Origin of the sequence: Halomarina rubra (genome assembly GCF_023699475.1) — an archaeon.
In the GTDB taxonomy this organism is placed as follows: Archaea; Halobacteriota; Halobacteria; order Halobacteriales; family Haloarculaceae; genus Halomarina; species Halomarina rubra.
The window spans coordinates 1-57,671 of record NZ_JALXFV010000006.1 but is presented as its reverse complement, the minus strand read 5'-3'; the positions used below and the strand labels follow the sequence as shown (position 1 = coordinate 57,671).

Here is a 57,671-nt window from a genome sequence, read left to right as displayed (position 1 = left end):
GCTACTCCATCAAGTCGAAATCGTCAGAGTCCCAAGTATAGACGACGATTGAGTCGTATCGTTCGTCATCTGGCGCCTGAACGGTGACATCGATTGCTGTTCCGAGTTGTGTCGCCAATCCTACAGCGACGAGTGAAGCGAGCGGGTGGTCAAGTGCTGATACAGGTTCGATTCGTGCACCAGCGACGCCGAGTGCGAGTCGCCCATTCTCGGTCTCGGGGTCAACTGTATCGGCAAGTTCAAACTGCTCGATTGCGGCATCGGCGAGCGCTCGTGCAAGCGAGGAGGGGCGCTCTGGAATTGGGCCTGAGTGAGCCTGTTCGAATTGGTCATATAGCGAACTGCCTGTTGGGAGGAGAGCTAGCCCACGAGAGCGCTCGTTTTCGGCGGTGACAAACGGTGTGTCCAGCGACACTCCTTTACGTGTGTCAAAGTCCTCGTACTGAGGAAGGTACAGGCGTGTCTCGTCGTCTGTGGGGAGGTAGACTCGGTTGTCGCTCAATCCCAGGTCGGCGACGATTGCACTAGTATTCTCCGAGTACGTTTGAGAAACGGCTTCGCCAACACTCGCTGAGATGAACGCTTCTGGTGTGAGATATAGCGTCATCACAGCCGCAAACACGCCCGTGCCACCAAGTGCGAGCAGGACCGTCCTGACTCCAGGGAATAGTGCAGCACCGAGCAGCGCAAGAACACCAACAATACCGAACCCTGCAGCCGTTCGGCGGTAGCGTTGGCGCTGTGCGTCGCGATATGCTGTTCTGAGGCGATTGTTTTCCGCACGGAGGGTTTCGACCTGTGCGAGGATTTCTGCACGTGAGAGCGACGTCTGGTCCTGCTCGTCGCTCATCTCGCTTGGACTGGTCTCAACCGATTCGCTCATGGCTCAGCCTCCGACTCGGGAATCGGGTCGGTGACGAGCCCAAGCATCACTCGCTCGTATCGGTGGGTGCCATATCCGAGTATCGCTATCACGACGAGGACTGCGACAGTCGCTAACCACGGTGGCCAAATCGACCACGCGACCCACGCCACTCCAATCATACTGCTCGCAATCATCACCAGAACAGCGGTAGCTAGTCCAGGCCTGCGTACCCCTTCGAGGCCGCTGAGGGCGATAAACAAGAGACCACTCCCGGCAAGTAACATTGGGAGAAACTCGCTCGGGTCGACTACACCAATGAGGAGGACGGAGATAGTAAGCGCGAATGGTGTCGTGAGTACGACCGCTGCGCCGAATACGACAGCCGCAGCGACGAATCCACCCACCTGCCCAGTGAGAACAAACCCACTTGCAGCTAGTAGCCCTCCAAGCATGGTGAACGCGGTCCATCCGCCCCCGCCGATTTCGCGCCGGATGGAGTTTTGTTGAGGGGTGAGTCGTGATTGGTCAGTCATGCAGACGCACCTCTTCGAGACCGCCTGTCAAGGACCGCCGCCAGTCGCGCACCTGGCGCAACCTCATATGCGTCGACACGATCAAGGCCGGCTAGTTCTCGCCTGAACTCTTCGAACTCGAGGTACTCATCATATGCCGAATCCATATTTGCAAGTCCGTCAGCACGGTAGAGCATTGTAGGCGCGAGGAAGACCGTCACAAGGCGATCTCCTCGCCGCGCAAGCTTGACTGTCTCACGAATGCCAGCGCGGTTCGTATCTGTGGTGGAAATAATCAAGTGGGAAGCATCGCGGATTGCGAGCCGTGTAGTAGCGAACAGCGGGTCGCCATCAATGCGCTTGACGTACTGTTCGCTCGCCTTGAAATACGGGGTAAGATTCTGTCCGAACGCACCCGCGCTGGACTCAGACAGTAGCTTTGCCGCACGTCTGGCATCAGCAGGCGAACGCACTGCTCGGAAGTCAGATTGGGATTCAGTAGGCTCGTTGAGCGAGTTTGTCGGCGACAAATCTGTAAGATGGCGTCGTATCTTCCCGTAACCAGATTTACTTGCGGTGGTAGGGAAACGCCCGGTGATTCCTTCATCGCCGATAGTGAAACAGCCTAGCGGGTCATCCACTCGGTCTGCGTACTCGACGAACGCCAGTGCGACTTCTCTGAGATACTCTTGGGCGCGTTTCCCCGGCAGACCGACTGCAGTCGCTGCTCGGTGGTCGACGAGAAGCATCGATTCCCGGTCAGTCTCCGGCCTGTACTCTCGAATTTGGGGAGATTGCATCCGCGCGGTGGCTTTCCAGTCAATCTGGCGTACGGAATCAGAGGGCAGATACTCGCGAACAGACTCCGGTTCGGTCCCTCCTCCTTTGGGGCGGAGGGCCTCGTGTTCACCGTATCCGATTGCAATCTCCTGGCCCCCCTCTCCGATGTGCATATCGTCTGGTTGGCGGGGGCGAACGACAACGCGATGCTGGTCACCGAATTCAAATGTTTCAGTGAATAGCTGGCCGTCAGTGACTGAGACCGATGGCTGATCGAAGGTTGCGTTACCAGCGACAGGGAGTCGAACGGTGAATGTCGTTGTCGCCTCCTCCAACTCCTCGATGAGACGAACCGACCGACTGTCAATAGTAGGAGCGTCAGCGACGAGTGGGGGCTCTGCAGCGATATGCGCTTTGAGCGGGATAGAATGCGCGAGGTGAGCACTGAGTGTCACCGGCACCGTTTCATCCGGTCTCGCAGTTGACTGAATGTCCTGCTGGACAGTTAGCGTCTGGTCGAACCTCCTGAGAAGCAAAGCAAACAGAACAGCGCGAGTGACAAGCCACGCGCCGAGAAGCGCCGCACCCGCCAAGAGCGCCCATGACCGGAGAAGGACAGCAAAGGTCGCCAGACCGATGAGAAGGCCAATGGTCGCGTATCCATGGCGCGTCAGCTGCATACCGTGTGAAACCTACGCGGATGATTGAACGTTCTGGTGTCTTGTTCTGCGTAGGGGTGTATCCAGAGTAACTCTCGTGTAAAAAATGCGAGCAACAACGCTCTTTGCAGAGGGCATCTGAACGAAGACAGACGTGAATCGCTCGGTCGCTCTCTGTTGCGTTGTTCTGGTTGTTCTGGCCTCTCCGATCGGGGTCGTTCTCGCAGAGACAGGTCCAGCAAGTGACCGCACCTCAGCGTACGCCCAAGATGGGCCAAACGGGACGAGCGCCAGTAACAACACGAGCGATTCGATTGCCCACCGTAATCCAGATATAGTTGGCCAAGAGGGCGATGCAGCAGCGCTTCAAGACTGGCTCATCGGGCAACTAGCAGGTCGTCTGGGCGAGGGGTCAATCCAGCTGAGCCAGGGAGAGTACGATGCCGCGCGGAAACTCCTTGGCGACAAGTACAACGACCGGCTTGGTCAGCTCGTGGATGTCGCTGGTGAGACAGACTCAACACGCACCTTTCGACGGACGCGAAACAACCAGCGCGAGTTGACGAACGCGACCGAGGACTATCGAGATACCTATGAAAAGTATCGTGAGGCACGTGAGAACGGAAACAATTCCCAAGCACGCGAACTAGCACGCGACCTCGAAGAAGACGCCTCACGAGTCCGTGAGAACGCTGGTCGAACACGTGATGGATATGGCCAGCTGGGTAATCAAACGGGACAGGACTTCGCTGACGCACGGGACTCTGTTACCGCAGTCGAACAGAATATCACCGATACTCAAGAGGAGGTCAGGGAGGCAACGTTCGAAGAGACCACACTCTCCGTTCGTGCAGACGGTCAGCAAGCGTCCTTTCTCGACCCATTGGCGCTCTCCGGGACGCTGACCACCGAGAATGGGTCGGCAGTAACAACCGAAGAGATTCGATTACAGATTGGCTCACAATCCTATCGGACGACGACAGACGAAAACGGGGCCTTCTCTATCGAATACCGGCCAACGACCCTACCCACAAACGCGACCAATATCACGGTGGGCTACCGGCCAGTCTCGACCTCCCCGTATCTCAATTCCTCAGATACGATTCCTATTCAGGTCGAACAGGTCACCCCGAACATCTCTATCGACACAGCTCCGACAGAAACCCGATATAACCAGACGGTGACCGTGACAGGACAGGTGCGTGCTGAAGGCATTGGCGCATCAGTCCCAGTGGCTGTTCGTCTGGGTGAGACGCGACTGACCACGGCGCAAAGTCGAGAAGACGGGAGCTATCAAGTGACAGTGCGGATTCCAGCAGGCATAGATGAGGGAACACGGAATCTTGTAGTCAGTGTAGCACAGGAGAATCGAGCACTTGCAAGTACGTCAGCGAGTTCGACACTCCAGGTCGATGAGACACCGACAGCGCTGATGATGGAAGCATTCGGTACCGATGCGCAAACGATTCGCGTCTCGGGAACACTTCGAACCACCGATGGACAGGCCGTTGGGGGACAGAGAGTAGCCCTTTCGATAGGTGGCAATGAAATCGAGACGGTGAGGACCAATCGCGATGGGGACTACAACACGGAGGTAGCGTTACCACAGGACTTTGAGTCGAATGGAACGGTTGAGGTCCAGGCGACGTTCAGTGATGAGGGCACGAATCTGGGCTCCTCGGCGGCAAACGCGACAGTTTCGGTTTCTTCAGCAGGTGGGAACACTGGTCTGCAATCTCCGAGTAGCGGATTGTCTTTGGAGCAATTCCTCACACTTGTCGGTGGGGTAGTGACACTGATACTCGTAGCCGTATTCGGGGTACGATACTGGTCGCGCTCTTCTGAGCCAAAGAACATTGCACCCGCACCAGCGTCGACTCCAGTGGAATCAACGACAGAACAGCAATCGAGGTCCGAAATCGTTCAGAACCAACTCGAAAGTGCTCGAGAGTTACTTTCAGAGGGTCAATCCGATGCGGGTCTCGTCACGACCTATGCAGCGGTGCGGGCGAGTCTCAAAGAGCGAGTGGCGCGGACTGGCCTCACTCACTGGGAATTCTACAATGAGAGTGCTGCAGTCTTATCGAACGATGAGCGGTCTTTCCTCGAGCGGCTGACGAGTGCGTACGAACAAGCCCAGTTCTCAAGAGAGAGTGTCTCACAGCAGACCGCTCAGGACCTCCATTCGAGCGCTTCCGATACAGTTGAGTCTGACTCAGGGAAGTCAACTGATTTATCGGAGTAGAGCAACTCGGAGAAGACAATGGATGTTCGATTGCTGCTTCCACGTCCCATTCGTCGGCTCCCAGCCGACCTCGCAGCAATCATCGTACTGACGCTGTTGACGGATCTGTTCGTTCTAACGCCGATACTGAACGAGACACCAGTCCGTATCGCACTTGGGTTGGTATTCGTTCTGTTCGCCCCGGGTTATGCGTTCATCGCAGCGTTGTTCCCCGAGGGTGCGACCGGCCTCATCGACGACAAAGACGCAAAGTGGGACAATGGAGATGCCTACGAAATCCATGAGGGCGTCGACGGAATCGAACGGCTTGCACTGTCCCTAGGTACGAGCATCGCGATAGTTCCCCTTATCGGGTTGGTGTTGAATTTCACCCCCCTCGGAATCCGATTAGTACCTATTGTAGTGAGCCTGAGTGTCTTCACGCTCGGCGTGAGTATCGTCGGGGCAGTGCGGCGTTGGAACCTCCCTACCGATGAGCGACTCATCGTCCCGTATCGTGAGTGGTACTCGGGGACCCATGCAGAGCTTTTCAATCCGGATTCGCGTGGTGATGCCCTCCTGAACGTCGTCTTAGTACTCAGCCTCTTGCTCGCGGTTTCGAGTATCGGCTACGCGGTCATGGTGCCGACCAAGGGCGAACAGTTCAGTGAACTGTATCTGCTTACCGAAAACGAGAGTGGTGCATTAGTCGCCGATGAGTACCCTTCAAACCTCACGCGTGGCCAGCCAACATCGCTGTACACTGGAATCGGGAATCACGAAGGGAAGGAAGTCAACTACACTCTGGTCGTTGAATTACAAAAAGTGGACGTGCAGTATTTCGAGAACGGAACTCGCGTAACGAATCGCACGAATTCAACGAACGTCACGAATGTATCAGTTGAAGTTCTAGAACAGGAAGAACTACAACGCTTCACGCCAACGGTCGCGGCCAACGACACATGGCAAGAACGACACACCGTAGCACCAACGATTTCTGGTGACCGGTTGCGATTGGTGTACCTACTGTACACAGGTGACCCACCCGCAGAGCCAACTACCGAAAACGCCTACCGTGAGGTCCATTTGTGGGTGAACGTCTCGGGGGATGGGAATGAGGCCGGCTAGAGATAGGTACTCACCAGGATTACAACGATCGCTATCAGACACGTCATTAGAGATTTGGACTCCTATCGGGCCACTTACTGAGAATCAAATCTCGGTCGTGTATGAACACGGGTGCAGAAGTTGTGTTTCAACGCAACCGCTTATGACATCAACCCAGTTCATAAGACGATAGTATGGCTCACGACAGACACTATTGTCCAGAATGTGGTACAGCACTGACCACGAAAGAAGCAGAAGGCCGCGATCGACAGTTCTGTCCATCCTGTCAACGAGTTCTGTACCGTAATCCCAAGCCGTGTGCTGGTGTTATTGTTGTAGATGGAGAGTCTATTCTATTAGTTAAGCGAACAGAACCACCTGCCGTTGGTGCCTGGAGTCTACCCGCAGGGTACCTTGAAGCCGATGAACCCCCAGAACAGGCGGCGGTTCGTGAGTTGTGTGAAGAGACAACCCTCGAGGTCAAAACAGACGAATTGACCCTTATCGATACAGTCTTCGTCAAACACCCGACTGGGAAACACGTCCTCGTAATTGTATATGCGACCCCACGGAGCGCAGTAGGGGGCAAACCGCAGGCTGGGTCGGACGCAGCAGCTGCCTCCTTTTGGCGAATGTCGGAAATATTAGACAGCGAGTCCGAGCGGCTCGAACCTGGCTATCTCGAGACCTTTTGTCGAGCCCGGGAGTCAGTTTTGGAACGCTGAGCGACTGCATCCGGAGTAACAGTGAGCTCGTCGTCGAGCAACCGGTAGTAGCGATCGATCGAGTGGTCTTTCGTGAACTGTGATTCGAACGATATCCGGGCGTTTTCGCCTTGTTCCTTGACTAGGTTGGGGTCATCAGTCCACGTCCGAATCGCATCCACGACTTCCTCCGCATCGCCCTGTGCTGCCTGTAGACCCGCGTCACATGCCTGTACGATTTGTGTTTCGTCGTCGTTCGGTTGGGCGATGACAAGTACCGGCATCCCTGCAGCCATTGCAGTGTAGAGTTTGCTCGATACACAGATTCCTTCCATTCCCTCTTGTACGGTAACGATTGAGACATCCCCAGACGTTAGTGAGTAGGGAAGATCGTCAAGCGGTTGGTATGGCAAGAACTTGATTCGGGAGCCACGAAGCCCGTGTTGCTCTGCTAACTCAACGATTGCATCTTTCTTGTCGCCCTGACCGATGATGAGCACTGTCACCTCATCATCCTCGTCCAGATTCGCAGCCGCCTCGACGACGGTCTCTAGGTCGTGATTCTCGCCGATGTTCCCTGAGTATAGGAGTGTGAAGGTGTCCGTAAGGTCGTGGTCTTTTGCGAACCAATTGTCATCTTTGGCTTTCGGTTCGATGAACTCCTCGTCTTCCCAATTGTGGATGATTTTGATTTTCGAATCGTCGAACTCAGCACCAGCATTTGCGATGATGCGATCACGCATGACAGGCCCAAGCGCTACGATGTGTGTTGCATCTTCAAAGATATGCTCGTTCAGCGTACTCCATACGGTATCGACGGTACCACCAGCATCGAAATACCCAGTTTCGACGGTGAAGTCCGGATAGAGGTCGTAGACGATGTACGTGTAGTCCCAGCCGCGCAGCTTACAGACGAGCCACATGGCGATTGGAAGGAACGGTGGATTAGAGACAAAAATTACCTCTCGGTCACGCCGAGGGCGGGAGACAAGCAGTTTGAGAAACATCCAAACTGTGAAAACGACCCAGTTGAACCCACGCCGAAGAAATGACGACTGGCGAAGCTGTGGGGCTCGGATTCTGTTGACGAGAACCCCTTCATGTGTCGACACAGAAGGCTGTTTGTCGTTGTCGCCGCTGTGGTAGTTCGGCTGGCCCGTAAGGACCGTCAAATCTAATCCACGCTCCTGAAGGCCCACAGCCAGATCGGTCATCAGCTGGCCAGTCGAGGCCGTATCTGGGTGAAAATACTCCGTGACGAGGACATACTCCTTGTCGGTGTCAGACATTTTCTATTAAAAGAGTTGAGAGAGTTACCGCTCGTGAAGAAGCGTCTCGAGGTTATCCTGGACGTACTCCTTGTCGCGGTTTTCGACATACCAGTCGAGCGTATTGTCGATACCGTCCTGTAGCGTATACTCGGGCTCCCATCCGAGGAGTTCTTCAGCACGTGTCGTATCTGCAGCACGGTGACGCACACCGACCGGCTTGTCGGTCATGTGATTAATTTCGTCAGGCTCCCAATCGAGGCGTTCGAAGATTGCCTCAGCCACATCGTTGACCGTGATATAATCACGAATTCCAGCGTTGACAGGGGTTCCGTCAGTGATATTCTCAGATGCAAGGCGAAGAGCACGCGTGATATCCTTCACGTAGGTGAAGTTCCGCGTCTGCTCGCCGTCGCCCCAAATCTGATACGGGTCCTGTTCGGCGTATGCTTTGGCCATCAACGCGACAATCGCGTGAGTCTCGTTTTCACGCGGCCCGTAGGCAGTGAAGATGCGGACGATACTGGTATCGATGTCGTACTGCTCCTGGTAGGCTTGCAGCGAACGTTCGCCCATGAGCTTCGCCCAACCATAGACCTCGTCAGCGTAGGCACCACCACGCTCCTCAAAGCTGACCATCTCTTCCGAGAGGCGTTGTTTTTCTTGCTGGATGTCAGTCGGGTAAGTGCAGGCACTCGAAGCGAAGGTGATGCGCTCAACGCCGTTCTTGGCGGCGGCCTCGTAAACGATGTTGTCGAGCGCCATGTTTGTGGCGCAGTTCGCGGGGTAATTCGAGATGTAGCCCCGGCCACCGTGGTCCGCCGCGAGGTGGAAGACCGTATCAATATCTTTGGTTGCTTCTTCGGCGAATTCGTAGTGTTTCAGGTTACCGTCGACAACTTCGATATCATCCGCAACGGCGTCGAGATTTTCCACCTCACCGCTGGAGAAGTCATCCGCGACACGAACATCAGCTCCCTCAGCGACGAGATCTTCGACGAGATGCGATCCGATGAACGAGGCACCACCGGTAACGAGAACACGTTCGTTATTCCAAGTACTCATCATTCACCACCGTCGGTTGCGGCGACTTGTTTCTTTTCTTCTAGTTCCTCCTCGGCCCACTCATAGACACGACGAAGGCCCTCGTTGAATGCGACGCTTGGCTCCCAATCAAGTTCGGCTTTCATCTTTGTCATGTCGCAGGCGTATTTGTCCGTCCCAGTGGGCTTCGAGAGGTCGTGGTCGATGCTCAGGTCCTTGCCACTAATGGCGATGATTTTCTCTGCAAGCTCGTTCATCGAGACGACCTCTTTCGAGTTCCCGAGGTTGATTGGCTTGCCATCGCCTTTCTGTTTGATTGTCTCAATCATTCCATTGACGAGATCGGTAACGTAGATGAACCCCCGCTGCTGGGTGCCATCTCCGAACAGTTCAATCGACCCGCCGTCTGGTTCCTCGATGACCTTGCGGCACAGCGATGGAATGACGTGACTGCTCTTCGGGTCGAGACTCTCGCGTGGACCAAAAGCGTTGAAGATACGTACACTGCTAGTCTTCAGGCCCGTGTCGGTCTGGTAGGCCTCACAGGCTACTTCGCCGAGAACCTTCGCCCAGCCGTAGGTGCTGTGGGGGTCTGCGGGGATAGCCTGATCTTCGCTGAAGAGATTGAGGTCGTCGTGTTTCTGGCGGTAGATACAGGCACTCGAAGCGAACATGAAGCGCTCAACGCCGTTAACGCGGGCAGCTTCCAGCATGTGCTGATTCATCAGCACGCTCGGTGTGAGACCATCAACATTCTCGCGCTGGATATAGTGGATGCCTCCGACGCTGGCAGCAAGGTGGAAGACATAGTCAATGTCCTCGGTCGCTTCGATGCACCCCTTATGTGTCGTCAGGTCGACTGGTACGAATTCGATATCGTCCAAAAGGTGGTCGATTTTGTCGATGTCGCCTCGTGCCAAATTGTCTGCTACGCGCACGCTGGCTCCGCGCTTAAGCAGTTCTTCAGTCAGAAACGATCCAATAAAGCCCGCGCCACCAGTTACAAGGACGGATGAATCTACCCACTCTATGTCCATCTTGATTCCAGATACAGCGATACCAGCGTAATAGTGTTTCTCTTCATCGCCAATAGCAACCTATCCTACATTACCATTGCAGATATCATAGATATCCCAAATCTTCTAGCCGCGATTGAACATCGCCCTCAACCTCGTCTTCAAGCCGTCTCGTATCAACATCAAGTTCACGTAGGCGGTTGAGTACGACCTTCTTTTCCAGAAGATCGGGGTGTTCGGAGACGGGTACCTGCTCAAAGTCGCCGTCCCGCAAGTCAAACAGACGATGCTCGTCGTGAATTTCATCGCCTTCGTAGAGCCAGTTACGAGAGCGTGCCCCTACAATCACTTCGCCATCAACCTCGTGTTCCGCAAGTATGTACTCACGAGGTTCGTCAATTTTTGGACGTCGGCCTTCATACTCTTCAGGAATGTCGAAGCCCAGAACATCGTGAATCATTGGGGGTATATCCAAGAGACTCACGAGGTCATTGGCATCATTCTCGAGATAATCGGGGCCGTTCGCGACAATAAGTGGGACATGAAGCAATTCATCGTACATTCGTTCTGGTTTCCCGTACTGTCCATGTTCGCCGAACAACTCTCCATGGTCCGAAGTGATGATGACTAGTGTATCTTCGTATCTATCCTCGTTTTTGAGGAGGTCGATGATACGCCCAATTTGGCCATCAGTATACTCGATAGCAGCACTATACAATTGTTTTAAGGACTCAATCTCCGATTTGGTGAGTGCTTCTGGCTCTCGAAGGAGCGAAGAGTACCACTCTGAAACCTGGGATTGAGTAACGTCCTCGACGTCGTATCGTTTCCGGTACTGTTCAGGCGGATAGCACGGGTGGTGCACATCCATGTAGTGGGTCCAGCAGAAAAACGGCTGGTCAGTCCCTGAAAGCCACTCAACCGTATCATCGGTAATGACCTCGGCGCTTACATAGGGACGTGGTTTCCCCTTAATCAGTTGGTACGATTTTTTGATTGCGGCAGTGATGTGGAGGACATCATCAACCTTGTTGAGCTTCGGGTTACTAATCTCAATTCCACGGGGGAAAATTCGGGTCGCAACCCCCATCAGGGGGTTTTGATAATCAGTGAATTCATCGTATCCTTGATCATAATCAAAATGCCGAGAGAGAAATGGGTTGCACTGGAAACCGGCGGTCTCTAGCCCAAATTTGCCAAGTTCTTTGCTTAGCCGAGGGCGGTCTGGCTTCAAAGGACCCAATCCTCCGTATGACAGCGGGAGAGTGCCTGTAAGTAACGCCGGGAATGAGGGAGACGTACCTGGACCAGTAGTATAGGCATCGGTGAAGCTGGTCCCCTCCTCATAAACAGACTCAAGAGTAGGTGATTCCGGAGGATATTCTATTGAGTGCGTTAATGAAGTAAGCGGGCGAAAATGGTCGGCTCGATACGAGTCAATCGTAATGAGGAGAACGTTCTTTGGCATGTTTACTTACTTAACGACCGACCATTTCTGTCTGTTGAATAATTTCGATGTACTTTTCAGCAGTTTGTTCCGCGACACTTCGCCACGAGAACTCATTCGCCGCTCGGAGATACGATTGTTTTGCCATCATGTTACGGCACTGATCATCGTTCAATAGTGTCTCGATAGCTGTTGCGAGGTTTTCAGGGTCACCTGGTGAAACTAAGATTCCAGTCTGATCGGTGATCTGTTCGGGGATTCCACCGACTGAGGTTGATATCACAGGGGTTCCTGCAGCCATTGCCTCCAAGTTGACTAGCGGGAAAACGTCTGATCTGGTTGGGAACACAAAGATATCTGAAGCCCGATATAGAGCATCCAACAGGTCCTGGTTGATATATCCGAGATGGTGGATGTCAGAATCATCCCCTGCTACATTCTCGTATTTCTTGTTTTCCACAGGGCCAACAATTAAAATAGAACAGTCAAAATTAAGATTGTCATACGCGGTGAGTAAATCATCAACTCCCTTGCTCTCCATTAATTTCCCAACAAATAATAAAGTCGGTTTATCCAACTGGAGGCCGGTTTCGTCAAAAACAATTGATTCTGATTCAATATCAGGTGGGTTCAGCCGGACGCCATTTGGGACAACGGATATGGATTGATTGGGAAGGTGTGTGTTGAGCCGCTGCACGTCGCCAGAAGACAGGGAAAACAAGTGGGCGGCTTCACGCAAAACCCAGAAGTACGGTCGTTCGAAGAGTAAATGAAATAGCTTCTCGACCGGTTTCGACATTCCCATGCTCTCTGGAAGCTCTGGAATCTTGCTAATTCCGTGAGTGGTAACGCAGTATGGAAGATTGTTTAGCCGGCAGGTGAGAGCCACACTCACCATTCCTGCTAATGGAACTGGATTGTGGATATGTGCAATGTCATATTGGTCAATTGGTCTGGGTGGTGTAAGCTTGGTTCCGATGAGCGTATTTGAATAGTTTTTTGAGTCAGACATTACCATGCTAAGGGAGTCCCGTAGAGCGGTGAGACTTGAAAGAGAGTGAATTGAATTTGCAAGCTTCAACTCGTTAAGCAAAGATTCATCATAGTCACCGCGCATTTTCACCGTATCCACGTTGACAAACTCTGAAAGGTAATCTCCAAGTTGGAGCCCCGCCCTCACAGCACCACCACGCGCCTTCGGCGTGGCGATTACGATGTTGAGTACAGTCAACTCTTTTTCCAGTCTACACCTATCTTGGTCGGTGGCTCCGTCAGTCGACATATCCTAGTTGACGCAATTGTTCGGCAGTCTCTGCATCAATATCTGTCCTTCCACTATTACCCAAAGATTCGTACAGTTGCTCAGACTGATTCAACCATTCGTACAATGATTCCCGTAGCTCTGCCACCTTTTCAGACCGTGTCTGTACTAAATTGTTGGACTCTTCTGGATCAGTTCGAACGTTATACAGAAACCGGCTCTCGCTGTGCCGGTATCGATTGAGGTAATACAGCGGATTTCTGATGATTTCAGGAATCAGGCCACGCTGATACACTTGCCGGGCAGTCTCCAACAGTGTATCAATACTCCGTTCTGGTGCATCCACCTCCATATATTTCCACTCGTCCGTCCTGATAGCGTAGAATGAGGGATATATGTCACGTGAGCGGGTCTCCGAAAACACCGGTGAAGAGCTCCCAGTTGGTCCAAAAGGAGGCAGTGGCCTGCCTTGAGAGGACTTCGGAACATTCTCTACATCAGTTGCTTCGAGAATCGTCGGACAGAGATCAACAAGTGAAGTCATCTCCTCAACGTCTGAATTGCTATTTTCGTTACCATTCGGTGGTCTAATCACGAGCGGAACGTGTGCTAACTCGTCATATGCGAGATGCCCGTGAGTGAGACGACCGTGCTCATTGAACGCATCTCCATGATCACCCAACACAACAACGAGGGTGTCATCCAAGACATCACGGTCTCGGAGACCATCAAGCAGTAGCCCGAGTTGTTCATCATTATATTTGATTTCACTGTCATAGAGGCCAATCAACTGACGCATATCTTCGTCGTTCGACACATCGGGGAGCGATTCCCTGCTTCCGTCTACTTCCCCATCGTAATCAGGGTTGACGAATTCGCGATGGCTCCTTGGTGGATCGTATGGGATATGTGGCTCAATAGACCAACAGAATGCGAAGAAGTCGTCTGAACTGTTCTCGTCAATCCATTTTAGCAGTGGTGGATTAATATCTTCAGCACGGGGTAGCGCAACTCGGTTGACACCCTCACGGTCAAGTTCTTCATTTGCCGCGGAGGATGTCGCACGACGCTCTATTATGTCTGGGTCTTTATACAAGTCGAAGTACTCATCAAATCCACGGTCGTAGCCGAGGCTCGCTGAAACGTTCCCCATTGTGGAGACACCAACTGTTGAGTATCCTTCCTGAGATAGCAACTCAGGTAGTCGAGTGATATCTGTGTTGAAGAGATCTTCACGAGATCGGACGCCATGTGTAGGTGGGTATGCGCCAGTTAGGAGTGATGCACCAACTGGCTTTGTCCAAGTTGATGGACTAAAACACCTCGTGTAGCGGATGCCGTTTTGTGCGAGTTTATCAATCCGCGGGGTAGTAGTTCTCTCATACCCATAAGAGGAGACGTGGTCTACCCGAAGTGCATCCATCACGTATACAAGTATATTCATTATGGGAAAAATAGCGCAGTGCAACTTAGATGTGCTGTTTGGGGACGAAGGTGTCAGGTGCATCCTCCTCAGACAAATTACCTTAAAAACACAGAGAGTTGAAGTCCGTTTTCAGATACACAAACGCATAGATTTAGTAAGAGTGATTGATGAATCCCTAGATATCATGAAGATGGGAGCAGAAGATGACCAGCAACAGACGTTTGTCGTTGTCACATCTCGGCGTTTTCGAGAAGTGACCGGGCCACTCGATCGACTAAATGGACAAGCGAACTACATAAAAATCAATGATAAGGTCGGGAGATTACGTGGTTACATCTGCTTATTGATATCCCTGTTTAGGTATACTCGTAGTGAGTCTCCGGGAGCCATCGTTGCAATAAACGGGGGACTGGTGACATTCATTTGCCTGATCGTCTCAGTTGTACAAGATACCCCCCTTATAGTTCGAATTGCCGGAAATAGGTGGGAAACCAGAAAAGAGAGATTCAGAGCACATGCATCCAATCTTGAGTACCAGCAAGCATTATCCACTGTATTTGTATTTTTATTGGAAAGGCTCGCTGAGCGAAGGGCAACAGGACTAATTGTCGTTTCGAAATCACTAATTCCTACTGCTATACATTACACAAAATTTGACGCCTCTAAGGTAGGGGTAGTTCATATCCCACTTGATGAAAATTCAGAACACATATCAATCAGTGATAGTGGTGTAGATGAGGATGAGTATTCATCAGAAATTCTAACAGTTACCAACTTAGATTACGAGGGGAAATATCGAGGGGTTCGAGATGGCTTGAATGAAATATCGAAATATCTGCATGATAACCAAGATGCAACGTATACTGTGGTTGGTGGTGGAAGGTATGTGGACAACCTCATGAGAGATGTCGGCGATCTCGATGGAGACGTCAGGTCCCGCATTAACATTGTAGGAAATGTGGATGACGTAGCCCACTATTATTCAAAGTCAGATGTTTTTGTATACGTGTCGTATCGAGATGCATATCCGAATGTGATAATTGAAGCACAATACTTTGGGCTCCCAATAATTTCAGTGGAAAAGTTCGGAATGGTAGAACAAATAGAGCATGGAGAGAGTGGTATGCTAGTCAAAGAGAACAGATTGGACAATATTCACCAATATCTCCGTCAGATTGAACAAGATGTAGAGCTAAGGAATCGGCTATCAAAACAGGCCAGAAACAAAGTGGCAGAGGACAATTCAATTCATTCTATATCCAATGAATTCGTACAGGCCATTCGAAAAATTATCAGTTGAAATCGCCAAGGTTAAATCCGCTACTAACATGCTATCCAATTGGATGCTAAATTTATCTATTACTAGTTACTGCACTTCATTGAACACCTTTACAAACTTTTTCGTGATCTTGTCGTGCCGATACGAATTAATTGCTTGTGTCTCACCATGATATGACACCTCACCCATCGATTCGTATTCGTGATATCTATTCTCAAGATATTCTGCAATTTTTGAAGGGGAGTCGAACTTTTGCCCAGCCTTTGTTTCGTTCAGTATAGATCCTACGACGCCGTGGGTCGGGCCACCATATGCGAGTATCGGGCGTTGAGCAGCGAGGTATTCAAATATCTTCCCAGGACAGACCATCCATTCCATAGGATGGTCCCACTGAATAGAAAGCAGGATTTGGCTTTCTCGTTGCTTCTTCAAAATTTCTTGTTTAGGAAGCCATTCGGTCTGACGAACTGTTGAATCGAGGTTATACCGGTTCACGAGGGATTTTAGCCAAGGTGCTTGAACACCAAAGAACTGAACCACTATATTAGCCGGGTCCACACTTTTAGAGGTCTCAAGAATTTCGATAGACTTGAGTATTTTTCTTGGATCACGTTTCCCATTGTAGAGACCTCCTGAGTACGTAATCGTGAAGTCGTCTGTAAGAGGACTTGTCTCCAATTTCTCAAGACCCAGGTGAATAGGGATTGCAGGTATTTCATGAAATGATTCAAGCTGCTCTGCGAATGGTGCTGTTGCAGCGGTCAGGTAATCTGCATCACTGATAACTCTCTTTTGGAGCCTTGATTCGAAGAACTCTCGGATGGGATTACTTGTGTTATAGTGGTATTGTGTCCACAGATCCTGAAAGTCAGCAACCCAAGGAATTTCGAATTCGTTAGCGAGCTGTCTTCCGATTAAATGACTAGTTGCCGGTGGAGAGGTACTTAAAATCAAGTCAAATTCGCCACTATCAAGCAATTCTCTCCCGTAGTGAACGGCTTTCTTTCTCCAAAGACGCTTTGAATCGGGATACGCAAGCGAATCAAGCACCAGCGATTTAGCCGAATGGATGGCCTTTTTCTGAAGTCGTGTGCCGATTGAGTTAGTACTGTCTTCAGGCATTGTAGCATGCGGACTTTCGTCTGGTGTATACTCATCACTTAAAAACGGTAATCGCTGACGAATTATCTCGTGTATGTCCCCAAGATACGGGGTCTGCACAACATACTCTGCATAGTGTTCACTAGGGAGGGTTTCAGTTTCAGTTGTGAGCACAGTTGGGGACCAACCCTGGTTTGGTAGATTATTGATAAGACAGCGGATACGGCGGGCTGAAGATGTGTTTTCGGGTGGAGCATGAAACGCCACAATCAGCACCTCTGAATTAGCCATCAACCGCTAGAGAAGTAAAGGAACATTATTGTTGTCGGTATCGCTAAGGGAAAACTCTCGCTTCCTACCATCGAGAATGGGCGGTTCAGTTTTCCAGTGGTATGAGCACTCGGTCCAAGGCTAATTTCACATATTTAGTGCAACTATTTTCGTGGAGCGTGGAAAGTCGACACGGTGACTAAAACAGAGTGCCTTACGTGAAGCTTTTGAACATGTCCTGTATCTTTCGTTTTACAGCCTTCAGCTCCTCATCCGTCAATAAGCCGAAGAAAACGGCGACCCCAGAATAAATCAGGAAACCGACTGGAGGAACAATTAGCAACTTGAAAATGATTCCTGGAAGAATCAAGCTGAGCATATATATAGGGGTTGCTGAGCAAACAGCAGTCATTAGAATCCTACCAGGATAGATCTGCTCGACAGGATTAAACCCAATCCATATCGCGCCATAAATGTGAAGAATTAGCATCGAACCGTAACCAATACTCGTTGCTAATGCTGCTCCAACGATCCCATATTTTGGAATCAATAAGACATTCAAGACTGCATTTACGATGGCAGCGATTGCTGTAAGGACCACCAATTGAGATATATTCCCAGTTGATTGACCGATTGTGTAAATTGGGCGGATTACGGCATATCCAAAGGCTCCTGGAAGTAATATCAATAAAGGGAGAATAGACGCCGAAAATTCTTGTCCGAAGTAAACCGTTATTAATGGTTCTGCGAGAACAGCGATACCGATTACCATTAGCAACGAGAATGTCACAACGTGCCGGGTGATTCTTGAGGCAATCTCTGTAATTTTTTTGGTTTTGTTTTCATCCCACAATTTGGAAATTGAATGAAGAATAGAAGTTTGGATAGCTACGGGGACGAACCAAAGAAATTCAGCAATTACGAGGGCAGACTTATAATATCCAATACTTTTATTGTAATTAAAGAATTGTAGTAAGAGGATATCCGCATGGTATAGTGATACGACAAGTGATACAAGGACCACCGTCGATGTATTGAACTTGATTATCTTTCTTCGGGACAAATTGGTTGAAGCGGGGGTCGAAATCGTCCTGAGGGAGGGAATTGTTCTTGCCACAATGAATAACCCTAATAGTGATGATAAGCCATACGCCAATATATCGGCGACCAATACACCAACAACTCCTTCAAAATAGATTGTTAATGCAATCGCAAGGATAGGGAAGATAACTTGCCTAAAAACTTGAATTGATTCGGAATATTGCGTCAGGTCTAAGCCGATCAATGCACCTCTGGCAAGCCGGAATAGTTGTCTGCCACAAATCATAATAGATGATATATAAAAGTAAAGTTCAAATTCCTGTCCAAATATCCGTCTGACAATCCCAAAGTACGTGCCCACCAGAAGCAAAGACGCAACAATCAGCATTAGAAAAATGGACACACGAGTATAAAGTCCAAATATCTTTGATACTTCCCCAGCACTATTTGCTTTTTCACCAATATGCTTTCTAATCCCGTCAAACATCCCCATATTCGTCACAATCATAGTGACCACCACCATAGAAAGGACGACGGCATACTGGCCATACTGTCTCGGACCAAGGATACGGACAATAACCGGAGTGGCAATGATTGACATAAGGAGCCCAACAAATTTGGAAGAAAATATTAGTACAAAATTTCGCTTTGCAGAGTCCACAGATTGTAGGCATAGTAGTCTAGCCAAAAGAACGTAATGGTATCTTGTTGCTGCAACAGACTTCATAACCTCCGGGGATATCCGCGTCAGCTCCCACAGGATAATTATTGTCTATAAGATAGAATTCGATCTAATCTCTGTGAATACTGATGTATTCACAAGTCAACTATCCAAAACCCACGATTGGATAGTAGTTTGTCAGGAGCTATTGGATATAGAAACGTGAAAACTGCCTGAACTATAGATTGCATCCTGTGCGCGGTAGAAGTTCTCGAAATTTTCAGGAGTATAGCGCCAATTGTCCGGGAATTGAGGGAAAGCGCGCGGGTAGTACTCAATACCAGTTGTTGTGGCGACAACATAGACCCGATCTGAGAATCGGGGACCATATGCAAACCCAGATTTGACCGTAGGAGTCCATCGATAGCGCGAATCGGTGAGTTTCCCCTTCTTAGCTTCGCTGAGGTCAGCAATTCGAAATAGCCCTGCCTGAAAAGTGTGCGTTTCAATCTTAATGTTTGAATGTTCTATAAACCATGTACCACCTTCATAATTTGCTTCGGTGAGCTGTCTATGTGTTCGCTTTTCTTCAATGGCGGGATAGAATGCGATTGTATGGTGTGTCACCAGTAGAACAAGTACTACAATCAAAACCACACTGTATATACGTCTAGGTAGTTGAGCGCTCTTACTCATTACAAAATCAGAAGTCGTCCCAATTAAAATCGGGGAGAATATCGTTATTGGCAAAAACAATCTCTTAAACCCAACTATCGTGAATGTGAAAATGGATGCAAACATGATGGTAACGAATAGACCGACAGTCACGAAACTAAACGCACTTGCAAACCATTCTTTCCATCTGTTTCGTGAAGCACCCCATACAAATACTAGACCACAAAAAAGAAACATAGCCAGGAGAATACTAAACCCACCATATCTGTAAAACCCGACCTCAATAATTTCGGCCAAGTGATCTCCTGCTTTCGATACAATACTCACGTATCGTTCCGATTGCGTGGTCTCTCTGACTGGCCCAAAGTATGATATCAAGACTCGATTAATCGGTTCAAGCAAGAATCCTTGTAGAATATACCATATGGTGAATACAGAACATAGAATAAGGGGAGGGACAACTGAAAAAGGTAGGGAGTCTGATTCTTGTGAAACTTTGTTTGTGATCTCGTTTGAGAGCTCATATCCGCAGATTGCAATTAAGCTAAATAGTGAGACAATTGCGTGAAGAGGAATCATCGCAAGCAATACTAAGGATAGAGCGCAAAAGTACGAAATTTGTTCGTGGCGCCTGAACTGTATATACAAAAGTGTGACAAGTGGCAGTAGCATAGTCCCTACGTGAAATGGGGTGAATCGGGGAGTCGCCACAAAGATACTGAAACATAATGCAATCAAGAGCGCCCTTCGGGAATCCACCAGCGACCTGATGACAAGGAAATTACAAATTATGCAGAAAAGCGACGTAATCATCGGGATAATCGTCACGATGGTTCTAGGAGAAATCTTCGATATTAGAGACACGCTCGCACCTAGCGAGTGAATCAATGGGTGACGATATTCTGGAACTTTACCAGTTGCAAGAATATACTCAACAAAAGCCCTTTGCGTCACAGGGTCTCCACTCCCATACATGAAGTATCCCCTCGAAAGTGGGATAACCAGTAACACGAAGTGTGACATGAACACAACCAATAATCCAGTGTCCCAAGTGGCCCAATTTTTTTTGTGGCTTTGTAGTATTAGATATAGACCAATAGAAAATAAAATAATCACGCCAATCCAATGATAAACTGGTAGAGCTGAAAGAAGTGAGAACTCATACTTTGTATAGGGATTCAAAACCTGGATTAACAACAATGCAGAGAAGCCTAAGAGCGATAAAGTTAGGATGAGTTTCTTTTTAGATGCCATTTAGCGTACTGAGAGTATGTATAGTTGCGTCATGTCGCCCCTGGGTAATAGTATATCGGAATATCCCCAAAACGGCCGATGTATTTTACTCAAATATTGTAGCTTATTAACCCAAATTTTATTCAGAATGAAGGGACTAGCGATTGATTCGTATTTGCTCATCGCACTCTTCGGTAATATCGAGCAGACCGATGGCGACATCAAAGTCGTCGAGCGGTTGTTCCATCTGAGAGGGTGTGGCCTTCGAATTGATGACCTGCTCGAAACGGCATTCAGTCGTCTCATGACCGAAGAGTGACTTGTAGGCACCATCGACACGATGCAACAGCATCCAAACGAGGCGGTCGCTGCACTTGGAAATCAACTCGCGGACGCTGAACACGCAGCGACCTCTCGACGCGACTCGTCTTTAACCAGCCGTTGACGATGGCCACATGTTCAGATGTCTCGTTCGCTGATCTTCGCCTCGGGAAGGTCCAAATCAGAAAGGGCTACGCAAACGATTTCTGACTCACCTCTGTCGGCCGACGACGATTCTTTGCTCTTGCAAGAAGTTCGAGCGCTGACCAGATGAACGATCGTGCACAGGAACCATCCTGAGCGAGGAATCCAACCAGCATCAGAGGCAGGGGAACCGTGGTTTTGCCCCGGGAGCGGTGGGTGGAGAGGCGGGGTCGTAGGTTGGGGGCCACAGCGGATAGAAACCCCTCCCCCCAGCGAATTTATCTCGGGCTCTGAGAGCCGCGGGGAACACCACCGCTGACCAACCCGTCAACGCAATTGAGACGTGCTCACTGTAGTAGTTCCACGCGACGTTCCGAGCTGGACCACATCACCCGCTGCTAACCACGGCTGGGTACTCCGAGCCCAACTAGTGAACTTGACCGTTCCAGAGTCATCTTCCAGAAGGTCAACATCCGCAATCGAGTGGTGTGAGGGCGTCCACAACGTCGAGATACGACCTTCGATATCGACCCCGCTGCGTCCCACCGTCCAAAACACGCGTCATCGACGACGATACGGAGAACCACTCCATCTCGGCAGGACTCGATTATCCCGGTGTTGGCCCAGAGCACGCAGCCCTGCAGGAGATGGGCCGAGCAGAGTATCACGCTATCACTGACGACGAGGCCCTGGCCGCGTTCCGTGAGTTGAGCGAGACAGAAGGAATCATCCCAGCGCTTGAGCCGGCTCGCGCCATCGCACTCGCTATCAAACTCGCCGAGGAAGACCGCCACGACACGCTGTTGGTCAACCTCTGTGGGCGCGGGGACAGGGACATGCAAACAGCAGCCGAACAGTTCGACTTGGGCTGACCCACTCGTCGATGGGCCAGAGCGACTCATCGTAGCTCGTTTCAATAGGGCTAATTCCTACTTACGTGTCCAAGCGCTTCTCGAAGTGGACCAGTTCGTAGCCTGCCTCTGTCGATGAGCCGACCATCTCGTAGCCTGCCGAAGGATAGAACTCGACCGCCGCAGGTTGCGTCCGGGCAGTCGTCGCGAGCAGGACGTCGAATCCGTGCTCATGGGCAGCGTCCTCAAGCGCTTCTAACAGCACTCGGCCATAGCCCCGACGTTGGTGGGTTGGTGCAACGCGCATTCGATGGAGCTCTGCGGCATCATCCACGGTTCGCTCATCGTCGTGGCCGGCCGCATTCGGTACGATTCCGCCCATCGCAACGAGCGTCCCGTCGAAGGTCGCAGGCGGTAAGCGGTCATCCACCACAGAATTGTCTGGCGTCACGTCAGCCGGCAGTCCTTCGAGCACGCCGACAAGGAACGCTCCGCCTGCATCAATGTACGATTCGCTAATATCGTCGAGATCCTCCGTCCCGGGGATATCATCAGGGTTGGTGTCCGTGTGGCGCATCGCCCACTCGTGAAGTACCCACACTGCCTCACGGTCGCGGTCATCGAACAGCCGCACTCCCAACTCAGTCATTGGTATCGAAACCAACTGCGTTCTCCGTAGGTGTACGGATTCGATGACTGTGAGTAGGACCGCCTCGGTGGAGCGTTGGCACTACCCTCTGTTCTCGTCGTCTCGAGGCTCTCGTCCACACTCTCCAGGATTGTGAATGGCCTCGCGATGGCGTGCCTCTCGACGACACTCGATACATCGGTAGTACACACCCCCAGTGGGTACGCCGTCTGGGCCGTACTCGGTGTGGGGGCCAGTGATGAGCGGGGTCGGTTCGAGCGTGCCATCCATCGCTCCGGGAGTGCGCTGGGGAAGTTGACCATCCGGTCCTGAGACACGGCCGGCCACGATCTCCATCTCGACACGCCGAAGGTGCTTACACCCTCCCTCAGGCTTGCGTTCTTGCCAATCGGGACAGGTACATGCGGGAATAGAGACGTCGACATCGTAGCGACGTCCTGAGGCGACCCGCACCTCGTACACGCCCCCAGTTCGTTTGAGTGCGATAGTCATCGGTTCGGTTCGCGCACGACGTGTCCGTGGTGACTCGACGACCCAATCTCCGAGTGTTGTGATGTTCTTCGACATGTTGTGCGAGTTCCCCCGCACCCCTCAGGGGGCGATAAAAAGCCATGCGGGCGTTCCTCAGTCGATTAGCAGGCGAGTGCCAACTGGATATCCGAATGGTGAACAACGGCCTAGCGACTTGCAAAGGAAGTGCCGCCAGACACCAGACCTCCCACGTTCCACGGTACAAACTCGAGTCGCGGAACAGGCGGTTGGCCTGTGTGGCGGCTTCGTCCGTCCAGAATGCCAGCATCGAACTCAGTGCCATATCGGCTTCCGAATGGCAGTCATCCCCTGGGGTCGATGGAAATCTTCATCAGAGAGCCATTACGGGTCTTGCTTCGCCAGCAAATCCACTGATTGTACTCACGGAGCGATTCAGGAAGCATGTCTGAGGTGGGGAGCGGTGTTGTCATGTCTCGCCAAGGGACACACTCGTTCAGCGAAGCTGGTGAGTACACTGTCCAGTTGGAGATTGTCGACGACCTCGGTATCACAGATAGCATCACGGCTACCATCGAGGTTGAAAAGGCGGACGTGTCGACGACGTCCGTTGTAAAGCCCGAGTACTGCACCAACATCCACACAGAACTACTCACTCGGTACGGGGGGTGTGACTCGCAGAAAATATCACTACAAAATCACCCGAGAAGAAGGTGGTCACTCACTCGGTACACGGTGTGTCCCTATTGTGCCCTCACCATAGCGGCCGCACTCAGTGTCGAGTTCAATTTGAATTCGCTGTGGGTGGTCTTACCGATATCGAAATATGGACCCCTAAATCGAAATGAAATCGTATTTTTCACCACTGCATCAGCTATGGCAGCCGCGGACCCGTATTTCGGAATGATATCTCCCTGTAGTTCAACAGATCGCTGTCGCACTTGAGAAGAGCCTATCAGTCGAACACAGGTGCTTCCGAGTACAATCGAAGCGAAGTCGCTTCGAGATAGTATACTGTGGACGTGTTGTCAGATCCACTCCTGTCCCCAGACTGCGTCGCGTTCTGGTGTGTGAACGAGACGCGACGCGTCTCGTCAACACCCTGAAGGGCGGGATTCTCTCCTCGCAGGAAGATAGAAGTGCTCACTCGGTACAGGGTGTGTCCCTGTTGTGCTCTCCATCATAGCGGTCACGCTCAGTGTGACTTTGCCCTGATGTACGTTGACGTCGAATTCAGTCAGCAACCCATTCATGACGGTGAGTCGGGGGAAGCGAGCTTACGTCTCTGAAGACTCCCTACCTGACGTCGTACCTGACCGATCACCCACTATCGAGCGGAAGGCACCAGGGAACACGGCTGAAAGACCGACCCTGCTTCAGGCCACTGCGGCCATTCGCTCCTCGACGCTGGTAATCACCTGCTCTGAGGCGGTCGCGATGCGAGCCAACCGCTCGGTGAGCACGTCCGTATCGTCACCTTCCCAGCGGGCGATGTACAGCGCCGCATTGTCCACGTCAAGCCCGAAGTGTCGCCCAACGACGTACGCCACACTCTCGGCTTCGACCTCGCGTTTCGCTCGCTCTTCGGGAGACACCGAGCGGTCCATGTGCAGGAGGGCATGGGCGTACTCGTGAATGAGCGTACTCGCCATATCCGCAAAATTCGTCGACCGTCGCACTAACACGAGTGGTGAGTTCGAACCCCTGTATTGGCACACACCTTTGGCAGCGCCCAACGGCCACTCCTGTTCGTCGATCACTCGAACCTCGATTCCAAGCAACCGAGCACACTCCAGCAGACGCGCGACCAAGGGTTTGCCATCGCCGTAGACGGTCGTCTCCAGCGATGGAAGCGGTTCACCCTCCGTTTGGGATGCATCGAACACGGGGACGGGTTTGAACCCGACCACGCCACGGGACCACTCCTCAGTGGGCGTCCTGTCCACGCAGTCGCTCGCCTCGTGGTACTGCCGCCCTTCGTGGCAGGTCGGACAGCGCTCGGTAATGATGGGCGCCCAGATCCAAATCGCAGATTCGCCCGTCTGGACCTGCCGGTCGAACTCGGTCTGCCACGCTCTGTACCCGGCCACCTTCGTCGCGGTGGGGCATTGCTGTTTGATGAGCAGCGTGTTCCGGAAGGAGTACTCGTGGAACCGACTGTGGACGTCCAACCACGCCTGGAACTCCTCGCTCGCTCTGGCCTCATCGGTCAACGTCGAAAGGTCGTTCATCCACGATTCGATGGTTTCGGCCATCGCATCCGGTCGGTCACTGGTCTCGCGCTCGCTGACTGGGTGTGTCGTACTGGACATGAGAACGCAGAACGCTACTTCGAGCGCCCCGCACCCGTCAGGGGGCAATAAAATACGGGGGACCCAATACCAGAGCGCCAGTCAGCTACCCACGACTGAAGTCGTGGGCTTGCTCCTTGAACTTCTGTAACACGAATCACCGACCCCTGCTTCTCCGCGACCGACTCACGGGACGTGCTGGAGCACCGCCCGTAGTTGGTCCGTGGTCGTCCACGAGAAACAGCGGTCGAGTTCCTCGAAGTGGACGAAGCCGTCGGTCAACACCCCGCTGTACGATGGGTCGCGAACGCCCAGTTCGTCGGCGAGGTGCTGCTCGAGGTCGTCCACCGAGAGGTCAATGTCGTTCGCGGCCGCGCGGTCGGCGAGGTCGGCCAGTGCCGCGTTGAGGTCAGCAGCATGATACGCGAGTTCGACGGCACGGGCCCGAACGGCTGCTGGCGAGGCGACCGCTGCCTCCCCGTCGTACTGCTCGGTATGTGCCCGGGGGAACAGATGCGTCTTCTCCAACACGAGCGGGATGTCAGCCCGACCGAACTCCGCGAGGGCTCCGCCAGTGTTGTGTTCGAAGATGAGTGGAATCGCATCAGCATACAGGACGTGAACGTAGAACTTCACCTTGAGGGCGGGGATGGACGCCGAGACGTCGAGGGTGGGCTGGGTCGCGAGCAAGAACGCATACGAGTCATACCGTTGACATCCTCCTCCGCCTGAAGGCGGAGGAATCCCACGGCACCGCACCGCTGGATTGGGATATTAGGGTTTGCAGTCTACCACTTGTTCCTGCGGTTGGAATCCGCTGGACAAGTCATGAAGGTAGACTCCGGGCTGTGCCAACCAGCCGGTACTCCTATCCCCACCCAAACTGGGTGCAGACTCGGAGTTACTTTGATTGATGTCGAGACGGATGTTCTCCGCCCCATTCACGTCAGCGTTGAACGCCGCATCACATGTCTCACAAACGTAGAGACCACGTTCGACACGCTGACGGTCGTCTGCTCTACCACACCCGCTACACGTCTTGCTCGTGTCGCGCTCTGAGACCTCTACGACTTCTATTCCTTTGACCTTCGCTTTGTACGTGAGTATCGACGTAAACCGGTCGAACGCCCACCCGTGCAGGTCGAGGTTGCCGTGCTTACCCCAGTTCTTCGACTCGCCGTTCTCGTCTTCGCGGACACCAGCGAGTTTCCCAACGTTGATGCGGCCAACTTCCTGCTCGACACACCGTTCTACGATGTGCTTCGCAAAGGAGTGGAAGAAGTGGGTGCGGCGCTCCGACCACTTCGCGTGGAGACGAGTGGCCCGTTCGCCCCCCGAATCGTCGCACTTTGCGATTTCCTTTGGGAAGTAGTACCCGTCCTGTTTCAGGCGATTGCCGGGATACAGGTCCGCTTCCTCCGTACTGTATGTGACCGCCGCGAAGTTACAGATGCCGAGGTCGATACCCGCTGTTTCGTTTCCGGGTGCGGTGGGCGTCTCGATTTCGTCTTTGCAGACGAGGTGCAGTTCCCAGCGTCCGTTCGCCTTGTCGTAGACGGCGCGAACCTGTTGCAAGTTCTCAACCGTGACACCGGGGCGTGTCTCGTATTCGACAAGGATGTATTCCCACGCCTTCGGGTGTCCCTTGTGGTTCGCGCCCTTCGACAGCCGAACGCGATTGTTTTTCGAGTCGTGTTTGATGCCGTTTTGCTTCCACGTCACCGTTGACCGAGGGTGTTCTTCGTGGACGCGATGGCCCTGTTGGTCGTAGTAGTTTTTCTTGCGGTAGCCGGGCGGATTCGCTCGATTGTCAGAATTCCTCTTACCGTACCACGAGTTGAAGGCTTCAGCGAGTTCCTCCAGAACGCGCTGACTGGACTGACTGTGCAGTCCCTTGTACTTGTTGTGAGTCTTCAACTCGTCTTTGAGGTTGCCGTGGTCAGGAATCTCGCCCGTTTCGTCCCAGACTTCGCGAGAGTGGTAGTTGGCGACGTTCCAGAGTTTGCTGGCATCCCACCCGTGCCGGTCGAGGGGTTCCTCTACCTGACCGTGGTTGAGGATTTTCGCTCGGTAGGTGCGATGGACTTCCAGCATTCTGAACGTCTGTATAACCACTTATACTCGAATTTCTTGTAAAGATTCGGTTTGAAGATGGTGGAATATCCTGCCCTGCCATCGACAGTGGGTTGTGGAGGAGTTGTCGGATTCATCCCGCGCCTAAAGGCGCGGGTATTCTCCTTGCTCTTTATAAGCATCTTGCCCAAGAGAGCGATGTCGCCTTCGAGCGCCTTCACCCCAGAGAGTACTAGCGACAGAGGTTGTGGCTGCCGTGGCGTCGCCACGGGAGCGGTGGGTGGGGAGGAGGGGTCGTGGGCACTGGGAGTCACCTCCTTCACTACATAGGTGGCAATCGGTTTCAGGTATAAAATTTAAGTACCTACCTGAATCATTGGTTTACAATGAAAACTGGCACGAACAGTAGATTGAATAACACAACACAGATAGCCCTCGATGTACCATCACGAGACAGCCGATTATTCAAAAGCAAGGCTACGGACGATGTCCTCCTCTTTTTGACCCGGAACAACACCGGATCATTTTCGATAACGGAACTCGCCGAGGCAGTTGATTACAGTCGTCCGACAGTCACGAAGACGGTCGATGTCCTCGCTGAGAACGACATTGTCGTTGAACAACGAGACGGGACACGTCGCCTCGTACAGATTAACCGCGACCGGTTGACGATTCCAGACGACCCGTACCTCGAGATTCCTCAGTCGGAGTTCCATAGCCCCGTACAGACAGCAACGGAAGCATTAGTCGAGAAACTTGATGACGTCCTTGCTGTCGTCCTGTATGGGAGTGTAGCCCGAGGTGAGGCCGATCGGCGCAGTGACATCGACCTGTGGGTGCTAGTGCGCGAGGACCGGATGAGCAATCAACGCCGGGCGAACGAACTCCGGCAATCACTCGAAGAGGACACGTTCGACGGCAACCGGTATCTCTTCGAAATCGATGTAGAAGGTCTACAAGCCGTCCCAAAGTACGTAACCGACCTGCAAGACATTCTCCGCACTGGCATCGCTGTCCACCAAACAGACGCGTTCGATACCGTACGCAAGATGGTACTCCACGGGGACGCAGATGAGTGACCTAACAGTAGTGAGGGATGCACTCGATGCGGCCGTCGATGCCTTCAACGAGGAGGGATATGGCATTCCGACACGCGAGCCAGGAATCGACACGGATACCGGGTGGAAGACACAACTCACAAAGGGGTGTCAGCTGCTCGCCGCTGTCGAGGAGATTGAGGGAATCGGCTACTACACGGCTACTGTGGAACTATCCTTTGGCTGTATCGAGCGGTCGTTGGAAGCGTTCGCCATCGAGGAAGGGAATGATACGTTGCGAGACTTCCAAACAGATTCACACGACCGTTGTTACGACCGGGCAGCCGGGACTCTTTACACGAGAACTGGCACGCGAGCTCAAAGGCCTGTATGGCGACAATCGGACGGACAGCTACTACGGTGGTCGGCGGCCAACGAAGCGGCAGGCTGAAACGATGCGTCAGTTGTCGCGAGGAATCCACCGGCACGTCACCAACCAAATCCGCGAAGGCGGTGTATGCAACTGCGACCTGTGAGCGAACAGGTGGCGTACTGACCGAACCCTCACGGAGTACTGACCGAACCCCCGCGGAGAACACCGCAGATTGGCGAGTCTGGCCAATCCTCACTCGGGGGGCGCTGACAGAGGTAGTGGCTGCCGTGGCGTCGCCACGGGAGCGGTGGGGGGAGAGGTGGGGTCGTGGGCACTGGGAGTCACAGCAGAACGAAAAATCGCGCAGGGAGCTTATCTCGGCGTCTGAGAGCTTCCGGGGAACACCACCGCTGACCAGCCCGTCAATGCGACCGAGACGCGATCACCGTAGTAGTTCCACGCGACGTTCCGCAACCTGACCACATCACCTTCTGCCAGCCAGGGTTGATTCGACCGCGCCCAACTGGTGAACTTGACCGTCCCAAAGGCATCTTCCAACAGACCGACCTGCGCAATCGAGGGGTATGAGGGCGTCCACAACATCGTCACACAGCCCTCGATATCCACCTCACTGCGTCCCACCGTCCCGATTCAACATTCCGCGCATTTTGAAACGGAGCTGGTAAAACAGACCCTGTCTGTAAGGTGGCTATAAAAACGACTTTACACACGGGTGGTGTAGGGAGGGCAACGATGAGAAAGGGGAGTTTACCAGAGACAGCGCCGGGCCACTATGTCCCGTATCATCCAAACCCGTATTACGCTCCCAACGAGCTCCCGGTAAAGCCTCCTCTTGCCATCCCTGACGATATTCGCGACCTCGTCGCCGATGCAGCCTACCAAATCGGCAGAGTGGATGGTATTAGTTCGACAGTCGACTTCTCTGCCTCACTCTACGCGTCACTCATCCGTGTCGAGGCTGTCGAATCTGCCCGAATCGAGGGTGCTGAAGTCGACTACCAGGATGTCGAAGCATACCGGACACAGCACTCACAGGATGGCGCTACACCGCCTGCAAAGAAAGACCTCCAAGAAGCGATCAACTACGAAGATGCGCTCATGGCGGGACTCAATGCGGTGACGGAAGGCGAACCTATTACGCTTGAGCTCATGACGGAGCTTCACGCGACACTGTTAGAGGGGGTTCGCAACGACGGAGACATCATCGGCGCGTTCAGAGACCACATGGTTCACCTCGATAGCCCACGAGGGGGGCAACGGCCGTTCGTTCCACCGACACCCGACAGTATCGAGCGACTCATGAAGTCCCTTGAGGCGTACATTCAATCGGGAGGAGCGTATCACCCACTCATCGATGCTGCCATTATCCACTATTTTTTCGAGACAGTCCACCCGTTCTCCGATGGAAATGGCCGTCTCGGTCGGCTGCTGATTATTCTGTATCTCGTACAGCAGGGGTATCTGGAGAGCCCGTACATCTACCCGAGTGCCTACTTCAACAAGAACAAATACGAATACGTCAGTCGGATGCGAGCTGTCAGCGAAGAAGGGGCCTGGACAGAGTGGTTTCGGTTTTTCATCGAAGGGCTCCGGAGTCAAGCTGAAGCTTCCTACGACCGAACGTGGGACCTCCGCGAACTCGAACGAGAGTACCACAAGGAGTACACAGGAACGACAGCAACCGCCCGGTTCGCCCGGTCGATTCTCCAGAAGCCGTATTTCACACCGACGGGCCTTGCAGCGTTCCTTGATGTCTCCCGACCGACTGCGTATCGAGTCATCGAAGATCTCGAAGCAGACGAAATCATCGAGGAAGTCACTGGTAAGAAGCAAGGCAAGCAGTACAGGGCAGTCGATGTATTCGATATATTACAGTAAGCGGCGCCCGTACGAATACGATGTGGAGGCGATTTCGCTCACATTCTCGGAAAATGGTGCGACACAAACGTAGACACCCTCCCGCCCTGAAGGGCGAGGATCCTCGACCGCGTTGGAGTGACCTCCTCCCCGCCGTAAGGTAGTGGCTGCCGTGGCGGAGCCACGGGAGCGATAGGAGGGGAGGTGGGGATATGGGCACTGGGAGTCTCGAATGGAAAACAAACCGCGTAGCGAGCTTATCTCGGCGTCTGAGACGAACCCAAGGACACCACCGTTGACCAGCCAGTCAGTGCCACTGAGACGCGCTCCCCGTAGTAGTTCCACGCGACGTTCCGCAGCCGGACCACATCACCTTCTGCCAGCCAGGGTTGGTTCGACCGCGCCCAACTGGTGAACTTGACCGTCCCTGTCGCATCCTCCAACAGACCGACCTGCGCAATCGAGGGGTGTGAGGGCGTCCACAGCTTCGAGATACGACCCTCGATGTCGACCTCACTGCGTCCCACCGTCCCGATCTCATCGATTGGCACAACCGCTCCGGGTGTCGCTTTTACCTCATCCAGCGTCTCGAGCACCGCCGTCTGGACATCCGCTCCTGCGTTCATCCGTTCTGCAATCCGCACTTCGATACCTGAGGGAGCCATCCCGCCACGCACCCGACTCGCAATCCGCGCCGCTTGCGTCTCGACCGCTCTACGCGTCTCCGTATCCAGATCATCCATCGGGTTGATCCGCTCGACCGTCTCTTGGCCACACTGCCTCACGGACATTCCACGACACACCGCTTCACGCTTCGACGTTTGTGACCGATCTTCTCTGGTCCGCGTTCTCTCCACCTCCAACTCGCGTGCCTCCCACCGTTCTTCGGCTTCGAGGGTCATCCCGAAGGGCCGCTCACACTCGCCGTTCTCGACCGCCGCCATCGCCTCGATCACGTCCGAATCGATGGTCGCCTGCATCTCCATCGCCACCGTTGCCCGGAGTTCCACCCGCTCGTCGACTTCCCACTTGACCGTGGGGTCGACAACGTGTTCGTATGCTTCGCTACCTTCTTTGTGACTGCTAATCTTGCTACTCATGGTCTTCGTTGACCGAAGGCGTTCACGCGCCGACAACCGCGACTCTAATCGCGGTTTTCTCACAGACCGACTCTCCGTCAGTCACAACTCCATCTGCGCTCGCTCGCGCCTTCGAGCGCCCTTCGGGCGCGAGCGAGCGCTTTCTTCGACGAATCCATCCAGCCCCGCGCGCTGGGCCAGACGACACGAGCGGCCAGCACACAAGCCGGTGGCGCGTTCGAGTGATAGCGAGAACCGACAGTGCGCTTGGTGCTGGCGTCCCGGGAGGGGGCGAGCGAGTGAGCACCGCGAGTGCAACGAGCGCTGCGGTCGGCTGGCAGAGAAGCGAGCGGGACGAGCCGAGAGCGACTATCGAGCAGCCACCAAACGAAGTGGGTTGAACCGCTTGGGGGTCACCCTCGGAGGCACTCGCCTCGAATCTCTGTAGCAATGGTCACAAGGTAGCCCAGAGTTCGACACCAGAGCCACTCCTCACCCGTTCGGGCTATTTCGTCGTTCGACAATCCATTCGAGCACGGTGAACAGCACTGCGAGGTGATGAGATTCGTCCACAGGCGAGGGCTCAACCGGACCATGTGCATCTGGTGGAGGATGGAAATGCGCGGCTGGCGCCTCTGGCTTTGGGTGTCGATCACAGCCCACACACAGACAACCACGACAACACATATACTAGATTCTGATAGAAACACCTCATCCACCACTCACAACCCATCCTGAAGACGCGACTGGATATCGCCCCAGACCCATCTGCTCGATTGCCTTTCGAGCGCTACTGACCACCCTATTGACGCAAATAGCGGCAAGACAGGGGGAGTTATTACAGCCGATTACTCCGAGCCGAACAGATGGCCTCAGACGATAGCCAAACTTCCGACAGATTTGCAGAGTGGAGCGAGCGATCTGCCATCGAGATCACGCCAACGACCGATTCGTTAGACCCGATTCAGATTGCTCGGCATCTCAAGCGATGTCATTCGTATCTCAAAGAGGAGGTTCTGGAGTGGCAGTTCATCATCGATGAGGGGGTGTGCACCTACCGTATCTGTGCCAGCCCTGACCTTCTCGATGACATTCAGCCGATTCTCCGAGAGGCGCTTGTGGGGTATGCACTCAGACGAGTCGAGTCGATGGAGCCATTGCCAATCGATGACGCGTCACTGCGTGGCGTCGAGTTCAAGGGCGATGGCAGACGCAAGAACGACTGGCAGACTGGGCTTCGGCCACTCGTCACCGATGACGTCCCTGCGTCCGACACGAAGCCAGCGTTCACCTCACTCGTCAGCTCACTTGCGGAGGTCGAGGCGACCGTCGTCTATCAGGCACTCATCACGGCGAAAGACGACTGGAGACAGCTCGCCAATAACCGCGACGACCTGCTGAAGAACAACCTCGACACCAGAGCAATGCGATTTTGGGACTTCATGACCCCAACGGACCCCGAAAAGGAGATCGAGACGTTTGCAGAACATGAAGACCGCAGAGAGCGCATCGATTCGATGAGCACCGATAGCTCGTTTACGATTGCCACTCGAGCGATTGCGTGGGGACCCGAGAGCGACCGTGCGCTCGGCAAACTCGATTCAGCACTCACCACGTCAGATGGGAAATTCTACAAGATAATGGATGTACGCAGCGATCAGCCAGAAGACCTTGCTGAGCGGATGGCAGCGCGCACGATGCCGACCCTCACGATAGGGAGGCGATTGCTCGTCTGGCTTCTCGCTATCGCTGTTCGCCCGACACTGGTTGCAGATGAGCGGTCGCTTGCCCATCTGTGTGTCATCGATGGCGACCAACTCACGGCGAACGGAAAGCGCGCAATTGCAGCAACGCCTCCGGAGCGAACGGGCCTGACACAGCCACCCGAGAACATTCTCGAACAGTACGATGCGGGATTCCCACTTGGGACCGCACTGTCGAGTGATGGCGAGCCAACCCAGCAGATCGCATTACCCCCGTCGATGCAACCACGGCATATCCTGATCATTGGGAAGTCTGGCTCCGGGAAGTCGATTTTCGGGCTGACTGGGACGCTCAACAATGAGCCACGAGAAGAAAGCGAGACCGATGAGGAGCCACCTCGCCAACTCGGGGCGTCGATCATCATTGACGGGAAGGGAGATGGATTGCCCAAAGAGTACCTGCAGGCTCATTTCGCGAAACACGGGAATCTCGATGACGTCTATTACTTCGAGTGTGCAGAGACACTCCCTGCGCTCTCGTTTTTCGATGTTCGAGCAGACCTCGCGTCGAACACGCCGCGAAACCAAGCCGTCGAGGACATCGTCGACCACTACATCGAAATTCTCGAAATCGTGATGGGCACCGATCGATTCCACCAGGCGGTGAAGTCGCCGTCGGCCATCCGCTATCTCGTCAAGGCACTGTTCGACCCGATCCATGGGAGCGATGCGTTCTCACACGATGACTTACAGCAGGCAGCGGTAGAGATGAAAGCGACAGAGGATGCACCTCCGGTGAGCGATGAGGTTCTCGAACGGATGCTGGGGAGTATCACCTCCGATACGACCCAGACAATCGAGATGGTGCTCGGTGGGGCAGAGACCCGTATCAACAAGATTCCCGAAGATAGCCGGCTCAACAAGCTCTTCACGCACGTTCCAGAAGAGGATGATGCCCACTTCGAGTTCAGCGATATCCTCGATGATGAGAAGGCCACCGTCATCTTCGACACCAGTGGCTTCCGGTCGTCGTCACAAACTGCCCTCACGCTCGTCTTGCTCTCGAAGCTCTGGACGGCGCTCAGACGCCGGGCGACGCGGATGGGAGAGAACCCAACCGTCAACCTCCATATCGAAGAGGCAGCTAACGTTGCAGCCACACGCCTCATGACCGACCTACTCAGTCAGGGCCGTGGCTTCGACCTTTCTGTGGGGCTCTCGATGCAGTTTCCCAAGCAGTTGCAAGCAGCCAGTCCCCGGGCGTACGATGAGGTTCTCAACAACATCTCGACGATCATCGCGGGGAACGTCGCGGTCGATGCTGAACTCGCCACCCGATTCGCGACCTCGGGGATGTCCGCTACGGACGCAGGAAACCGACTTCGAGCGCTCAAAAGTGGTGAATGGCTCGCCAGGCTCCCCAGTGAGTACGGCGTTCCGGAGCCACAGCCATTCACACTTCAGTCGGACCCACTTCCCGATGGCCATCCCAAGAGCGACAGGCCACTGACGCCAGCGATGCAGGCGAGATTCGATTCCGCATTCGAGTTGCTCCGCGAGGATACCCTCGATGAACACGGTGTCGACGTCGCGAACACTGTCATCCCATCCACAGCCCCCGACACCGAGCCAACGCCACCAGACCACACGCACGTGTTGGGATACACAAAGCGCTTCCCGAAGGGCATCGAGTTCGACGCTGCCGCAGAGGTACTCGTCTGCTCACATTGTGAGACTCGCTATGAGACATCACTCGATGGCCTACTCATCGCAGTCGGGTGTTGTTATGGCCTTGATCGCCTCAACCGCGAGGACGTCCCGCTGTGTTCGCTGTCGACCAAGCTCTCACCAGATGAACGGGCGGCCACGGGCTATACCGACCAGCAGTTGTTCTTCCTTCAGGCGGTCTATGACGCCCATCAACAGCGCGTCGACAGTGACTGGGAGTACGACCTCATCTGGGATTCGATGGTCAGACTCCAGGAGTACACTGGCGCTGAGTCACACCACGTCCAGGAACTCATCGACGACGACCTCTTATCGGAAGACACGAAGTATCCCCACACACTGTACACCGTCACTGCGGCCGGCCGTAGCCTGCTGAACGAGGCACACAAATCCGGACTTGCATTCGGTGATGGGGAAGGCGACCTTGGTGAGTCGAGTTTCCACGTCGCGATGGTCATTCTCGGGTTGATGTTGCTCCGGCGTTACTACGTCGAAAACCCCGAGTCAGAGGCAACACAGGTCAAGCCATACTACGACATCGGCGGGGGCTCACGACTCGATGCAGTGGCGTTGAACGACGATGGAGAGGTCGTGGTCACGTTCGAGGCCGAGCGGCTCAATCACGATATCGCCGAAGCCGTTCTGAGCGACTACGATAAGATGGCAGAGTTCGACCCGGAGGACGCAATCTGGCTGGTCGAAAGCCGCAATGCTGCTCACAAGCTCCTCCAGACGCTCAATGACCCGAACGAAGGGCCACAGCGTGTCGAGCAAACCTACAGTGAGACGACGGCCCCCCGAGACTTCACAATCGACACGCCCGGACTGAGCAAGGTGTACACGTTCCACGATGCGCGGGACATGCTCAGCGAGGACGCCGAGGATTCCGAGGACACGCAATAGCCAACGACCCACGACTGACGTCGTGGACGTCTTCACGACGTTCCAGTGCAGTGCTGTGATTCGAGGAAAGCGAGGGTGACCCTGACTTCTTCCACGACTGAAGTCGCGGGGGCCCCTCACTGAGTTAGGCCCACGGAATCTTGGGAGTTCTCAGGTTCAACGATGACCTGAGTTTCGGGCCGAGTAACCAATCGACCCGACCGCGTTCGACTGGCCGGCCCACGAGTCAACTTCTCCTGAACTCAGCGGTGCTCACAGAGATTTGAGGCGGACGCCTACGACGTTAGTCGTGGGTAGCTAATCCCACCGGGGAGTGTCTTCGTCGGAGTAGCCCACAGTCAAGCCCCTGTGTGAGCGCGATACATTACCCTATGAGTTCAGTCGTGGGAGGAAGTCAGGCCGCGTTATCACACCCAACGAAAGCCCTCCACAGTCGAACTCACCCCGCTGTGAGCAAGGCAGGTGACCTGCCACCCAGACAGGACACAGCTACACTTGAGCTGACTACTCGAAGTCACGATCGAGCCGACTGCTCGGAGCGCTAATCAAGCCGAAAAAGGCCCTCGAAAACAAGCCCCCGAGCCATCACCGTCGATTCGATAGAAGTGGACATTTGGCCACGTTTCACCAGCGTGGTGAACACCCACCACTGTCGACACACTGGCGAGAGTCAGTCACCATCCTATCAGCCTGCCAGCGTGACCCCATCGCACTCACCAGCACGATTACTCACACCCACCCCACAGGTCAACCCAGTGTCCGGATCCATCGCGTGAGAATTGCGACACAACCGGGCCCACCAACCACCCGAATCTCCACACATGGCCCCAATCCCCGGTAGAGTACGTTACTCACCTGTGTGTGGGCATTCACCGCCATTAGGGCATCCACTCGAGGGCCCTCATCGACAGCCCACCCAGCACAGTTCCGAAGAGCCAGCCGAAAACGGGCGATACAGCCCCCAACAACAATGCCTGCAACTCCGCTTACGACCCCATCTCACAGGTGAAAACCGATAGACGGCGTCCATGTGTGGAACGCTGAAACCCCCCTCAAACAGCCAATGCACATCGAGCAGCACCACTCGCCACCATCATCGATTTCCCCATCAACACATAATAGGGACGCTCAAACACCGATATTCGACGAAGACGTATCGAGATTCAAACCGGCGATTCCCACCGATACACACATGCAAAATCGCACGAGGGCGTCCATGTGTGGAACAATCGCCCACTCAGGAGACACGAATTACAGAGTCACTCCAGCGCATCTCACCACAGTCACCACTCGCATTCAGCCGCTAGATGGTCCGTATCCCTCACAAACCGACGATTTCCGATTCGCGCCCGAGTACTCGAACACACGGGGGACAGGACACCGCTCACACCCCAAACGCACCGCAATTTCCACAAACCGCAGTAGCGAGGCATCTACCGGCCATTTAACCCATGTGTGGAAATTCGTTCGCCCACAGCAACACGAACCTGTGCCTGCCTGTTCGGTCCTCTCAATGAGCGGACGTGAGTGCCATCTCTTGAACAGCATTCTACAATGTGACTTCGAGGAGGAGCGTTCAGAGAACGTGGTGATTGTTGGCTCTGTGTGGTAAGGTTGGATGGAGCGATGAGCGTGCTCGCCACCGATAGAAAGTTTCTGTCTGTCCACTTTCGTGGATGCAGATTAGCTACCGTATTTGCACTGTCCATTGTCACGTACAGCCGTTCACCGAGACATATACGACGTCAGTCAGAGGAGTAGGCCATCAAACAGGTGCGTCACCACGGACCAGCGTGACATGCAAGTCGCCTCGATTGTCGCTATCGGTAGACGCAGAGCGGGGGTCTAACGGATTGTATCCCGCTCATTTTCGACGATTGGTGTTACTGTCTCTGACTATTTCTGTCAGGGTTCTCCTTGACAGAGATAATTCCGGTAAGGATAGCGATTCCGTACAGGAATACGAGGCCACTCAAAATATACAGTCCTGCTCCACTTCCCCGCCCGACAAAGTCCGTACTTAATGAGACGCCATTGACAAGCCCGATCGCAATTGCGAATCCACCAAAGAGTGTTGAACCAACTCCCCACCCGAGGCGTCGAGTATTCATACTGTGTTACCTCAAGGGCCTATAATATATCTCTGGGGCAGAACGTCTCGTGATACACTCGTGGCACACGTCTACCAGCTGCGTCACCGCGAACCGGTGTGAAAACAACCCGCTCGTCGCTTGCCGGTTTTGGTAGACACAGAGCGTGAGTGTACCAAGCGGCTACAGGCCGCTCCTCACCATTTCACCGCCCAGGGTAGGAGGGCAGTGAGAGAACAGTTCGGTACGGTTGGGTTGCTCTCTTGTGGCGACGCTCAGGTACTGTGACGGGGTTCGGGCTGAAATGCGGTCACCCGTACGAGTGCGAAGGTGACGAGCAGGACTATCCCGCTTACGAGCAGCGTGGTCGTCATCTCGTTGCCGAGCGGGAAGACTGCCGAGTCTACCCGTGAAACTGCTCGAGGGATAACGATTCCTGCGAGCGCCACGGCAGTGATGCCAATCATGCCTGCGGGGACACGTTTACCAGCGGGGACCAGTGTGAACAGTCCGAGGACAACGAGTATGAGACTGGCTCCTGCCCCAAGTGCCGGGCTCATCAGGATGGCAAGCATGTATGTAACGACGCCGAGTCCGGACGCGAGCACGAGCAGCAAGTCGTATACCAGTTCTGAGGACGTTCGGTTCATGGGCCAGTCTGTTGTTTGCCGACCGATACAAAAGAGGTAGCGGCGAATCAAATGACGGCATTAAGCATCCGGGGGATTACTACGAGAATTATCAGTACACGGGCGGTACGCGTCTTCGGTCCAAACGAAAGACGTAGAGCGTGGGTCTGTCAGAAGGATGCATCCGGATGGCAGTTTCACTTTCATGATGGTACGCCAGCGTATTTCGTAGGGGGACCCAACGACAGACAGGTATGGAGACGACTCGCCACCATACCGCGACGGCCTACGTCGTCAACGACGGCGCGATAGCTCTGCACGAACACAAACGCCATGGCTTGTGGCTTCCCCCGGGAGGGCACGTCGACCGCGACGAATTACCGCACGAAGCGGTCTGTCGAGAGGTCGAAGAGGAGATGGGACTCACGCTGACGCTCCACAGCGACCCCCGCGACGTGCCGTCCCCGGCCGGTCAAGCATTGCCACTCCCACAACAGCACATGCTCTACGACATCAACGTCCACGACGGTGAGGTTGGCCACCAGCACATCGACCTCATCTACTATGGCCGCGTTCCGAGTCGGGAGATAACACCGGACGCTGGGGAAACGAGTGCTGATTCGTGGCGATGGTACACCACTGTAGACCTACGTGAAAGCAGCCTTCCGCAGGATATCGTTCAGTTTGGTATTGAGGCGATTCAAACGGTCGAGACAGACGACTAACGACCGAGTCACATACCGGTTTGATACACTCGTGGCACACGTCTACCAGCTGCGTCGCCCCTAATTGGCGTGAAAACAACACCTGTTCATCGCTTGCCGGGAATGATAGACAGAGAGCGGTCTATCGCGTGTGTTTCGCTGTGGAGTCCTCCACGGGACCATTCTCTCGGCGATTCGTCAGGAGTCGGTAGCCGTTTCCGAACACGACTGCGAGACCGTAGAGATACCCAGCGACGAACGTTGAATACCCGATTCCACTCAATCTGGGCAGAAGCGGGTTCTGGATGACATCCGAGCCCGAGTAGACGAGATATGCCGGAATCGCTGCAGTCGGCCCGAAGAACTCGAACGCGACCAGTGAGAGCGTGAGCACCCCGAGGAGGACGAGGAACGTGGTCGCGATGGTCCGTCCAATGAGCCAGTCAAGACGTGGGGAGGAATCAGATGTGAGCATGACGTACAGTTTGAAACACACGTTCTGTAGCCTAAGCCCTACCGCCCCGAAGCGGGCTCACAGCACCAGTCTATCGATACAGAGAGCGTGAGCGCATTGGCAGGTACTGAGCGCCGATTGCTCTGGGTGCGCTTCGATCGGTACCTCTGAGACAGATGGGACAGAGGCCCTCATAGTGGAGGTTGGAAGCCGAGAAACTCCAGCGCGCTTCGCCAACGGTCGCAGCCAATGGATGGGGGCACAGATGCCACCCAGTGGCGCCTCAATTCAAGTAAGCGGTTTGTATGAACGTATTCTCGCGTCAGTCCAGATGGGTATTCATCGAATGAAGGATAATCGCCGTGAAGCACGCGAAGATACCGGCGAGTGCGAAGAACGCAGACGTGATTGCCAGCCCCATTGGGAACACATTGTTGGCGATGTACTTCGAGAACGTGAGGTAGCCAAAGCCAAGCCCCACGAATGCACTCACGAATCCGGGAATGCCGAGGACGGTGACCGGACGCTCGCGCTCAATCGTCGTCAAAATGTTGTTAACGAGACCGAGCCCGTGAGAGAGCGGATTCTGGCTACTCGCGTTCTCAACGTCGTAGCTAATCGTCGTCCCGAGTTCGGCAATCTCGTAGCTGTTTTGATGACAGTGATGGAGGATGTCGGTGCTGGCGCTCATGTCCTCACCAATGGAGGAGTCCGCGTTCAGTGAGGCAATCGCCTTGCGGTTGTACGCACGGAAGCCACTCTGCGTGTCCCGAACCCATGAGCGAGGACGGAGCACACCCATACTGAGGTTCGTGAGCGTGTTCACGACCTCGATCCCGAATCGACGGTAGAGTGGAATCTCTGTCTCGCTGCCCTTCGCAAATCGGCTGCCGATCGAGACGTCGGCGTCATTTTGAGACAGTGTCTCTACCATCGTGGGGATGTCACTGGCGTCGTGTTGGCCGTCTCCATCCACGATGACGAGGTGTTCTGCCTCTCGCTCATCAGCCTCGGAGAAGGCCGTATTGAGGGCGCCACCATACCCCTTGTTGGTCTCGTGTTCGATGACGACCGCACCAGCCTCCTTGGCGAGTGCGACCGTGTTGTCGCTGCTCCCGTCGTCGATAACGAGCACCTCATCAGCATACTGCTGGACATCACGAACGACCTCTGCGATGGCGGCTGCCTCGTTGTAGGCTGGAATCGCGACGAGAACACCCGGATGGCTCGTTGCCTTCTCCGAAACACCGCTAGTGATGAATTGCTCACTGCCCGCAGCCTCGAGACTCCGGTCAATGTCAATCTGCACAGCGCCATCATCCGGGATGATAATCCCAGGATGGGAACTGGCCTGGGCGTACGTCGCAAGCATCGTCCGAGCATCACTCGCCGCCGTGTCGATAGTCTCGGTTTCGATGACTGACGCACCGAGCTGTTGGGCGATTCGAGCGACCTCCGAGTCCGTCTCTGGCGTGTCTGCGATGAACGTCGTGAGCCCTTGCTCAGTTGCCCGTGCGACGTTCTTCAGAACGCCAGTGTCGTCTTCAGCGACGATACCGAACGCTGGTTGTGTGGGTTCGGACTCCGCTTCGATTGGTCTAGAGATTTGTACGACCCCACTGCCGTCCCCCCGTGTTTCCTGATTTTCCGTATCCATATTCACTCCATGTCCGTTGGTTTCCTACTGCGAATCTGTGGGACCTCACATCAGGCAACGCCCCTCTGTGGAAAACATCTTCAACAGATGTCTTGGCCACTCGTTATTAATTTTTACTTAAGTCGTGACGAATTATAATCGTGCCTGAGTTCAGGATTTCTCACAGATTGGGAGTATATGATAATGCAAAAACTCCACAGCCATATATGTTACTGAAGATTGATGTCAGGTTCGCAAGTATTGCTGGATGAGCGACGACTAAATTCCCACTATTAGCATATGAGGCCGTAGAAGGACTGTTGATTGAATATAGCGCAAAAGTAGTTGTAATTTGAAAAGGGAAATTATCAAAATGATTTCTATTCATGAGCTAGTCCATTACCCGTCTACTGGGAGAACACCGATACATCATGAGAATGTGAGTCACCCATACATCTCAGGGAGAGATATCGACGGTCTGGGCTCTCTCCGTCTTCTTTCTCTTTGATCCTGAGCAACTATCCACAGGAGGCCCGATTCCTGAATTTGCCTGCGATTCCCACATATACCCACGAGCGTCCGTGAGGCGCTGAAGTCCGTTCCCGAATCAGTGTCGATTGTACCACACCCAATGCGATGGCGTAGGTGCTGATTCGAGTCTACAAGCGGTTCAAGGCGAGTGCCTCGGGGCTTGACCCCGAGGCAGTTCACGCATACAGGCGCCGCTCAGAAGGGCGTATAATAGTTCCTAAACTGGGGATAGCAGCTTTGTACCACGCCCCGAGTTTGACCCATCAGTGCATAGAGACGGCCATTCTATCCACATTCGAGACTGCGACCAATGACCATGGATGTCATGGTTGACTGTTAGGAGTAGGAGAGGGCTTTCCTATAGCTGTTTATTGTGCTTCACTTCAGGCAGGAACGTAGTTTGCGGGTTACAAGAGTCGACGCTGGAGTCTGTGAGTGTATGCCCATCTGGGCGACTCGATAATGGCATACGAGAATCCAACACGAACGGCTCAGCGGCCGGGGACGCTTCGCTATCTTGCTCGCCACGAGCATGCACTGTGGGCAATCGCAATCTTCGCGCTGATTGCAGACATCGGGCTGACAGCGTACGGCCTTGAGTTGGGGGCAGTCGAGCTCAATCCGTATGTAGCATGGGTCATTGCAGAGTTCTACCTCGTGGGGATGGTCGTGATGAAATTCGGTGCCCTCGCAGTTGCACTGATTGGCCGATGGCTCATCCCCAACGAGTACGGTTCATTGGTTCCAGTCGCCCTCGCCGTTCCGTGGGTCTTCGTCTCGGTGATGAACGTCTTCACGATTGCAGCTCTCTGGTGACGACTGGGCTCAAGAATTCTCACCGAGTGAGGCCCAACCGGCCGTGACGAGTCGCCAAGGCAGTGCTCACTCCGTACGGGGTGTGTGATTGGCAGAAGAGACCACCACAGAATCGCCCGATAGGATGGTGACCGCTCACTCGGTATGTGGTGTGTCCCTGTTGTGTCCTCATCATGGTGGCCACACTCGGTGGAAGTGGCCTCTCCCTGATACCCCCCGGTCTCTAGGGGGTATCTTGACGGCGTGTTCAGTCAGCGCCCCATCCATGGCGGTGAGTCGGGGGATGAGCGAGCTCGCGTCTCCGAGGGCCACGTGCGAAACTCCGGGTGAGCATCGACAGCAACACCCTAGCAGACGACGACAGGAACGCACCCTCTGGAACGACCACCTCACCGACGAGCGGGATCTCGTACTCACGGAGCAGAACGGCCGCGGAAAGCGAGAAAACTGTGCATAGAATCACCCAACCCGTCGTTCGTCCCGAGTAGGACAGACACACTCACAGTAGTTGTGGAAACGCGGGAGGATGTCAAACGGATTCTGGAGTGTCTTGAGGAGGAGCAGGGTTACTGGGCGGTGAATCATCCCGCCGCAACAGGGCTTCGTATAGCGGAGCGATACCCAGCGGGAACGTCAAAATACCAAAGACGACGAGTATGAGCCAACCACCCGTCTCTTCATTCGACAGCACTGCCCCAAGTAGTCCAAGTGCAACGGTTCCGAGCGTGATGTAACTCCACAAGGGGCTGTAGGTCTGGCAGTATACGTAACAAACGGCTGTTACTGCCGGTTCCCACGGTGACGGTGTGGGTTGTGGGAAGATGAACCGACAATAGAGATGAAACCCAAGAGCGTAGATTGCGGGGAGTACGAGAAACATCACTTTCCGGGCATGGGTCGAGCCAAAAGAACAGCGGTCAGCCAGCCAAATCAAGACGAATGGAAACGTAAACTCCCAGAGCCACAGCCCAATAGTGATTGAAAACGGATAGTGTCCCAGTCTGGGTTGACTCGGAAGCGGTGTGACTGGGAGTGTTGCCCAGTCATAATACGGGAACGGTAGCGAGTTCGTGAGAAACCCTAGTATAATAAACCCGAGTGAAACTCCAAATCCGATGGTTCCGAGGCGTGCAAGACGGGCGACTGTTGGTGAAACTGGCGACGTAGACGGCTCCATAGTCGAAGCCAATAGGCGTCTCAATCTAATCACTCATCCAGAGTGAAATTTTCAAGAATAAAAAATCCACCCTCATATTGTTTCTGTGAATGGTCGAACATAGAAACCGTATTAGCAACCACTCCGAACACCGACAATGATTTCGAGATTTTTCGCGAGCTGCCACCCAACAAACCGGCCCAACTCTTCGAGAATGTAGGGGCAGCCGGCACAGCCCATTCAACCTCTCAAGACATCGTTCAGGTCGTCCCCAGCCCTTCAAATCTGATACGCACGTCTTTGGGGCTCAAGACGATACGAAGACACAGAAGTTCTGCAGCGTATCGATTGCTGAGCGCCGGCAGAATGTAACCCATGCTCACTTTGAGGACCAGAGAAAATTCCCACCATCAACGTCCTCCCACCGAATCGGTCACGACCGGGAATCGATAGTCGAACGCTCGAAATCAAGCGCTCGGACCTTGACGCCACGCCACTGGCCATCAACACCGATCAACGCCTCCGAGTGGCCTTTCTCGTCGCTTCCTGGAACCGCGTTCTGAACGAAGCGCATCTCCGCAGAGTTCATCCCGAACTCTTTCGCCCAGCGTTCGTCCATCCCATCCAGTTTGTTGAACTGCTTGACCGAACACTGATCGAGAATCGTTTCGGTCTCGGGGTGGGCGAAGAACTCATCGACCGTTTGGGTGATGAGACGAATCGAGAGGTCGTGATGGCGATGATGCCTGAAGATGGTCTCAAGATACTCTGCGGTCGACTTATTCTGGAACAGATAGCGGGCTTCGTCGATTACGAATACGACCTCCTTCTCGGATTGTTTGGCGTGCTCATACACCAGCGAGATGAGCAACTCCATCAACAGACTCGTCTCCCCGCCGAGTGACCCACCCTGTTGGACTAAATCAAGATAGACTACGGACTCATCGCGGATATCGAACTCACTGGCTCGCCCCAGATTCTCGAACTGGCCGCCCGAATCGAATGCTCGAAGCTGGTCGAGCAACCACAGTGCGTCTTCTTCGAGCTTTTCAGCCTCTGCGGAGTTCCGAACAACCCATGCCGATGCATCCTCGCTCATCTCCTCTAAGATGTCCAGGACGTCACGAACAGTCGGACTCTCACGGGAGTGCGTCCGGACGTCTTCGGTGATACCCGCTTGGGCATACGCCTCATCGAACACTCGTTCAAGCGTGGTTCTGGAATCTCCAAGGTCGACATTGCGGAGGGCGAAGTAGTTCACGAAGAAGCCGATTGCGCGATTGCACCGTTCACGCAGTGGGCTGGCATCGTTTCCACGACGTTCGAGTTCGTGCTCTGGCGTGGGCTTGATCTCCAGTGGATTCAGGCCACGTGTCCCCCCGACTGTAATGCGACTCGCACCGAGCGCGTCGGCGACTCCACGCCAATTGTTGAGCGGTTCGAGAATCACACCGATTCGGTCAGGGTCTTGTTCGAGCGAGCGGATGAACTGCTGTTTCGCGCTGAACGATTTCCCAGAGCCAGGGTCACCCACTGTGAACATGGCATAGCCGTCTTCGCGAGCAAAGGGGTCGACCACCACAGGCGTCCCCGTCTTCGAGTGCGTGCCGACTTCGATGCCACCTGCTTCGAGTACGGTCGGATTGTGGAGTGAGGAAAGGAATGCCCCAACTGCCCCACCCAGTGCGACGACGTCGTGACGAAGTTGGTCTGTCCCGAATGGTGCGACTGACTGCAATCCCTTGTGCTGTTCACAGATGGCGAGTTTCGGTGAGCAATCTGCTGGGTAGCCACGAAGAGCTGATTGCATGTTCTCGACAGTCTTCTCCAGTTTTTCGCGATTCTCGGCGCGGACGGTCAGATACGTCGCCAGCGAGAACACCCGCTGGCCACGCTCGACGGCGTTGTAGGTTGCAGCCGCCTCCTCTGCACGCTCGTGGAGATATCGACCACGGACAGTCCGCTCGATATCTGCATCTGCCCGAAGCCGTTCGGCCGTGTTGCGGAGTGTATTCTCTGCGTTGCGCTGGCGTTTTGGCTCAAGATGAATCGAGAGGTCGTAGTTGAGCGAACTCTTCTCGAAGAGCTTGCTCAATAGGGCATCAGAGGGGTAGTCGGGATAGCCAGCGATGTACATCGTCGCCGTCCACTCATCGCCCACCCGTGCTGCGCGTGTCTCCCACTCAACCTCCGAGGGAGCGACTAACGACCGAAGCAGTTCATCTGGCTGGTCTTCGCCATCACGTTCCTCAACCGACTCGACAGACGCTTCCTGATGGTTCGGCGAATCTGCATCATACTCGATCTCGTCGACTGAGTCACCGTTCCAGAACTGCGTTGCCAGGCCAACCATATCGAGAGTTTCACAGCGTGTGGCCGACCACCCCGGTAGTTGGTTGACGAACTCCGTCTCGATGAGTTGGAGACGGCGGTCCAGTAGGTCAGCCATCCGCTGTTCGGTGTCAAAGCCCTCTCCAGTCGTTCGGTGAGTGACGAAAGGGGTGAACAACAGGCCAAGCAGTGGAATGCTCGCGAGCTTTTGACCAGGCGTTGGTTCACGGCGGCCACGTGCGAGGACGTCAAAGCGGTCGACTTCCGTCCCGAGGTAGTAGTGCAGTTCCTGTGTGTCTTTGAGCGCTTTTGGTCGTTCCTCACGGTACTCTTCGATGAGGCGTCTGATTCGCGGGCGTGTCTCGAGATGTGGGTCGTTCAGTCGTTCTTCGAGCTGTGCGACCATCGGCTCGACATCGAACTCTCGCGTGGTGACGTAGAGGCGAAGTGGGTAGTCGGCCTCGGTGTTCGCGAATGTCGCGGCCGTCTCCTGGACTGCTGCCCAATCACCAGACTGGGCAAAGTCCATCGTCTCCGGGTGGAGTTCGATGAATCCCTGAATCGATCCATCGGTCCGCTCGACAGCATTCGACCCAAACCACGCACGGTGAATCTGTGTGAGGTCCTGTGTTCGCTCATCGACCGTGATCGGGAGGCGCTCGACGAACCCACCCTCAGTCGTTGGCTCGTCGGAATCGACAGCGCCAGCAAGCGTTCGCTTGGGGCGAAACACAACGTGATGTGAGACGGTTCGGAACCAGTACCACGCATCGAGATGCTGTGGTGCGGCATAGACGATCATCGCCCCGAGCGTCAGGCCACACAGCGCTAACGGCAAGATGAGCATATCGAGCCCGAGAAGACTCGCGATGAACACACCGAGCAGCGGCCCACCGAGCAGTACGCCGATGTCGCCTTCTTCGATGCCGAGCAGTGGGAGCCGACTGGTCTGGCCCAGCCCGTCCATGATACGCCGCTTTGCCTGTTCAGGTGGTCCGTCCATCAGTAGTAACTCGGGTCATCCTCTGCACGTCGATAGGCCGGTGCGCCGCCATTGGCTGTCCGAGGTGCGAGGTTGTCTGTACTCAGATGCTGTCCTGACTGGTCTTGCTCGTCTGAATTCGAGAATGCGTGTTCACTGAGCACCTGCCCAGCGGCTGCTTTCGGCCCCCATCGAGCAGCGGTCGTGGCTGCATAGGGGCCTGCAGCGTAGCCTGCCCCGACGACACCGCCCACGGTCACGGCTGCGACTGACGCAGTCCCGATGACACGCGTGGTGAGTGGACTCGCGTATCTGAACGTCTTCCACGTCACGAGCAGTGCGAGCATCGGCAGTGAGACGACCACCAGATACTGCAGAAAGTCGCTCTCAGGGACGACCACGGCATCGCCGACGAACAGGAGTTCATAGCCACGGAACAAGATAGCCGCAGGCAGTGGAAGTGCGGCGAGCGGAATCATCTGCTTACAGAGCCGTGAAGCAATCTGGGAGATGACAGGGACGTTCCCAAAGGCGATTGCGAGGCCAATGGGCATCCCGTAGAGGTAGATGTACAACAGGAGTTCACGCAGGAAGAAGATAGCCTCCAAAGCAACCATCGATAGACCACCAAGCATCGCCATCACGAGTGTGATTGCAGGGTTGCCCGCGGCTGTTGGGAGAATTCCTAGCACAGCATCAGTGACCACGCCCAGTTCCGGCAGAAGTGCTACGGTCAGTCCATCTACGACGTACAACCCGAGTACAGCAATCCAGTACCAAGCAACTATCAAAAACGCACCCGTCCAAGCTGACCGGCGAGATTGTTGCGCTTCATATGCCCCTCCGACATTGAAAATTCGGATGGCGTGTCGGCCTTGGACAAAGAGCGCGAGTATGAGTAGAGCAATTAGCATGGTCTCACCCGCGACGACGGATTGGTAGATTGATTGCCAAGGCTGGTCTGACGAGCTGGGTGTCCCGAACACTACATTAGAGCCAGACCCACTCGGAAGGGGTGTGCGGAAGAAATCAGAGGCGATACTGTTCAGGCCGTCTGCTAACTCGGACGCAAACCATCCAATGATGGTCCCGACAATATCTGTGAACCACTTGACCCCAAAATCGACCAGTGGTAGAGACTGCATCTACTCAGCCTCCGAAAGTGTGGTTTCACACTTGTACTCTCCCGAACCAGGGGTATAGCTGACTTTCTCTTCCCAACTTGTCTCTTGGAGCGCTTGCCCATGAAGGACTAATACGGTGATCTTTCCCCCACTAACCTGACATCCCCCTGCTGTTCGGGCCCACGAGAAGGGTAAAGTGCTACTGTAGAGAGTTGCTTGCTCTCCGCCTGTGAGCATGAACTCTTCCAAGTCACCACCATCCTCGCTATCGTAGATGCCACTTCGACCGTTGTTTGTCAGAATCTCTTCTCTCTCAGTCGGATTTGGGACGTCGCCTTCGAACATCAGACCTCGAATAGTTGTGGGACCCGTGCCCTCGTTCCGAATTCTAACAATCGCTTCCACGTCACGTGAATTTCCCAACCCTTCCGGCATCTCATCCAGATGATTCGCACCAACCCGGACGTCGACTATCTCCACCTTGGGGGCAATCTGCATTACAGACTCAGCGATTTGCTCACCGTCACGCACTGCATGGATGCGATACTCACCGGGGCGATAGCGCGTTCCGATGCGGATGGTCATCCGCGTCGCTCCAGGCGTGAGTTCCCGGTCAGCGAACGCCTCGCCAGTGGGGTCGATGACCGTAATTCGGTCGACCGTCTCTTCGCGTACTTCGATGACGAGCTCGGTTTCCTCAACGCGTGCATCGCGAATCACCGAAGAGTCACCGTTCGATTCATCCGTCGTCGATGACGAGTCGTTCGCCCCGCTTTCGAGACCGAGACAGCCAGCAAGGCCGACGCTAAGGCCGCCAGCAGCGGCGAGAAACGCTCGTCGTGTGTGTTGTGTCATGTGTACCTCGTATCCGCAAACAATCGGCTGAGCGTCCGCCCAGCGAGCAATGCGAGCAACAGCGGTGAGAGCCAGATGAGCCCATCAACAGCAAGCCACAGCCACCCCGCTGCGGTGGTGAGTGGATGCCAGCGAGCAGAAGCACTCGCGGGAGTGTACGCCACTGGCTGGCGTAACCACGACTCGGGGTGATACTGTGCGGCGTACGCCCCTGCATCAGAGACCGTCACCAGTGCCATCCCGGACTCATTGGTCCCGACGCTCTGGCCAGCGATGGTGAGATAGCCACCACGATTCTGGTCACCGCCCGGCCCGGTCGGCGAACTCCCGAACTCGCCTAACTGGATCGGCTCGCCACTATCCGCATCGCGAAGCGTGGCCAGCAAGGTGACCTGCTCGTCAGTGTGGTTCAGCACTTCGAGTGAGAGCGAGCTCTCACGAAGGGTCTGTTCGGTCCCGTTGACGGCGAGGGTCGTGTTCTGGCCGCGGACGATACCGCTGACCATCACGGACTCACCCACAGTCTCCTGGCGCGTCTCGATGCCCCACGTCGAATTGTAGGGCCGTTCGACGACCTCCGCCAAGACCGACTCATCGAGTTGTGGGGGGCTATTGGCAGTTCCCCACGTCTCTCGAAGGTCGATGCTTCCTCCGGTCGGTCTGGCCTGTGGGCCTAACTCCGAGGGATAGGCGTGAACTGCGACTGGCCGGGCAGGAGAGTCGACCCGCTCGGCACCCATCCCGGTTCGCTCAGTCAGTTCATCCCAGTCGGTGTCGCGGGCGGTATAGAATCGCCAGACACCCCGGACGCGCTTGTCATCACCAAAGGAGTAGCCCTGCCAGGGCTCGATTTGTGAGACTGCAACTCCGACGTCACCGTTGGGATACCGAACCGTCCGCAGCGTTGGCTCAAGGCGATAAACACGAATGGCTCGTGACTCACGGACGGTGATGGTCTCCTCGACGACTGAGCCCGACTGATTGGAACTGTTCGACGTGTTCGCGACTGGCTGGTCAACTCGGGCGGTGATGTCTGCCTCCAGCGTGAGTGACGCTGGGCGACCATCGAGACTGTAGGACAACACGGGGCGATGCGTTCCACTCAATCGAGCAACGACCGCTCCATCGGCGAGCAATCGGACCTCCTCGATGCGGTGGTCGAGAACATCACTCCGATTCGTCGCGTTTCCGAGTGCGAGTCGATAGTCGATGACACCACGGAGAGTGCCTTCCGGAGCGACGTACAGCGTTGTCTCACCAGCTGCCTCGTGGACGTACGTTGCGGGCGTGATGGAGAACACCGAGGCGTGAGCGTCCTTGATGAGCCGCCCATCGACACGCGCTGCCCCACGCGGGGCAACGGACGTGCTGACGTCACCGGCCTCGAACTCGCGATGGTCTTCTCGTGACCACGTACTCGCCGTCGCGGGCGGACTGGTGAACGTGATGTCTGTCGCGTTAGCCAACTCAGCCATCGCGCTTCGTGACTCACCGTATACCTCGCGGTACTCGGCGTTCGTGATGTAGCCACTGTCGTCATCGCGTGACCACAGCGTCGCCGACTCGTTGGCTGTCAGCCCATTTTCGGTCGAACTATCCTGTGATGGGGTGGCCGCGACGACGAGCCCGGAGAGTACCACCGCTACAACAAACACGGCAAGCACCAGGGTGTGTCGAATGGCCATCGCAGCGTCCCTCAGAACGGGATGAGGTCGACACAGCTCGCGATGGGAAGCCCCATCGTCGTTCCCGCAACGGTGAACAGCGGCCCGAGACAGACCAGGATGGCCGCCGATTTGATGGCCGTTCGTTTGTGATCACGAAGAGACGCTTTCTGCTCACGCCCGACCGCAATCATCTGCATGAGCGAATCAGCCTGCCAGACGATCAACAGGCCCATCACACCGAGTGCGGTCGTGATCTGGATGAACCCCTCGACCATGCTCGCGAGGGTATCGGATTCGTCCGAACAGATTGGATTGCTCTCCTGTGCGCTCACGGGCATGCTGAATGCGGCAAGCACGACACAGAGGATAATCAGGACACGACCAAGTCGTCGTGTGTTACACAGCGATACAGCCGATATCGAGCCGCCGGTTTGAGATTGCATAGTGGTCACTATCGTATCTCTCTCGTCCCCATTGCTGCCGACATCGGCGCCATATATCAGGCCGCACGCATGTCGAAAGCCTCCCAAGACGAGGGTCTACGATCGTAACTGCGCGTTTGACTAGCGGTCAATAAGCATTCCGTATAATATGGTAAAATTTCAGGCAATTAGTGGCGAGTCGGATAGATGTCACGCAGGGTGTCGTGACTTCCTGTGCGAAGTTCGGGTTTGTTTGAACACTGTTGAGAAAAGACCGATGAGGCGACACGACGTTGGCTCATGGTGAGGTGAGATGGAAGCCTCCACAGTCGTGACTCACTGACGTTCGCACGCTGGGGGCACTACTCTACTGGGCCAGAGGGTGTGAGATGTTTCTCAACCCATCATCCTTCCAACGTAGGCCGCTACAGAGCGATTTTCGACCGTCAATCCAGACCAATCGGGAGATAAATTCTCCAAATCAGTCTATTTATCTAAGTATCTAGCCAACACAGGTATGGTAGTGTCACGCATAGGATAACATGGCGGGATAGACGGGTTGTCAGAGTTGTCTCCCCACCCCTGTGTGACCGACGAGCATCGATGTTTCACACCCGTTATCTGGCCCGCCTTGGTGCTCGGAGGAGGCACGTCCCCCCCCTGATGCCTCCTTTCAGCAGTTTGAGGAGAAAACCCCTCATGAGGACCTACATGAGAATTATCATCGTAGGCCTCGAAGATCACCGATGGCGACGAACGGTGAGCAGACAACTATCAACGAGCACTATTCGGTGACAGTTCCTGCAGCAATTCGAGATCGACTTGACATCGAGCCCGGTGACAAAATCACGTGGAAGGTTACCCGACTGAACAGTGCCACAAATCCATTTTCACCATAGAGACTGGTTGAATCCGCTTTCAGCTATAGCAACAAGCGTCGCCAGAGTGACTCCTCAGGCGTTGGCTCGCTTTCTTCCACCGTCGACACTCGGGCAGCTTCGAGTTCTTCTCGTAAATCGGCATTTGTCTCCTCAAGAACGTGGAGTTCGCGTTCCAGTGCGTCGATACTGTCGCGTCGTTTCGCGAGTCGCTCGGTGAGATCTTCGACCTCCTGTTCGAGTGTGGCGATTCGCTGGGCTTGCGTGTCCACAGACGAAGCCTCGGCTTCTGATGTCGTCGTGTCCGAGCGACTGGGCGTGTAAAACTCGCTAGTTCCTGCAATCGCGCGGTCGACGGTCTTCTCACCGTATGTCGAGCCATCGGCGAAGTGGACCTCATCCCACTTCCCCCGGTACAGCCCCGAGTCACGAAACAGGCGGTCTATCTGCGTGGCATCGCCACCACTCCAGAACGCGAGCATCGAACAAAGTGCCATATCTGCCTCTGAGTGGCTGTCATACCCCGCTATCGACCCACTCCAGAGGCGATTGAACTTCTGGCCGTTTGCCGCCTGCTGTGCTCGCTCGATGAGCTCGGTATCGTCAAGAGACTCACCAGCAGTACCCTGAGCTGCAGGCGGTTCGGCAGCATTCTGAGTAGTCTGCGTAGTCGATGACGGAATGTGTTCTCGATGGACGGCCGCGATGGCTTCAGTCCGTTCACGAATCTCACTCTGCGTACCGTCGACCCGGGCCCCTGTTACCGTGAAAAAGCGGGCACTCTCATACAGTTCGACGTTGCCACTCCGATTGCCCTCCTCAGGAAGCGAGCCCCGAACAAGGACATGGATACCTGTCCCCGAGGGGCTGATTTCGGTGTAGGAATCCAATCGGTCGATAATCTTCTGTGCCCACTCGTGGATGGTTTCGGTCTCGGTGACACGGCAGTGGTCCAGATCAACCCCGACAAGGGGGTCCTCATCAGTGAACACGAAGCCAATGCCGTCTACATCCCCGCCAGTTGCATACGTCCGGGCATCAGAAAACGACGTCCACGTCGCAGGGTCGGTCGTCGAGGCAAAGCGACCTGTGTTCGGGTCGATTGGTACCTTGGTTGGAGCGCCCTCACGTTCTTCGCTTCGCCAGCACAGCCACTGGTCGTACTCAAGTAGCGACGCGGGGAGGGTTTCGGCAGATGGCAGGTGGCTCGTCATGGCACATCGATTGCTGCACTCACGGGCAGGCACGTGGCCGCTCGCCCAGTGAGCACGTCGATACTCGAACTCGTCGAGCGGAGAGAGAAGACGTTTCTGGCACTCTCAGCGGCGCTGTCCAGTTCTCTCGATACGTTCAGGCAGGTGAATCGTCGCTGGCGAGCGCCACACTCTCGCTCTGAGTTACCCCACAGTTCCAATATTTTCAAATCGTGGGGTAACACCAGCTATGAAGGTGAGACTTCTTGCCAGCCCGCCCAGCATCAAGATGCATGAACAGTGTCCTGGTGACAGGTGCGGCCGGCCGTGTTGGGACTGCTGTCACCGACCACCTCGAGGGGGAGTATTCGTTCACCGCGCTGGATCGAGAGCCTGCTCCCGACATCGAATCGGTGACCGCCGATATCACAGATAGCGATGCAATCACACCGGCCTTCGATGGGCAGGATGCCGTCGTCCACTTGGCCGGAGAGCCATCGACTGAGGCGAGTTGGGATGCAGTCCTCCAGAACAACATCGTTGGGATGTACAACTGTCTCGAGGCGGCCCGCAACGCAGAGGTCGAATCGTTCGTGTTCGCCTCCTCGAATCACGTCGTCGGGATGTACGAAGACGAGTTCGCACCCGACCTCTACGAGCCGGGGTTCGGCCTCGTCGTCGATCATACGGCTCCACCACGCCCGGATTCGTTTTACGGGACATCGAAGCTGTTCGGGGAAGCCATGGGGCGACAGTATGTCGAGACGTTCGAGTACCCAAAGCGGTTCTATGCGCTTCGAATCGGGAGTGTGCGCTCACCTCGGTATGACCACCCATTCGGCGATGCGGAGCGAGGCGTCGACGATGGGCGCTACACGAGAGACAGTGCCGAGTACGACGCTACTGTGACGCGGATGAGGGCGACCTGGCACTCTCGTCGCGACCTTGCCCACCAGGTCGACCGGTGTCTTCGCGATGACAGCGTCGAGTTCGACATCTTCTATGGCGTCAGCGACAACCCGACCAGATGGTTCGACGTAGAGCACGCGCGGGCGACCATCGGCTACCGGCCGAAAGACAGCGCCGACGACTGGTCAGGTCCACCCGAGCGGTCTGGCTAAGTCGACACCCCTTGGATGCCGCTTTGGGTGCATCCAGGAATCATTCTGGGACAACACTACCACCACTCGTCTTCGCTATTCTCGAACTCGCTATCTTTTTTAAGTCGAGAATCCCGCCGTTTACGGCGAGGAGGATATCACTGAGACTGTGAGCTGATGGTTGCACAATGACCGGACTGGCTCCTCGGCGAAAGACAGCTCCACCGTCGAAAACGCGAACGCATCGTCACACTCGACCGTTGGCGGGCGGATGTACGGATACTCACGAATCACGACGCGAGCAGTCGTTCCATCATCGACCAGTTCGGCGCGTTCCAGCCCGACGATGTGCTGTGGGTTGTCGAGAGGTTGTGTTCCCCTGAGTACAATATCGGTGTCTCCGTACGCAGTACCATGCTCGAGGTCGACAGAGCGGCACATTCGCCCCACTATCTGCAGGTCGACCGACTCGATCCCATCTCCGATTGACGGCGCTGGGAGGGCAGCCGGAGGGTAGTACTGGCGGTCGTCCACACTGGCCGACTTCCAGTCAGTTGCCGTCACCGCAGAGGATGGCCGCGCCGTGGTCTCGGCGTCGTATCTGAGCGCTGCTGCTGCTTCTAGTACGCCCGTTCGTATCTCAGAATACCAGAGGGCGATGTACACGGGCATCCTCGCAGTCGAGAACGTGGTCGGTTCGCTCACGCGTCCCCGTTCGTAGGAGCCACACGACATCGTCGAACGGCCGGAGTCTGGGACGGCAGACCAGGAGATGTCGCCAAGGGCGTTGCGAGTGATGAGCGCACCCTCCGCATCGTAGAACGCGAGCTCTGCCTCGTAGATTCCGGTCTGACTCCCACCAGTGATGTAGCTCATCGAAACATCGAGTGCCGCCATCCCCTGCCAGCGATCAGTCGAAGCCTCGTAGGTGATCTCCAGGAGATCGACGCGATAATCCAATCCCACCCACGTCTCACCGGCACACGGCTTGTCCGAGGGAGAATCGCCTGTGACCTTCGTCATGGAACACCCCCCGAGTGCAGCCGTTGACGACGCGATAGTTGCAGTGAGCAACTCCCGACGCGATAAGTCCATTATAGGTACAGTATCGTTTTGGAACAAGCCGTTTTGGGGAACTACAATCACTATCAAGGAGTTGCTGTGTCGATTCGGAGCCCTGCCTGACTCGCTCCTGTTGATCGCTGTATCAGCGACCGCCGACGACTGTCGGGGGCGGTCGCCTCGAATCTGTGTGAGAACAAGGCCTTCACCTCGGCTTTTTGGTGAATTCGAAGGGAAAGACAATGGGTCGTCGCCCCTTGTGTTGCCCATGGACTACCGACTCGACGAAATCGATAAGCGAGTCATCTATCGGTTGATGCAAGACGCCCGGAACACGTCTGCTCCCGATATCGCCTCCGAGGTGAACGTCTCTCCGGGGACGATTCGCAACCGAATCCGGGAGATGGAAGAGCACAACATCATCACCGGCTATCACGTCGGCATCGACTTCGAACGCGTCGAGAAACGGTTGACGAACCTCATTGTCTGTACGGTCCCCGTTCCTGAGCGGGCGAAGCTCGCGGCGAAGGTCAGTCAGATTCCAGGCGTTATCAACGTCAGAGAGGTGATGACTGGCCAGCGGAATCTGCATGTCGTCGCTGTTGGAACGGACATGGAAGACCTCAGTCGGATCTCTCGAGCAATCGCGTCGTTCGACTTAGAAATCGACGGTGAAGACTTGCTCCAACGCGAGCGTGTCGAGCCGTACGCCCCCTTCGGTCCCGAGAATGGGCATGGGACCGCGTCGCTAACCGACTTCATCAGCCTCGCTGGCCATGCACAAGTCGTCGAAGTGACGGTGACTGATGACGCACCGATTGCGGGTCGGAGTCTCAAAGAGGCGAACGAACAGGAACTCCTAGCCGATGGCTTACTCGTTGTTGCTATCGAACGCGATGGCCAGATTATCACTCCCCACGGTGAGACGATGATTCATCCAGATGACGTGGTGACCGTCTTCTCGAAAGAAGAACTCTCCCAGAAGACCATCCTGCGATTCACGGGAGCCGAGTGACTACTCCAACGAGTGAACTCGTGGGCTTTCTCCTTGCCTTCGTGTAATCGGGGGGCTGCCCACGGCGATTTTCCGTGGTGATGGACACACCATCGTTCCCCTCCGACATCCACTCACAACCGTCGTCGTGGGCTGTCTCCCCGTTGCTCCGTGAGCGCGCGTGACCGCACTTGGCGCTACTCACCCAGCGAGAAGGTGTGAACTCGAACTGCCTCACAGCTCGGGCACTCGTGACGATAGACGATTTCCTTGCCGTTTGCCTCGGATGTCCAACTGCCTTCTTCGTCCACGTAGCCACACTCGGCGCACTTCATCTCGGTCTCATCGTAGTGCGAACGGACCCACTCGAACGTCGACTGACCGGATGACTCATTCTGGCCCATGGGCTCAATTCCCACTCACGGCGTATAAATCCCTTGGCAAAATTGCGCAATCAATAGTGAGTGAGCTATTTAATGAGCATTCAGTAGTGATGCGTGGGTTAGAGAGAGTGTTCAAAATGAGGGCAACCACCCAGTCCGGTCAGCGACCCACGAGTGACTCGTGTCTTATCAGTGGACAGCCAGTTCCGAGCGGTAAACTCACCGCTCGGTGAGAGGGTCCCTGATTTCAGGGCCAGCTGACTCGTGGCCCGACCAGCCCGACGCGTCATCCGCAGCGTCCTTTATGACTCCGAGTCTCCCCTACAGGGGTGTTTGGGGAAGGTTTCCCCCAATAAACGCCTGAACAGGTCTTCGGTGAGAACCTGTCCCCCGCAGTTAGGAGCAACCGAGTCAGTTCCGACTGATAGACTCACGCGCTCTGTCTACCAAAACCAGCCAGCGACGCGAACAGTTTGTTTCGCACCGATTCAGCGTGACTCAGCTGATAGGTACGTGCCGCGTATGTAGCACCGGAGTTCCTGCCAGATTGAGTGCATTTCATCTATCGGCGT

The 57,671-nt window shown here is 54.7% G+C and carries 42 protein-coding genes and 4 pseudogenes; 14 read left to right on the top strand and 32 right to left on the bottom strand.

Annotated elements, in window-relative coordinates:
• Window position 1: 1 nt before the first annotated feature.
• The 3 genes from M1L36_RS12600 to M1L36_RS12590 are packed head-to-tail and all read right to left on the bottom strand — an operon-like array spanning window position 2 to window position 2,837.
• Window positions 2–883, bottom strand: coding sequence for a DUF7982 domain-containing protein (locus tag M1L36_RS12600; protein ID WP_250874103.1), 882 nt, complete (start codon window positions 881–883; stop codon window positions 2–4).
• Window positions 880–1,398 (bottom strand): DUF8163 family membrane protein, encoded by a 519-nt coding sequence (locus M1L36_RS12595; protein ID WP_250874102.1) that lies wholly within the window; start codon window positions 1,396–1,398, stop codon window positions 880–882. The genes M1L36_RS12600 and M1L36_RS12595 overlap by 4 nt, the downstream gene beginning before the upstream one ends.
• A complete protein-coding gene (locus tag M1L36_RS12590) occupies window positions 1,395–2,837 on the bottom strand; it encodes a DUF58 domain-containing protein (protein WP_250874101.1) in 1,443 nt (480 codons plus the stop codon). Before M1L36_RS12590 ends, M1L36_RS12595 begins: the two co-directional genes overlap by 4 nt.
• A gap of 133 nt (window positions 2,838–2,970) precedes the next feature.
• Between M1L36_RS12590 and M1L36_RS12585 the strand changes: the two genes are divergently transcribed.
• The 3 genes from M1L36_RS12585 (at window position 2,971) to M1L36_RS21610 (ending at window position 6,872) form a co-directional block, all read left to right on the top strand.
• Window positions 2,971–5,061, top strand: coding sequence for a hypothetical protein (locus M1L36_RS12585; protein WP_250874100.1), 2,091 nt, complete (start codon window positions 2,971–2,973; stop codon window positions 5,059–5,061).
• Window positions 5,062–5,079: 18 nt separating this feature from the next.
• Window positions 5,080–6,168 (top strand): DUF1616 domain-containing protein, encoded by a 1,089-nt coding sequence (locus M1L36_RS12580; protein ID WP_250874099.1) that lies wholly within the window; start codon window positions 5,080–5,082, stop codon window positions 6,166–6,168.
• 173 nt (window positions 6,169–6,341) lie between these two features.
• Window positions 6,342–6,872, top strand: coding sequence for an NUDIX domain-containing protein (locus tag M1L36_RS21610; protein ID WP_369694236.1), 531 nt, complete (start codon window positions 6,342–6,344; stop codon window positions 6,870–6,872).
• Here M1L36_RS21610 and M1L36_RS12575 read toward each other — a convergent pair.
• The 6 genes from M1L36_RS12575 to M1L36_RS12550 form a co-directional block, all read right to left on the bottom strand.
• On the bottom strand, window positions 6,824–8,140 hold the full coding sequence (locus M1L36_RS12575) for a glycosyltransferase family 4 protein (RefSeq protein ID WP_250874098.1): 1,317 nt from the start codon (window positions 8,138–8,140) through the stop codon (window positions 6,824–6,826). The genes M1L36_RS21610 and M1L36_RS12575 overlap by 49 nt on opposite strands.
• A gap of 24 nt (window positions 8,141–8,164) precedes the next feature.
• Window positions 8,165–9,184 carry an NAD-dependent epimerase/dehydratase family protein gene (locus tag M1L36_RS12570; RefSeq protein WP_250874097.1) on the bottom strand — a complete coding sequence of 340 codons (1,020 nt, stop codon included), beginning with the start codon at window positions 9,182–9,184 and terminating at the stop codon, window positions 8,165–8,167.
• Window positions 9,184–10,200, bottom strand: coding sequence for an NAD-dependent epimerase/dehydratase family protein (locus tag M1L36_RS12565; protein ID WP_250874096.1), 1,017 nt, complete (start codon window positions 10,198–10,200; stop codon window positions 9,184–9,186). Before M1L36_RS12565 ends, M1L36_RS12570 begins: the two co-directional genes overlap by 1 nt.
• 85 nt (window positions 10,201–10,285) lie before the next feature.
• Window positions 10,286–11,647 carry a sulfatase gene (locus tag M1L36_RS12560; RefSeq protein WP_250874095.1) on the bottom strand — a complete coding sequence of 454 codons (1,362 nt, stop codon included), beginning with the start codon at window positions 11,645–11,647 and terminating at the stop codon, window positions 10,286–10,288.
• A 10-nt stretch (window positions 11,648–11,657) separates the two neighbouring features.
• Window positions 11,658–12,908 (bottom strand): glycosyltransferase family 4 protein, encoded by a 1,251-nt coding sequence (locus M1L36_RS12555; protein ID WP_250874094.1) that lies wholly within the window; start codon window positions 12,906–12,908, stop codon window positions 11,658–11,660.
• Window positions 12,898–14,331, bottom strand: coding sequence for a sulfatase (locus tag M1L36_RS12550; protein WP_250874093.1), 1,434 nt, complete (start codon window positions 14,329–14,331; stop codon window positions 12,898–12,900). The genes M1L36_RS12555 and M1L36_RS12550 overlap by 11 nt, the downstream gene beginning before the upstream one ends.
• Window position 14,332: 1 nt before the next feature.
• On the opposite strand from M1L36_RS12550, the gene M1L36_RS12545 reads away from it, so the two are divergent.
• A complete protein-coding gene (locus M1L36_RS12545; RefSeq protein WP_250874092.1) occupies window positions 14,333–15,613 on the top strand; it encodes a glycosyltransferase family 4 protein in 1,281 nt (426 codons plus the stop codon).
• 66 nt (window positions 15,614–15,679) lie between these two features.
• Here the strand turns inward: M1L36_RS12545 and M1L36_RS12540 are convergent, their stop codons facing one another.
• From M1L36_RS12540 to M1L36_RS12525, 4 genes are all read right to left on the bottom strand, one after another.
• Window positions 15,680–16,984 (bottom strand): glycosyltransferase, encoded by a 1,305-nt coding sequence (locus tag M1L36_RS12540; RefSeq protein ID WP_250874091.1) that lies wholly within the window; start codon window positions 16,982–16,984, stop codon window positions 15,680–15,682.
• A 193-nt stretch (window positions 16,985–17,177) separates the two neighbouring features.
• The gene (locus M1L36_RS12535) at window positions 17,178–18,665 is read right to left on the bottom strand and encodes an oligosaccharide flippase family protein (RefSeq protein ID WP_250874090.1); all 1,488 of its coding nucleotides are present in this window, start codon (window positions 18,663–18,665) and stop codon (window positions 17,178–17,180) included.
• A gap of 198 nt (window positions 18,666–18,863) precedes the next feature.
• The gene (locus M1L36_RS12530) at window positions 18,864–19,361 is read right to left on the bottom strand and encodes a hypothetical protein (protein WP_250874089.1); all 498 of its coding nucleotides are present in this window, start codon (window positions 19,359–19,361) and stop codon (window positions 18,864–18,866) included.
• 1,369 nt (window positions 19,362–20,730) lie between these two features.
• Entirely contained in the window at window positions 20,731–20,976 is a 246-nt protein-coding gene (locus M1L36_RS12525; RefSeq protein ID WP_250874088.1) for a hypothetical protein, read from the bottom strand.
• Between the two features lie 613 nt (window positions 20,977–21,589).
• Here M1L36_RS12525 and M1L36_RS12520 point away from each other — a divergent pair.
• A pseudogene (locus M1L36_RS12520) lies at window positions 21,590–21,910 on the top strand (tryptophan synthase subunit beta); the annotation flags it as partial.
• Between the two features lie 61 nt (window positions 21,911–21,971).
• Here M1L36_RS12520 and M1L36_RS12515 read toward each other — a convergent pair.
• From M1L36_RS12515 to M1L36_RS12495, 6 genes and pseudogenes are all read right to left on the bottom strand, one after another.
• On the bottom strand, window positions 21,972–22,538 hold the full coding sequence (locus tag M1L36_RS12515) for a GNAT family N-acetyltransferase (RefSeq protein WP_250874087.1): 567 nt from the start codon (window positions 22,536–22,538) through the stop codon (window positions 21,972–21,974).
• A gap of 288 nt (window positions 22,539–22,826) precedes the next feature.
• Window positions 22,827–23,060, bottom strand: a pseudogene (locus M1L36_RS12510) (hypothetical protein); the annotation flags it as partial.
• Between the two features lie 205 nt (window positions 23,061–23,265).
• Window positions 23,266–23,355 (bottom strand): annotated as a pseudogene (locus M1L36_RS21745) (phage NrS-1 polymerase family protein); the annotation flags it as partial.
• 1,048 nt (window positions 23,356–24,403) lie between these two features.
• Window positions 24,404–25,339 (bottom strand): DUF955 domain-containing protein, encoded by a 936-nt coding sequence (locus tag M1L36_RS12505; RefSeq protein WP_369694238.1) that lies wholly within the window; start codon window positions 25,337–25,339, stop codon window positions 24,404–24,406.
• 165 nt (window positions 25,340–25,504) lie between these two features.
• Entirely contained in the window at window positions 25,505–26,077 is a 573-nt protein-coding gene (locus M1L36_RS12500) for a DUF8170 family protein (RefSeq protein ID WP_465262090.1), read from the bottom strand.
• Window positions 26,078–26,092: 15 nt separating this feature from the next.
• The gene (locus tag M1L36_RS12495) at window positions 26,093–27,412 is read right to left on the bottom strand and encodes an RNA-guided endonuclease InsQ/TnpB family protein (protein WP_250874148.1); all 1,320 of its coding nucleotides are present in this window, start codon (window positions 27,410–27,412) and stop codon (window positions 26,093–26,095) included.
• A gap of 365 nt (window positions 27,413–27,777) precedes the next feature.
• Between M1L36_RS12495 and M1L36_RS12490 the strand changes: the two genes are divergently transcribed.
• The 3 genes and pseudogenes from M1L36_RS12490 (at window position 27,778) to M1L36_RS12480 (ending at window position 30,700) form a co-directional block, all read left to right on the top strand.
• Window positions 27,778–28,470 (top strand): nucleotidyltransferase domain-containing protein, encoded by a 693-nt coding sequence (locus tag M1L36_RS12490; RefSeq protein ID WP_250874084.1) that lies wholly within the window; start codon window positions 27,778–27,780, stop codon window positions 28,468–28,470.
• Window positions 28,463–28,964: pseudogene (locus M1L36_RS12485) on the top strand (DUF8154 family protein). The gene M1L36_RS12490 and the pseudogene M1L36_RS12485 overlap by 8 nt, the downstream one beginning before the upstream one ends.
• A gap of 590 nt (window positions 28,965–29,554) precedes the next feature.
• A complete protein-coding gene (locus tag M1L36_RS12480) occupies window positions 29,555–30,700 on the top strand; it encodes a Fic family protein (protein ID WP_250874082.1) in 1,146 nt (381 codons plus the stop codon).
• Window positions 30,701–30,936: 236 nt separating this feature from the next.
• On the opposite strand, the gene M1L36_RS12475 is transcribed toward M1L36_RS12480, so the two are convergent.
• Window positions 30,937–31,779 carry a DNA-binding protein gene (locus M1L36_RS12475; RefSeq protein ID WP_250874081.1) on the bottom strand — a complete coding sequence of 281 codons (843 nt, stop codon included), beginning with the start codon at window positions 31,777–31,779 and terminating at the stop codon, window positions 30,937–30,939.
• A gap of 471 nt (window positions 31,780–32,250) precedes the next feature.
• Window positions 32,251–32,445 (bottom strand): toxin-antitoxin system TumE family protein, encoded by a 195-nt coding sequence (locus tag M1L36_RS21790; RefSeq protein WP_465262089.1) that lies wholly within the window; start codon window positions 32,443–32,445, stop codon window positions 32,251–32,253.
• A 179-nt stretch (window positions 32,446–32,624) separates the two neighbouring features.
• Between M1L36_RS21790 and M1L36_RS12470 the strand changes: the two genes are divergently transcribed.
• Window positions 32,625–36,092, top strand: coding sequence for an ATP-binding protein (locus M1L36_RS12470; RefSeq protein WP_250874080.1), 3,468 nt, complete (start codon window positions 32,625–32,627; stop codon window positions 36,090–36,092).
• A gap of 2,365 nt (window positions 36,093–38,457) precedes the next feature.
• Here the strand turns inward: M1L36_RS12470 and M1L36_RS12465 are convergent.
• Entirely contained in the window at window positions 38,458–38,832 is a 375-nt protein-coding gene (locus tag M1L36_RS12465) for a hypothetical protein (RefSeq protein ID WP_250874079.1), read from the bottom strand.
• 233 nt (window positions 38,833–39,065) lie between these two features.
• Here M1L36_RS12465 and M1L36_RS12460 point away from each other — a divergent pair, with 233 nt between their 5' ends.
• Complete coding sequence (locus M1L36_RS12460; RefSeq protein WP_250874078.1) at window positions 39,066–39,536, top strand: NUDIX hydrolase; 471 nt, start codon at window positions 39,066–39,068, stop codon at window positions 39,534–39,536.
• A 121-nt stretch (window positions 39,537–39,657) separates the two neighbouring features.
• Here the strand turns inward: M1L36_RS12460 and M1L36_RS12455 are convergent, their stop codons facing one another.
• Both M1L36_RS12455 and M1L36_RS12450 read right to left on the bottom strand, forming a co-directional pair.
• Window positions 39,658–39,990, bottom strand: coding sequence for a hypothetical protein (locus tag M1L36_RS12455; RefSeq protein ID WP_250874077.1), 333 nt, complete (start codon window positions 39,988–39,990; stop codon window positions 39,658–39,660).
• A gap of 301 nt (window positions 39,991–40,291) precedes the next feature.
• Complete coding sequence (locus tag M1L36_RS12450) at window positions 40,292–41,626, bottom strand: glycosyltransferase family 2 protein (protein ID WP_250874076.1); 1,335 nt, start codon at window positions 41,624–41,626, stop codon at window positions 40,292–40,294.
• 972 nt (window positions 41,627–42,598) lie between these two features.
• Between M1L36_RS12450 and M1L36_RS12445 the strand changes: the two genes are divergently transcribed.
• Window positions 42,599–42,952: a DUF5658 family protein gene (locus tag M1L36_RS12445; protein ID WP_250874075.1), complete on the top strand. Its 354-nt coding sequence runs from the start codon at window positions 42,599–42,601 to the stop codon at window positions 42,950–42,952.
• A gap of 1,589 nt (window positions 42,953–44,541) precedes the next feature.
• Here M1L36_RS12445 and M1L36_RS12440 read toward each other — a convergent pair.
• The 5 genes from M1L36_RS12440 to M1L36_RS12420 form a co-directional block, all read right to left on the bottom strand.
• A complete protein-coding gene (locus tag M1L36_RS12440; protein ID WP_250874074.1) occupies window positions 44,542–47,442 on the bottom strand; it encodes a VirB4 family type IV secretion system protein in 2,901 nt (966 codons plus the stop codon).
• Window positions 47,442–48,566, bottom strand: coding sequence for a TrbL/VirB6 family protein (locus tag M1L36_RS12435; RefSeq protein ID WP_250874073.1), 1,125 nt, complete (start codon window positions 48,564–48,566; stop codon window positions 47,442–47,444). The genes M1L36_RS12440 and M1L36_RS12435 overlap by 1 nt, the downstream gene beginning before the upstream one ends.
• Entirely contained in the window at window positions 48,567–49,400 is an 834-nt protein-coding gene (locus M1L36_RS12430) for a hypothetical protein (protein WP_250874072.1), read from the bottom strand.
• Window positions 49,397–50,875, bottom strand: coding sequence for a DUF8186 domain-containing protein (locus tag M1L36_RS12425; protein ID WP_250874071.1), 1,479 nt, complete (start codon window positions 50,873–50,875; stop codon window positions 49,397–49,399). Before M1L36_RS12425 ends, M1L36_RS12430 begins: the two co-directional genes overlap by 4 nt.
• Before the next feature lie 221 nt (window positions 50,876–51,096).
• On the bottom strand, window positions 51,097–51,510 hold the full coding sequence (locus M1L36_RS12420; RefSeq protein WP_465262088.1) for a DUF7985 family protein: 414 nt from the start codon (window positions 51,508–51,510) through the stop codon (window positions 51,097–51,099).
• A gap of 725 nt (window positions 51,511–52,235) precedes the next feature.
• Between M1L36_RS12420 and M1L36_RS21605 the strand changes: the two genes are divergently transcribed.
• Window positions 52,236–52,388 carry an AbrB/MazE/SpoVT family DNA-binding domain-containing protein gene (locus M1L36_RS21605; RefSeq protein WP_369694235.1) on the top strand — a complete coding sequence of 51 codons (153 nt, stop codon included), beginning with the start codon at window positions 52,236–52,238 and terminating at the stop codon, window positions 52,386–52,388.
• A gap of 23 nt (window positions 52,389–52,411) precedes the next feature.
• Here the strand turns inward: M1L36_RS21605 and M1L36_RS12415 are convergent, their stop codons facing one another.
• The gene (locus tag M1L36_RS12415; RefSeq protein ID WP_250874069.1) at window positions 52,412–53,581 is read right to left on the bottom strand and encodes a phage NrS-1 polymerase family protein; all 1,170 of its coding nucleotides are present in this window, start codon (window positions 53,579–53,581) and stop codon (window positions 52,412–52,414) included.
• A gap of 272 nt (window positions 53,582–53,853) precedes the next feature.
• Between M1L36_RS12415 and M1L36_RS12410 the strand changes: the two genes are divergently transcribed.
• Complete coding sequence (locus tag M1L36_RS12410) at window positions 53,854–54,681, top strand: NAD-dependent epimerase/dehydratase family protein (RefSeq protein WP_250874068.1); 828 nt, start codon at window positions 53,854–53,856, stop codon at window positions 54,679–54,681.
• Between the two features lie 120 nt (window positions 54,682–54,801).
• Here the strand turns inward: M1L36_RS12410 and M1L36_RS12405 are convergent, their stop codons facing one another.
• Window positions 54,802–55,683, bottom strand: coding sequence for a hypothetical protein (locus M1L36_RS12405; protein ID WP_250874067.1), 882 nt, complete (start codon window positions 55,681–55,683; stop codon window positions 54,802–54,804).
• Between the two features lie 307 nt (window positions 55,684–55,990).
• Here M1L36_RS12405 and M1L36_RS12400 point away from each other — a divergent pair, with 307 nt between their 5' ends.
• The gene (locus tag M1L36_RS12400) at window positions 55,991–56,737 is read left to right on the top strand and encodes an Lrp/AsnC family transcriptional regulator (RefSeq protein ID WP_250874066.1); all 747 of its coding nucleotides are present in this window, start codon (window positions 55,991–55,993) and stop codon (window positions 56,735–56,737) included.
• A gap of 176 nt (window positions 56,738–56,913) precedes the next feature.
• On the opposite strand, the gene M1L36_RS12395 is transcribed toward M1L36_RS12400, so the two are convergent.
• On the bottom strand, window positions 56,914–57,120 hold the full coding sequence (locus M1L36_RS12395; RefSeq protein WP_250874065.1) for an HVO_0649 family zinc finger protein: 207 nt from the start codon (window positions 57,118–57,120) through the stop codon (window positions 56,914–56,916).
• Between the last annotated feature and the right edge of the window lie 551 nt (window positions 57,121–57,671).

Coding starts and splice junctions, on each gene's coding strand:
- M1L36_RS12600 (WP_250874103.1), bottom strand. CDS start 883: ATGAGCGAATCGGTTGAGACCAGTCCAAGCGAGATGAGCGACGAGCAG.
- M1L36_RS12595 (WP_250874102.1), bottom strand. CDS start 1,398: ATGACTGACCAATCACGACTCACCCCTCAACAAAACTCCATCCGGCGC.
- M1L36_RS12590 (WP_250874101.1), bottom strand. CDS start 2,837: ATGCAGCTGACGCGCCATGGATACGCGACCATTGGCCTTCTCATCGGT.
- M1L36_RS12580 (WP_250874099.1), top strand. CDS start 5,080: ATGGATGTTCGATTGCTGCTTCCACGTCCCATTCGTCGGCTCCCAGCC.
- M1L36_RS21610 (WP_369694236.1), top strand. CDS start 6,342: ATGGCTCACGACAGACACTATTGTCCAGAATGTGGTACAGCACTGACC.
- M1L36_RS12575 (WP_250874098.1), bottom strand. CDS start 8,140: ATGTCTGACACCGACAAGGAGTATGTCCTCGTCACGGAGTATTTTCAC.
- M1L36_RS12570 (WP_250874097.1), bottom strand. CDS start 9,184: ATGAGTACTTGGAATAACGAACGTGTTCTCGTTACCGGTGGTGCCTCG.
- M1L36_RS12565 (WP_250874096.1), bottom strand. CDS start 10,200: ATGGACATAGAGTGGGTAGATTCATCCGTCCTTGTAACTGGTGGCGCG.
- M1L36_RS12560 (WP_250874095.1), bottom strand. CDS start 11,647: ATGCCAAAGAACGTTCTCCTCATTACGATTGACTCGTATCGAGCCGAC.
- M1L36_RS12555 (WP_250874094.1), bottom strand. CDS start 12,908: ATGTCGACTGACGGAGCCACCGACCAAGATAGGTGTAGACTGGAAAAA.
- M1L36_RS12550 (WP_250874093.1), bottom strand. CDS start 14,331: ATGAATATACTTGTATACGTGATGGATGCACTTCGGGTAGACCACGTC.
- M1L36_RS12545 (WP_250874092.1), top strand. CDS start 14,333: ATGGGAAAAATAGCGCAGTGCAACTTAGATGTGCTGTTTGGGGACGAA.
- M1L36_RS12540 (WP_250874091.1), bottom strand. CDS start 16,984: ATGGCTAATTCAGAGGTGCTGATTGTGGCGTTTCATGCTCCACCCGAA.
- M1L36_RS12530 (WP_250874089.1), bottom strand. CDS start 19,361: ATGAGTAAGAGCGCTCAACTACCTAGACGTATATACAGTGTGGTTTTG.
- M1L36_RS12515 (WP_250874087.1), bottom strand. CDS start 22,538: ATGACTGAGTTGGGAGTGCGGCTGTTCGATGACCGCGACCGTGAGGCA.
- M1L36_RS12505 (WP_369694238.1), bottom strand. CDS start 25,339: ATGTCCAGTACGACACACCCAGTCAGCGAGCGCGAGACCAGTGACCGA.
- M1L36_RS12495 (WP_250874148.1), bottom strand. CDS start 27,412: ATGCTGGAAGTCCATCGCACCTACCGAGCGAAAATCCTCAACCACGGT.
- M1L36_RS12490 (WP_250874084.1), top strand. CDS start 27,778: ATGAAAACTGGCACGAACAGTAGATTGAATAACACAACACAGATAGCC.
- M1L36_RS12480 (WP_250874082.1), top strand. CDS start 29,555: ATGAGAAAGGGGAGTTTACCAGAGACAGCGCCGGGCCACTATGTCCCG.
- M1L36_RS12475 (WP_250874081.1), bottom strand. CDS start 31,779: ATGAGTAGCAAGATTAGCAGTCACAAAGAAGGTAGCGAAGCATACGAA.
- M1L36_RS21790 (WP_465262089.1), bottom strand. CDS start 32,445: ATGTGTTGTCGTGGTTGTCTGTGTGTGGGCTGTGATCGACACCCAAAG.
- M1L36_RS12470 (WP_250874080.1), top strand. CDS start 32,625: ATGGCCTCAGACGATAGCCAAACTTCCGACAGATTTGCAGAGTGGAGC.
- M1L36_RS12465 (WP_250874079.1), bottom strand. CDS start 38,832: ATGAACCGAACGTCCTCAGAACTGGTATACGACTTGCTGCTCGTGCTC.
- M1L36_RS12460 (WP_250874078.1), top strand. CDS start 39,066: ATGGAGACGACTCGCCACCATACCGCGACGGCCTACGTCGTCAACGAC.
- M1L36_RS12455 (WP_250874077.1), bottom strand. CDS start 39,990: ATGCTCACATCTGATTCCTCCCCACGTCTTGACTGGCTCATTGGACGG.
- M1L36_RS12450 (WP_250874076.1), bottom strand. CDS start 41,626: ATGGATACGGAAAATCAGGAAACACGGGGGGACGGCAGTGGGGTCGTA.
- M1L36_RS12445 (WP_250874075.1), top strand. CDS start 42,599: ATGGCATACGAGAATCCAACACGAACGGCTCAGCGGCCGGGGACGCTT.
- M1L36_RS12440 (WP_250874074.1), bottom strand. CDS start 47,442: ATGGACGGACCACCTGAACAGGCAAAGCGGCGTATCATGGACGGGCTG.
- M1L36_RS12435 (WP_250874073.1), bottom strand. CDS start 48,566: ATGCAGTCTCTACCACTGGTCGATTTTGGGGTCAAGTGGTTCACAGAT.
- M1L36_RS12430 (WP_250874072.1), bottom strand. CDS start 49,400: ATGACACAACACACACGACGAGCGTTTCTCGCCGCTGCTGGCGGCCTT.
- M1L36_RS12425 (WP_250874071.1), bottom strand. CDS start 50,875: ATGGCTGAGTTGGCTAACGCGACAGACATCACGTTCACCAGTCCGCCC.
- M1L36_RS12420 (WP_465262088.1), bottom strand. CDS start 51,510: ATGCAATCTCAAACCGGCGGCTCGATATCGGCTGTATCGCTGTGTAAC.
- M1L36_RS21605 (WP_369694235.1), top strand. CDS start 52,236: ATGGCGACGAACGGTGAGCAGACAACTATCAACGAGCACTATTCGGTG.
- M1L36_RS12415 (WP_250874069.1), bottom strand. CDS start 53,581: ATGACGAGCCACCTGCCATCTGCCGAAACCCTCCCCGCGTCGCTACTT.
- M1L36_RS12410 (WP_250874068.1), top strand. CDS start 53,854: ATGAACAGTGTCCTGGTGACAGGTGCGGCCGGCCGTGTTGGGACTGCT.
- M1L36_RS12405 (WP_250874067.1), bottom strand. CDS start 55,683: ATGACGAAGGTCACAGGCGATTCTCCCTCGGACAAGCCGTGTGCCGGT.
- M1L36_RS12400 (WP_250874066.1), top strand. CDS start 55,991: ATGGACTACCGACTCGACGAAATCGATAAGCGAGTCATCTATCGGTTG.
- M1L36_RS12395 (WP_250874065.1), bottom strand. CDS start 57,120: ATGGGCCAGAATGAGTCATCCGGTCAGTCGACGTTCGAGTGGGTCCGT.